Origin of the sequence: Streptomyces sp. NPDC058092, from assembly GCF_042884935.1 — a bacterium.
In the GTDB taxonomy this organism is placed as follows: Bacteria; Actinomycetota; Actinomycetes; order Streptomycetales; family Streptomycetaceae; genus Streptomyces.
In genome coordinates, this window is record NZ_JBHVSY010000028.1 from 56,886 (window position 1) to 111,624 (window position 54,739).

Annotated in this window: 39 protein-coding genes, 1 tRNA gene, 6 pseudogenes and 1 riboswitch; of the genes and pseudogenes, 22 read left to right on the plus strand and 24 right to left on the minus strand. The window is 70.5% G+C overall.

Translation table 11 applies throughout. The annotated features are described in order from the left end of the window. Positions 1–40 precede the first annotated feature (40 nt). The 3 genes from ACFVV1_RS33735 (at position 41) to ACFVV1_RS33745 (ending at position 1,572) form a co-directional block, all read left to right on the plus strand. Positions 41–376 carry a metalloregulator ArsR/SmtB family transcription factor gene (locus ACFVV1_RS33735; RefSeq protein WP_356090477.1) on the plus strand — a complete coding sequence of 112 codons (336 nt, stop codon included), beginning with the start codon at positions 41–43 and terminating at the stop codon, positions 374–376. 2 nt (positions 377–378) lie between these two features. Next, a complete protein-coding gene (locus tag ACFVV1_RS33740) occupies positions 379–1,092 on the plus strand; it encodes a cation transporter (protein ID WP_389997303.1) in 714 nt (237 codons plus the stop codon). Positions 1,093–1,254: 162 nt separating this feature from the next. Continuing rightward, the gene (locus ACFVV1_RS33745) at positions 1,255–1,572 is read left to right on the plus strand and encodes a DsbA family protein (protein WP_389997306.1); all 318 of its coding nucleotides are present in this window, start codon (positions 1,255–1,257) and stop codon (positions 1,570–1,572) included. A 7-nt stretch (positions 1,573–1,579) separates the two neighbouring features. Here ACFVV1_RS33745 and ACFVV1_RS33750 read toward each other — a convergent pair whose 3' ends face one another. Then, positions 1,580–2,632 carry a flavin-containing monooxygenase gene (locus ACFVV1_RS33750; RefSeq protein ID WP_389997308.1) on the minus strand — a complete coding sequence of 351 codons (1,053 nt, stop codon included), beginning with the start codon at positions 2,630–2,632 and terminating at the stop codon, positions 1,580–1,582. Between the two features lie 63 nt (positions 2,633–2,695). Here ACFVV1_RS33750 and ACFVV1_RS33755 point away from each other — a divergent pair, with 63 nt between their 5' ends. Continuing rightward, complete coding sequence (locus ACFVV1_RS33755) at positions 2,696–3,022, plus strand: ArsR/SmtB family transcription factor (protein ID WP_389997311.1); 327 nt, start codon at positions 2,696–2,698, stop codon at positions 3,020–3,022. Between the two features lie 21 nt (positions 3,023–3,043). On the opposite strand, the gene ACFVV1_RS33760 is transcribed toward ACFVV1_RS33755, so the two are convergent. Next, positions 3,044–3,409, minus strand: a complete 366-nt coding sequence (locus tag ACFVV1_RS33760) for an ArsR/SmtB family transcription factor (RefSeq protein WP_389997314.1) — start codon at positions 3,407–3,409, stop codon at positions 3,044–3,046. Between the two features lie 104 nt (positions 3,410–3,513). Here ACFVV1_RS33760 and ACFVV1_RS33765 point away from each other — a divergent pair, with 104 nt between their 5' ends. From ACFVV1_RS33765 to ACFVV1_RS33775, 3 genes are read left to right on the plus strand one after another with little or no spacing between them, the layout of a single operon-like run. Next, positions 3,514–4,911 (plus strand): NAD(P)-binding domain-containing protein, encoded by a 1,398-nt coding sequence (locus tag ACFVV1_RS33765; RefSeq protein ID WP_389997316.1) that lies wholly within the window; start codon positions 3,514–3,516, stop codon positions 4,909–4,911. 57 nt (positions 4,912–4,968) lie between these two features. Then, complete coding sequence (locus ACFVV1_RS33770) at positions 4,969–5,436, plus strand: ArsI/CadI family heavy metal resistance metalloenzyme (protein ID WP_389997319.1); 468 nt, start codon at positions 4,969–4,971, stop codon at positions 5,434–5,436. Further along, positions 5,433–6,659, plus strand: a complete 1,227-nt coding sequence (locus ACFVV1_RS33775) for an MFS transporter (protein WP_389997321.1) — start codon at positions 5,433–5,435, stop codon at positions 6,657–6,659. Before ACFVV1_RS33770 ends, ACFVV1_RS33775 begins: the two co-directional genes overlap by 4 nt. 15 nt (positions 6,660–6,674) lie before the next feature. On the opposite strand, the gene ACFVV1_RS33780 is transcribed toward ACFVV1_RS33775, so the two are convergent. After that, positions 6,675–7,154 (minus strand): ASCH domain-containing protein, encoded by a 480-nt coding sequence (locus ACFVV1_RS33780; protein ID WP_389997324.1) that lies wholly within the window; start codon positions 7,152–7,154, stop codon positions 6,675–6,677. Between the two features lie 301 nt (positions 7,155–7,455). On the opposite strand from ACFVV1_RS33780, the gene ACFVV1_RS33785 reads away from it, so the two are divergent. Next, entirely contained in the window at positions 7,456–10,002 is a 2,547-nt protein-coding gene (locus ACFVV1_RS33785) for a prenyltransferase/squalene oxidase repeat-containing protein (RefSeq protein WP_389997327.1), read from the plus strand. Positions 10,003–10,667: 665 nt separating this feature from the next. Here ACFVV1_RS33785 and ACFVV1_RS33790 read toward each other — a convergent pair. The 8 genes and pseudogenes from ACFVV1_RS33790 to ACFVV1_RS33825 form a co-directional block, all read right to left on the minus strand. Further along, positions 10,668–11,041: pseudogene (locus ACFVV1_RS33790) on the minus strand (flavoprotein); the annotation flags it as partial. A gap of 103 nt (positions 11,042–11,144) precedes the next feature. After that, positions 11,145–11,384 (minus strand): annotated as a pseudogene (locus tag ACFVV1_RS33795) (adenylyl cyclase); the annotation flags it as partial. Positions 11,385–11,444: 60 nt separating this feature from the next. Beyond that, entirely contained in the window at positions 11,445–11,861 is a 417-nt protein-coding gene (locus ACFVV1_RS33800; protein ID WP_266747500.1) for a YeeE/YedE thiosulfate transporter family protein, read from the minus strand. Beyond that, the gene (locus tag ACFVV1_RS33805) at positions 11,861–12,511 is read right to left on the minus strand and encodes a YeeE/YedE family protein (RefSeq protein ID WP_389997330.1); all 651 of its coding nucleotides are present in this window, start codon (positions 12,509–12,511) and stop codon (positions 11,861–11,863) included. Before ACFVV1_RS33805 ends, ACFVV1_RS33800 begins: the two co-directional genes overlap by 1 nt. Positions 12,512–13,984: 1,473 nt before the next feature. Next, a pseudogene (locus tag ACFVV1_RS33810) lies at positions 13,985–14,767 on the minus strand (radical SAM protein); the annotation flags it as partial. A 61-nt stretch (positions 14,768–14,828) separates the two neighbouring features. Continuing rightward, positions 14,829–15,152: pseudogene (locus ACFVV1_RS33815) on the minus strand (adenylate cyclase); the annotation flags it as partial. 443 nt (positions 15,153–15,595) lie between these two features. Further along, entirely contained in the window at positions 15,596–16,156 is a 561-nt protein-coding gene (locus tag ACFVV1_RS33820; RefSeq protein WP_389997332.1) for a hypothetical protein, read from the minus strand. A gap of 30 nt (positions 16,157–16,186) precedes the next feature. Beyond that, a pseudogene (locus ACFVV1_RS33825) lies at positions 16,187–16,339 on the minus strand (helix-turn-helix domain-containing protein); the annotation flags it as partial. 151 nt (positions 16,340–16,490) lie between these two features. Here ACFVV1_RS33825 and ACFVV1_RS33830 point away from each other — a divergent pair. Beyond that, positions 16,491–16,997, plus strand: coding sequence for an RICIN domain-containing protein (locus ACFVV1_RS33830; RefSeq protein WP_389997335.1), 507 nt, complete (start codon positions 16,491–16,493; stop codon positions 16,995–16,997). 251 nt (positions 16,998–17,248) lie between these two features. Here ACFVV1_RS33830 and ACFVV1_RS33835 read toward each other — a convergent pair. Beyond that, positions 17,249–17,407 (minus strand): annotated as a pseudogene (locus ACFVV1_RS33835) (site-specific integrase); the annotation flags it as partial. Between the two features lie 332 nt (positions 17,408–17,739). Continuing rightward, positions 17,740–19,233 (minus strand): MFS transporter, encoded by a 1,494-nt coding sequence (locus ACFVV1_RS33840; protein WP_389997338.1) that lies wholly within the window; start codon positions 19,231–19,233, stop codon positions 17,740–17,742. A 257-nt stretch (positions 19,234–19,490) separates the two neighbouring features. Here ACFVV1_RS33840 and ACFVV1_RS33845 point away from each other — a divergent pair, with 257 nt between their 5' ends. The 3 genes from ACFVV1_RS33845 (at position 19,491) to ACFVV1_RS33855 (ending at position 22,088) form a co-directional block, all read left to right on the plus strand. After that, positions 19,491–19,862, plus strand: a complete 372-nt coding sequence (locus tag ACFVV1_RS33845; protein ID WP_389997340.1) for a YciI family protein — start codon at positions 19,491–19,493, stop codon at positions 19,860–19,862. Continuing rightward, the gene (locus tag ACFVV1_RS33850; RefSeq protein WP_389997343.1) at positions 19,859–21,103 is read left to right on the plus strand and encodes an RNA polymerase sigma factor; all 1,245 of its coding nucleotides are present in this window, start codon (positions 19,859–19,861) and stop codon (positions 21,101–21,103) included. Before ACFVV1_RS33845 ends, ACFVV1_RS33850 begins: the two co-directional genes overlap by 4 nt. A 421-nt stretch (positions 21,104–21,524) precedes the next feature. Then, positions 21,525–22,088 (plus strand): RICIN domain-containing protein, encoded by a 564-nt coding sequence (locus tag ACFVV1_RS33855; RefSeq protein ID WP_389997346.1) that lies wholly within the window; start codon positions 21,525–21,527, stop codon positions 22,086–22,088. Between the two features lie 246 nt (positions 22,089–22,334). Here the strand turns inward: ACFVV1_RS33855 and ACFVV1_RS33860 are convergent, their stop codons facing one another. The 3 genes from ACFVV1_RS33860 to ACFVV1_RS33870 form a co-directional block, all read right to left on the minus strand. Continuing rightward, complete coding sequence (locus ACFVV1_RS33860; protein WP_389997348.1) at positions 22,335–23,213, minus strand: hypothetical protein; 879 nt, start codon at positions 23,211–23,213, stop codon at positions 22,335–22,337. A gap of 328 nt (positions 23,214–23,541) precedes the next feature. Continuing rightward, a complete protein-coding gene (locus ACFVV1_RS33865) occupies positions 23,542–24,930 on the minus strand; it encodes an FAD-binding oxidoreductase (protein ID WP_389997351.1) in 1,389 nt (462 codons plus the stop codon). Between the two features lie 276 nt (positions 24,931–25,206). Beyond that, positions 25,207–25,617 (minus strand): SHOCT domain-containing protein, encoded by a 411-nt coding sequence (locus ACFVV1_RS33870; RefSeq protein WP_389997354.1) that lies wholly within the window; start codon positions 25,615–25,617, stop codon positions 25,207–25,209. Between the two features lie 274 nt (positions 25,618–25,891). On the opposite strand from ACFVV1_RS33870, the gene ACFVV1_RS33875 reads away from it, so the two are divergent. The 5 genes from ACFVV1_RS33875 (at position 25,892) to ACFVV1_RS33895 (ending at position 30,662) form a co-directional block, all read left to right on the plus strand. After that, entirely contained in the window at positions 25,892–26,113 is a 222-nt protein-coding gene (locus ACFVV1_RS33875) for a hypothetical protein (protein ID WP_389997357.1), read from the plus strand. Between the two features lie 54 nt (positions 26,114–26,167). Next, positions 26,168–27,367: an SPFH domain-containing protein gene (locus tag ACFVV1_RS33880; protein ID WP_389997360.1), complete on the plus strand. Its 1,200-nt coding sequence runs from the start codon at positions 26,168–26,170 to the stop codon at positions 27,365–27,367. A 154-nt stretch (positions 27,368–27,521) separates the two neighbouring features. Further along, positions 27,522–27,595: transfer RNA gene (locus ACFVV1_RS33885), tRNA-Met, on the plus strand. Between the two features lie 217 nt (positions 27,596–27,812). Next, positions 27,813–28,973, plus strand: a complete 1,161-nt coding sequence (locus ACFVV1_RS33890) for a PP2C family protein-serine/threonine phosphatase (protein WP_389997363.1) — start codon at positions 27,813–27,815, stop codon at positions 28,971–28,973. Positions 28,974–29,253: 280 nt separating this feature from the next. Then, positions 29,254–29,406, plus strand: a riboswitch (cyclic di-AMP (ydaO/yuaA leader). An 11-nt stretch (positions 29,407–29,417) separates the two neighbouring features. Further along, positions 29,418–30,662 (plus strand): M23 family metallopeptidase, encoded by a 1,245-nt coding sequence (locus ACFVV1_RS33895; protein WP_389997366.1) that lies wholly within the window; start codon positions 29,418–29,420, stop codon positions 30,660–30,662. 226 nt (positions 30,663–30,888) lie between these two features. On the opposite strand, the gene ACFVV1_RS33900 is transcribed toward ACFVV1_RS33895, so the two are convergent. From ACFVV1_RS33900 to ACFVV1_RS33920, 5 genes are all read right to left on the minus strand, one after another. Beyond that, positions 30,889–31,683 carry a DUF2785 domain-containing protein gene (locus ACFVV1_RS33900; RefSeq protein WP_389997369.1) on the minus strand — a complete coding sequence of 265 codons (795 nt, stop codon included), beginning with the start codon at positions 31,681–31,683 and terminating at the stop codon, positions 30,889–30,891. 346 nt (positions 31,684–32,029) lie between these two features. Further along, positions 32,030–33,625, minus strand: a complete 1,596-nt coding sequence (locus ACFVV1_RS33905; RefSeq protein ID WP_389997417.1) for a PrsW family intramembrane metalloprotease — start codon at positions 33,623–33,625, stop codon at positions 32,030–32,032. 87 nt (positions 33,626–33,712) lie between these two features. Next, positions 33,713–34,633 (minus strand): tRNA (guanosine(46)-N7)-methyltransferase TrmB, encoded by a 921-nt coding sequence (trmB, locus tag ACFVV1_RS33910; protein WP_389997372.1) that lies wholly within the window; start codon positions 34,631–34,633, stop codon positions 33,713–33,715. Beyond that, the gene (gene lhgO, locus ACFVV1_RS33915; RefSeq protein WP_389997375.1) at positions 34,626–35,882 is read right to left on the minus strand and encodes an L-2-hydroxyglutarate oxidase; all 1,257 of its coding nucleotides are present in this window, start codon (positions 35,880–35,882) and stop codon (positions 34,626–34,628) included. Before lhgO ends, trmB begins: the two co-directional genes overlap by 8 nt. A gap of 214 nt (positions 35,883–36,096) precedes the next feature. Then, a complete protein-coding gene (locus tag ACFVV1_RS33920; protein WP_389997378.1) occupies positions 36,097–37,830 on the minus strand; it encodes a sporulation protein in 1,734 nt (577 codons plus the stop codon). Between the two features lie 1,232 nt (positions 37,831–39,062). Here ACFVV1_RS33920 and ACFVV1_RS33925 point away from each other — a divergent pair. Both ACFVV1_RS33925 and ACFVV1_RS33930 read left to right on the plus strand, forming a co-directional pair. Next, positions 39,063–41,174 carry an asparagine synthase-related protein gene (locus ACFVV1_RS33925; protein ID WP_389997381.1) on the plus strand — a complete coding sequence of 704 codons (2,112 nt, stop codon included), beginning with the start codon at positions 39,063–39,065 and terminating at the stop codon, positions 41,172–41,174. Between the two features lie 153 nt (positions 41,175–41,327). Further along, positions 41,328–44,795, plus strand: coding sequence for a BTAD domain-containing putative transcriptional regulator (locus ACFVV1_RS33930; RefSeq protein WP_389997384.1), 3,468 nt, complete (start codon positions 41,328–41,330; stop codon positions 44,793–44,795). A 12-nt stretch (positions 44,796–44,807) separates the two neighbouring features. On the opposite strand, the gene ACFVV1_RS33935 is transcribed toward ACFVV1_RS33930, so the two are convergent. Together ACFVV1_RS33935 and ACFVV1_RS33940 are read right to left on the minus strand one after the other, a co-directional pair. Continuing rightward, positions 44,808–46,817 (minus strand): sigma-70 family RNA polymerase sigma factor, encoded by a 2,010-nt coding sequence (locus tag ACFVV1_RS33935; protein ID WP_389997387.1) that lies wholly within the window; start codon positions 46,815–46,817, stop codon positions 44,808–44,810. Positions 46,818–47,652: 835 nt separating this feature from the next. After that, positions 47,653–48,621 carry a TetR/AcrR family transcriptional regulator gene (locus ACFVV1_RS33940; RefSeq protein ID WP_389997390.1) on the minus strand — a complete coding sequence of 323 codons (969 nt, stop codon included), beginning with the start codon at positions 48,619–48,621 and terminating at the stop codon, positions 47,653–47,655. Between the two features lie 385 nt (positions 48,622–49,006). On the opposite strand from ACFVV1_RS33940, the gene ACFVV1_RS33945 reads away from it, so the two are divergent. Both ACFVV1_RS33945 and ACFVV1_RS33950 read left to right on the plus strand, forming a co-directional pair. Next, entirely contained in the window at positions 49,007–50,386 is a 1,380-nt protein-coding gene (locus tag ACFVV1_RS33945) for an NAD(P)/FAD-dependent oxidoreductase (RefSeq protein WP_389997393.1), read from the plus strand. Positions 50,387–50,573: 187 nt separating this feature from the next. Continuing rightward, the gene (locus ACFVV1_RS33950; protein WP_389997396.1) at positions 50,574–52,316 is read left to right on the plus strand and encodes a SpoIIE family protein phosphatase; all 1,743 of its coding nucleotides are present in this window, start codon (positions 50,574–50,576) and stop codon (positions 52,314–52,316) included. A gap of 42 nt (positions 52,317–52,358) precedes the next feature. Here the strand turns inward: ACFVV1_RS33950 and ACFVV1_RS33955 are convergent, their stop codons facing one another. Beyond that, positions 52,359–53,663 carry an MFS transporter gene (locus ACFVV1_RS33955; protein ID WP_389997399.1) on the minus strand — a complete coding sequence of 435 codons (1,305 nt, stop codon included), beginning with the start codon at positions 53,661–53,663 and terminating at the stop codon, positions 52,359–52,361. Positions 53,664–53,817: 154 nt separating this feature from the next. Here ACFVV1_RS33955 and ACFVV1_RS33960 point away from each other — a divergent pair, with 154 nt between their 5' ends. Further along, positions 53,818–54,375, plus strand: coding sequence for a MarR family winged helix-turn-helix transcriptional regulator (locus ACFVV1_RS33960; RefSeq protein WP_389997402.1), 558 nt, complete (start codon positions 53,818–53,820; stop codon positions 54,373–54,375). Positions 54,376–54,739: the final 364 nt, after the last annotated feature.

Genomic DNA, 54,739 nt, shown 5'->3' on the forward strand with positions numbered 1-54,739 from the left:
AGGGTTTTCTGGATTCAAGCATCCGTGTATTGTTCTGTCCATGCTGACCCTCGCCACCGAGCTTGACGTCCTGACCCGGTTCGGCCGGGCGCTGGCCGACCCGATCCGCTGCCGGCTGCTGCTCGTCCTGCGTGAGGCTCCGGGCTATCCGTCCGACCTCGCCGAGGCGCTGGGCATCTCCCGCACCCGGCTGTCGAACCATCTGGCGTGCCTGCGGGACTGCGGCCTGGTCGTGGCCCTGCCCGAAGGCCGCCGCACCCGATACGAGCTGGCCGACGAACGTCTGGGACACGCGCTGGACGACCTGCGCACCGCGGTCCTCGCGGTCGAGGCGGACAAGACCTGCGCGGACGCAGCGGAGAAGGGCTGCTGCTGACCATGACCGCCGAGATATCCCTGGGCCCCTCCCCGACCCGCCGTGACATGCTGGCCCGCCGGATACGCCTGCTGGTCGCCGCGACCATCACGTACAACGTCATCGAGGCCATCGTCGCGATCACCGCCGGGACGGTGGCCTCCTCCACCGCGTTGGTCGGCTTCGGCCTGGACTCGGTCATCGAGGTGTCCTCCGCCGCGGCGGTCGCCTGGCAGTTCTCCGCCCGCGAGCACGCAGTGCGCGAGGCCAGGGAGAAGACCACCCTGCGGATCATTGCGGTGTCGTTCTTCGCACTTGCCGCGTATGTCACCGTCGACGCCGTCCGGGCGTTGGCGGGCACCGGAGAAGCGGAGCAGTCGGTCCCCGGCATCGTCATCGCCGCGCTGTCCCTGGCGATCATGCCGTTCCTGTCCGCGGCCCAGCGCAAGGCCGGACGCGAACTGGGTTCGGCCAGCGCGGTCGCCGACTCCAAGCAGACCCTGCTGTGCACCTACCTCTCAGCCGTCCTCCTGGTCGGCCTGGTCCTCAACGCCACGCTCGGCTGGTCCTGGGCCGACCCGATCGCCGCCCTGGTCATCGCGGCCGTCGCGGTCAAGGAAGGCCGCGACGCCTGGCAGGGAAAGGGCTGCTGCACGTCACCGGCCGCCACGGTGTCGTCCCCGGGCGCCGAGGCGGACGCCTGCGGTGACTGCCCGCCCGGCTGCGACTGCTGCTGACCGGTGCGGGAACACGGTCCCGACGGAGCATGGACAGCGGTTGTCGCGACTCTTCAAGGCCAACTCGCCCTCCCCGTTCCTTGCCGGCGTGGAGCCTCCGACCCGATGCCGTCCGGCAGATCGCCGAGCTACTGCCCTGAGTGCCTGGGGCATGCCGGAGGCATGCGGATCGAGGTCGTGGTTGTGAAGGAATGCCCGAACGAAGAGCTGGCTGTTGGCCGGTTGCGGCAGGCGCTGGAGGTGGCCGGGCTGGACGAGGCCGATGTCGTCACGCGGGTGGTCACCGACCAGGCCGAGGCCGAACGCATCGGCTTCACCGGCTCCCCGACCATCCTCATCAACGGAGAAGACCCGTTCGCGGAAGCCGGACGGACGTGGGGGATGGCTTGCCGCCTCTACCGCACGCCCGAAGGCTTGGACGGCGCACCCAGCATCAGCCAGCTGCAACAGGCGCTTACGACAGCCTCCCACTACTCCTGATCCTGGTTCACCTAGTCACTGCGGTACGCATTCGCTTCAGGACGTGCCCGGCATCCCGGCCGACGCCGCGCAGGGTTTTGGAGGAGAAGCTGCGCTGGAACTCCATGCCGACGAAGCCGAGACCCGGGACCGCGGTGGAGAGACCGCCCCGATGCAGGGGCGCGCTGTTGGTGTCCAGGGCGCCTGATTCGGTCAGGTAGGGGAAGGTGAGGCGGTATCCGGTGGCGAGCAGGACCGCGCCGACCTCCTCTTTTGTTCCGTCGGCCCACACAACGCCGTCGGCCGTGAAGCGGCTGAACATGTCGCGTCGGTCGACGCCGTGCTGGTCCAGGGCGGTGCGGTAGTGGCCGTCATCGAGCACGGAGACGGGCACCTTCGCCAACAGCCGCCGGATCGGCGCGACGTCGAGGCGGGTGTGCTTGAGCCACCAGTGCAGGTCCCGGCCCAGCGGGCGCTGGGGGGTCCATCCGATCGGGCGACGGGTGGCCAGGGTGGTGTCGGCGAGCGGGCCGAGTTCGGCGGCGATCTGGATCGCGGAATTGCCCCCGCCGACCACGACGACCCTCTGCCCGGCGAATGCGTCGGGGCTGCGGTAGTCGGCGGCGTGCAGCACCCGGCCGCCGAAGTCCGCCCGTCCGGGAACGTCCGGAACGAAGGGGGTGCCGTAGTCACCGGTCGCGGCGATGACCGCCCGCGCGGTGAATTCCCGCCCGCCCTCGGCCCGCACGGACCAGGCGCCGTCCTGGCGTGTCACGGAGGTGACGGTGGTCGAGGTGCGGATGTCGGCGGGCAGACGGTTGGCGTAGTCGCGCAGGTAGTCCACCACTTCGTCCCGCCGCGGGTAGCGGTCCGGGTCGCCGGGGAAGCGCGTCCCGGGCAGGGACGAGTACCGGGCCGGGGAGAACAGGGTGAGGCTGTCGTAGTACCTGGGCCAGGACCCGCCCGGCTCCTCGGCGCCCTCCAGGACCAGAATGCGGGTGAAGCCGTGGCGCGGGGCGAGGGCCGCGGTGGCCAGGCCGGACTGCCCGGCGCCGATGACGATGAGATCGGCATGCTCCATGAGAACGTGACCCTTCACTTGAGTCGTTATTCCGGGAAGTGACGAAATGTTGGGCAGGGTGCGGTGACAGAGAACAGCGTTGAGACGTCCGCGGTGGATCCGGCGACGGCCGACTTCCTCAAGGCCCTGGCCAGCGAAACCCGTCAGAAGGTGATGCAGCAGTTCACCGGCGGGATCGAGCTGACGGTCGGCGAGATCGCCGACCGCTGCACACTGAAGCCGTCGACCGCGTCGGAGCACCTGAGCCTGCTGCGTCGCGGCGGCCTGGTGGTCTCCCGCAAGGAAGGCAAGCAGGTCTATTACCGGGCCGACGGAGCCACGATGGCCCAGCGCGTCTCCGCCCTCCAGGCGTACCTGGCGCGGTGCTGCCCGCCCGACTGCACCGGCTGACCGCCAGGCGCCGGCCGGAGATCAGGTGCGCAGGTCGAGCATGGCGGACATGGCCGCCACGACGGACGGCGCAACCTGGTAGTACACCCAGGTCCCGCGCCGCTCGGAGGTCAGGAGACCAGCCTCGCGCAGCTTCTTCAGGTGGTGGGAGACGGTCGGCTGGGAGACGCCGACGTCGGAGATGTCGCAGACGCACGCCTCGCCGCCCGGGTGCGAGGCGACCTTGGAGAACAGGCGCAGTCGTACCGGGTCGGACAGGGCCTTGAACATGAGGGCCATCTTCTCCGCGTCGTCCTGCGACAGTTCCCCGGCGGTGATCGGCGGGCAGCACGGCATCACAGTTCCCGCGTCGAGGACCGGCAGCTCCGCAATCTCTGACTTCGACATACGTCTATGTTGACACTCGTCGATACCCGATGGCAAGCTCCAGATATCGACAGCAATCGAAGCAGCTGCCGGACCAGCCGCCTATCTCGGAGGACATCACCGCCATGACCACCACTGCAGACCTGCCGGTCGTCGTCATCGGAGCCGGCCCCGCCGGGCTGGCCGCCGCCGCCCACCTGGTCGAACGCGGCATCGAACCGCTGGTCCTGGAAGCAGGATCCGCCGCCGCCGCAGCGGTCCGCGACTGGTCGCACGTGCGACTGTTCTCCACCTGGGGTGAGGTCACCGACCCGGCCGCCGAGAAGCTCCTGGCGCCGACCGGCTGGACCAAGCCCGACGCGGCCACTTACCCGTCCGGCGGGGACTGGGCCGAGCAGTACCTCCAGCCGCTGGCCGACGTCCTGGGCGATCGCGTCCGCTACACCGCCACCGTCACCGGCATCTCCCGCACCGGCCGCGACCGCATCGTCGACGCCGACCGCGAAACCCAGCCCTTCGCCGTCCACTTCACCACCGCCGACGGCAGCGAGGAGCGCGCCCTCGCCCGCGCCGTCATCGACGCCTCCGGCACCTGGACCACCCCGAGCCCGGCCGGGGCCAGCGGCCTGCCCGCCCTCGGCGAGAAGACCGCGGCCGACCGCATCACCTACCGCGTCCCCGACCTCAAGAACCCGGCCGTCCGCGACCGTTACGCAGGCAAGCGCACCGCCGTCATCGGCTCCGGCGCCTCCGCGTTCACCGCCCTGGCCACCCTCGCCGACCTCGCGAAGGACGAGCCCGGCACACACGCGGTGTGGATCCTGCGCCGCGGCATCAGCGGATCCACGTTCGGCGGCGGCACCGCCGACCAGCTCCCCGCCCGCGGCGCCCTCGGCCTGGCCGCGAAGGCCGCCGTCGACAACGGCCACGCCGACGCGGTCACCGGCTTCCGCACCGAGAGCATCCAGCGCACCGATGACGACCGCCTGACCCTGACCGGCGAGGACGGACGCCGCCTCGACCCGGTCGACGAGGTGATTGTCCTGACCGGCTTCCGCCCCGACCTGTCCTTCCTCTCCGAGATCCGTCTCGGCCTCGACGAACGCCTCCAGGCCCCCACCGAGCTCGCCCCGCTCATCGACCCCAACCAGCACTCCTGCGGCACCGTCTACCCCCACGGCCACCGCGAACTCTCCCACCCCGAACCCGGCATCTACCTGGTCGGCATGAAGTCCTACGGCCGCGCCCCCACCTTCCTCGCGAGGACCGGCTACGAGCAGGTCCGTTCCATCGTCGCCGCGATCGCCGGCGACCTGGCATCCGCCGACAAGGTCGAACTCACCCTCCCCGAAACCGGAGTGTGCGGCGGCTCCGGCATCTTCGACGACCCGGCAGCCGGTCAGGCCGACGGCGGAGGCTGCTGCGCCACTCCGGCGCCCTCGCTCGTACAGATCGGCGTCGGTACCTCTTTGCCGGTCGCAGCCGCCGACGAATCGACGTCCGGCGGCTGCTGCGGAGCCTGAACCCCTGCGCCCCGGCCAACGGCCGGGGCGCTTCCACCCTGCGTCAGGAGGATCGTCATGTCCCGAGTGCAACTCGCCCTGCGCGTCCCCGACCTTCCCGCCTCGATCGCCTTCTACAGCAAGCTCTTCGGTACCGAGCCGGCCAAACTGCGCGACGGCTACGCCAACTTCGCCATCGCCGACCCCCCGCTCAAACTCGTCCTCATCCAGGGCACGCCGGACGAGGACACGCGCATGGACCACCTCGGCGCCGAAGTCGACACCACCGAAGCCGTCCACGCCGCCACCACCCGCCTCGCGGACCAGGGCCTGGCAACCGACGTCGAGAACGACACCACTTGCTGTTACGCCCTCCAGGACAAGGTCTGGGTCCACGGCCCCGGCCAGGAACCGTGGGAGGTGTATGTCGTCAAGGCCGACGCCGACTCGATGACCAAGCAGCAGGGCAGCACCTGCTGCGCGGACCCGGCCGTCACCGAAGCAGGCCCGGCCACACCGGTCGAGGCCGGTGGCTGCTGCCCGTGACCGAGCTCGACGCCCGCGGAGCCGCGACCGGCACAGGGGACCGGTCGCGGCCCCGCGCCGTACTCCCGGCGCTGTGCATCACACAGATCACCAGCTGGGGAATCGTCTACTACGCCTTCCCCGTGCTCAACCCAGCCATCACCGCCGACACCGGCTGGCCCACCGGAGCGACGACAGCCGCGTTCTCCGCCGCCCTGCTCATCTCCGCCTTCGCCGGGATCCGGATCGGCCGGACCATCGACCACCGCGGACCGCGCACCGTCATGACCACGGGCTCCGTCCTCGGCGCGACGAGCCTCCTCATCATCGCCGCCGCCCCCAACCTGACGGTGTTCTTCGCCGGTTGGCTGCTGGCAGGACTGGCCATGGCGGCCACCTTCTACCAGCCCGCCTTCGCTGCACTGACACGCTGGTGGGCCCCCGACCATGTCCGCGCCCTCACCATCGTCACCCTGGCCGGCGGACTGGCCTCGACCGTCTTCGCACCCTTGACCGCAGCTCTTGCCGACCACATGAGCTGGCGCATGACCTACGCAGTGCTTGCCGTGATCCTCGCTGCCGTGACCGTCCCCGCCCACGTATTCGCACTCAAGGCCCCATGGCCGGCCGCGCCGCCGCAGTCTCCCCACACCAGCGACTCCGCGATCACGGTCTCACGCAGTCGGCCCTTTTGGATGCTCGCCGCAGCCCTCACCCTTTCCGCCTTCACCGTGTACGCCGTCGTCGTTGCCCTGGTCCCACTTCTCCTCGAACGCGGATACTCCACCAGCCAGGCCGCCTGGGCACTCGGCCTCGGCGGCGCCGGACAGACCCTCGGCCGCACCCTGTACGCAACGCTCGCCGCACGAACCGGCGTGACCGCCCGAACTGCCGCGCTGGTCGCGTTCGGCGGCGTCACCACCGCAGCACTCGCCCTGGTCTCCGGTCCGTACGCCCTGCTGGTGGCGCTGTCGATCGCCGCCGGAATGATCCGGGGCAACATCACCTTGCTGCAGGCCACCGCGATCACTGACCGATGGGGCACCACCCACTACGGACGGCTGTCCGGAATTCTTGCCGCACCGACCACCACAGCATCAGCTCTCGCCCCATTTGCTGGCGCAGCCCTGGCCGCACCGCTCGGCGGCTACCCACTCCTCTTCGCGCTGCTCGCCGCACTTTCCGGACTTGCGGCACTGATTGCGCTGGACACAGCGGTCAAGGCCAGCCCCGCTCGATCTTGATCCGCCGGACGGAAACTAGACGGGTACGAGCTCGCCGAGTACACCACGCAGGGTGGCGTCCGCCGTCGGCGCAGCCTGGGCCACCTGCCGCAGATCGTCGCTCTTCAAGTACCGATAGCTCTGCGGTGGGTGGAATGAACCGGCAGCCCTCAGAGCACTCAGCGGAACAGGATCGCTGAAGGTCACCGGGTCCTCCAGAGTGAGACCGCTGGCCTGAACGGCGCCGCTCATGTACTCGTCGTATTCGCGCCTGCTGATGCCCGCCCGAGTGCGACTGGCCGACCACACTTCCCTGGGCGAGGCCACCTGGACCGCTGCGATGCGCGCCATACCCACGATGGCCATCGTGGGCGCTGTGGCGTAGAGGAGCACGGCGGTTCCGGGAGGGGCGGCAACTCGCTGCCTCCGGACCTCCACTGTCTTACTCCCGGCCAGGATCGCCGTGGCGAATCGAGGGTGGACGGACAGCAGCATCGCGCGTTCCGGATCGCTCACGTCTTTCGGTGCCCCTCTTCGTAGACCGCCTGGAACAGCGCATTGCTGATCTTCGATCGGAGCCGCAATGGGCGGCCGGCAGGACGATCCGCCCGTCACCGTCCGCGATGCCGGGCGGTGTTCACTCGTTCGGCTGGTCGACGGATACGGCACCGGTGCTTCGTGGCGTCGGCCGGGAGAATCCCGCGTGGAGCGTTCTCGCCGCGTGGTGTCTTCCTTCTTCACGGAACCTGCCCGGTGCGGACGGCTCCTGTCGGCCTGGCGGGTGGTGTCGTGGCGGAGGGCTTCTTTGATGGTGCGGGTGAGCGACGGTCCGGCGGTACGCGGGGCGTGCAGCCCCTGGTGGCCCACGGCCGAGCGAGCGGCGGTGGCGTGGGCACGCCGGTGGGGGCTGGCGGTGGAGGACTCCGAGGTACGGCGGCTGGCACGCATGGGGCACGGCCGGATGGCTGGTCGCGTGGCTCCGGGAGCCTCTCCCGGGGAGCTGGAACTGCTGGCTTGCTGGGGGGCGTTCATCACGCTCGTCGACGACGGCTTCGACCTGCCCGGTGGTGTCTCGTCGGCCTCGGAGACCCGATCCGTACTCGACCCTCTGGTCGCGGTGGTCACCGGCGCAGGGACGGAGGCGCGGACGCCAGCGGTCGCGGCTCTGCGGGACCTGTGGCAGCGGACGGTGGTGGGGACCGAGCCGGCGTGGTGCGCACGCTTCGCCGCGGCGTACGCGTCGTTCGCGGAAGCGACCTTCCAGGAGCTGCGGTGGCGGGAGGAGGGCCACATGCCCTCCTTGGAGGAGTACGTCCGGCTGCGCCGTCTCACGATCACCGTGGAGCCTCTGCTGCTGGTGGCCGAGCGCTCCTCGTGGACGCCGGCGGGCGCGAAGGACACCGAGGCGCTGTACGCGGCCTGTGCCGATGTCGTCGCCTGGACCAACGACCTGTTCGACGCCGGATCGGAGCGTCCGGGACAGGTCGGGCTGGTCGACGTGCTGGCCCGGGAGCGGGGCGTCGGCCGCGGCGAGGCGGCAGCGGCCGCCCGCGCGATGCTGGAGGAGAGGCTGGACGAGTTCGAGACGGCCGCCGTGCGGGTGCCGGCCGCCGGCTCCCGGTCGCGAGCCGGACTGATCCGTACTTTCCTGGACGGCACGGTTGCCTGGCAGTACGAGACACAGCGCTACCGCGCCACGCTGCCTTCCCAGCGCGGGGGACGAGAGCCCCGGGCGGACCGGGTCGAAGCGGCCGTAGGTGCGCTGGAGCGGCGGCTGGTCCTGGCAGTCGCGCCCGGCGGGGACCTGCCGGACCGGTGCGCGAGCCGTGTCCTGGAAACCTCCCTGTTCCTGGCCCTCCTCCGGGCCCGCGGCAGCCATGGGCACGAGCAGCGGCAGCTGACCCGCTACCTCGAAGAGCGCCGCCCGGACGCCGATCCGCTCGACGCCTTGCTGATCGACGCCTGCCTGCGTCCGCACACCCTGCCCACCGACGCCGCCGACGCCACACGTCCCCTGACCGGTGGTCTTTCGCGGGCAACGGGAAGCCGCGGCCGGTTCAAGCGCAGTGTGCTGCACGCCGTGCTCCATCTGCTGGGGGGCCTGCGCCTGGACGCCGCCGACGCCCCGCCCCAGGCCGCCACCCCCGCACTGTCCACCTTCACTCTGGTGAACCAGCTGGCCGTACGAGCCGTCTATGCCCAGGCCACCGGCTACCCGCACGCGCTCTCCACCCGTGAGCGCTTCCAGTTGTCCGACCTGCTGGCCGACGCCGGGGGAAGACTGCTGTGGGAGGCCAGCGCCAGCACCCACTTGCTCGGGCTCAACACCCTGCAGTCCTTCCGCCCCGGCCACCCGCTGATCGACGACGCCGTGACCGGTCTGCTGTTTGCGCGTGACGCCGACGGTGGGGTGCCGTTCCTCGACAGCCAGGACATGTGGAACACAGCCTTGGGCGGCCTGGTGTTCCTCAGCCGTCCCGCGCTACGGCCGTACACGGCGCGGATCGGCGCGTTCGTCGCTGCCCACCAGGCGTCCGACGGCGGATGGCCCTTCGCGAGCGGAGTACGCCAGACCGATGTCGACACCACCTGCCGTGCCATGGAGTTCCTCCAGGCCCTGGACCCGCACCGCTACGACCACCACCTGCAACGGGGTGCGGCCTACCTCGCCGCGATGGCTGGCCCCGACGGCGGCTTCCCCACCTGGATGGAGAGCGACCGTGCCGATCTGGACATGACCGCGGGCGCCGTCCTCGCCCTCGCCCCGCACGGTCCGGACCACCACCGCCTCGTCACCGCCGCCACCCGCTTCATCCTCGACGCCCAGCACCCCGACGGCACCTTCACGCCTGGTTGGACCGTAAGCGAATCGAGCGTCATCCTGCGCGCCGTCGACGCGCTCGACGCGGCACGCGCCGTCCCGGCCGCCGACCTCGCAGGGATCGAAGCCGCGACCGCCCGGGCCGCAGCCCGACTGATCGCCACTCAGCAGCCCGACGGGGGCTGGGGCCATACGCCAGACAGCGCCAGCGACGCCCTCTCCACCGCACAGGCTCTCCCTGTCGTCGCCCGGTATGGTCCGCCCCACGCCACAACCGCCGCCACCGCCTACCTCCTCGCCGGCCAGAGCGAAGACGGTTCCTTCCCCTCCCCGCCCGACCAGGTCGGCCCCCGCCCCCTTCCCTTCGACTACCCGGTCATCTCGGACCTGTTCGCACTCGCCGCCCTCGACCGGATCTCTCGTCTCCGCAGGACCGGCCCAGACCTGTACGACGCCCCAGGCCCTGTACAGCCCGCGCCGGCAGAACCTCCCCGGCCGCGTCCCTCGACCCGGGTCGTGCCCAGTGGGACGTCGGCAAGGTGACCGCTGCGGGCGACCAGGGATACAGAACTGCCTCTCGCCGGGTGACCAGGAGAAACGGCAAACCGGCCGGTGGAAATCCGGACCGAACCTCATTCGGGACAAATGGGCCGCTGGTTCAAACTCGAACCCGCCACGGCCGACTGCTGTCTGCTCTTGACCGGCAAGGCTCCGGCCGCGCCGCGGTCTCAGTTCTGGTCCCATCCACCGGCGTTGGGGATCGTTGAGAAACCCACCTGTCGACCTCTCCGTCTCAGGTCGGAACGCCCCCCGGCCCACCTTGGGTCCTCGATGAACATTTGGAAGGTGTGCTGGCTTGGTCGTCTTCAACGGCGCCTGGATGCGTGAGCGATGCGTGAGCGGACGTGCTGACAGGGCGCACACAACCTTGGACCGGCCAGCATGCGATATGCCTCTGACCAGGCATTTCTGGACCAGTGCGGAAGCTGACGGAAGTCCCGGCAGGATCCTGCCGGGACTTTTAATCCGTTGGTTGTGGGTTCGAGTCCCACACGGCCTACCGATCACAGGTCGAGGAGAAATCCTCTGACCTGCGGCTTAGCGCCTCGGGTGACTTCGGCCGACCGAGGCGCTTCGCCGTACCTGGCCTCTTGCGTGAGCGGATGGTTCCGCAGCAGGCGAGTCCAGCACCAGCCCGTCGGCGGTGATCATCCCCGGCCGGACACCGCCGGCCCGAGCAGGTCCAACGCCTCGTCCCAACGAAACCGGTCCGTCCCGCCGAGGGCCTTCGGGCGATGGGGTTCGTGCGAGCCGATGAGGACGCCCATCTTCTGCAGCAGGTTCAGGCTCTCCCGGTAGGCGGGGTAGGCGGGGTAGGCGGGGTGGGCGGCCCGGGCGGAATTCAGGTACGGGAGTGCGGCCGTGGGGATTCCGAACCCGTATGCCTCGCAATCGTGTTGAAGGTGGCCGGGGCAACAGCGGTCGCGTCCGCCGGAGGGAGCGGCCGGGGGTCACCAGGACTGCGCCAGGCGGAGCGGATCGGGTAGCCGGTCTGGGCCACGATTGCGTCGGTGTCGATGAAGAGAACTCGGCGAACGCGCTCGCCAGGTCGCGACGCTGGAGTGGTAGTGACCCCGGAGAGGGCGATGAGGCGAGGCGCCCCGCCGCCCTCCCCGCCTGGGTGGCGTGTGCTCGGCGAGGATGTCGCGGCCGGCCTCGCTCTTGTAGATCTCGTCGACGCTGCCGAACCGGGCCTCGGAGCAGTCGAGTTCCAGGAGGGCGGCGGCCTGCCGTACCGACGTCTCGTCGGGCCCCTCGATCTCCAGGAACGCGGGGAGGTCGGGCCAGGTGTCGAAGTTGAAGGCGACCTCGCCCAGGCGTCGCTCCTCGCGGTAGTTCTCCTGGTAGCGGACCTCGGTGAGGCCGGGGGGATCGTCGAAGCGAGAGCCCCTGCCTCCACGGCTCGTGTGGGTGGGCGTCCCTGGTTACAGCCCGCAGGAGCCGCGGTCGAGGTGGAAGTATCGGGCGTTGGCCCAGCGGCACAGCCGGATACCGACGATGACGCCGACGATTGTGACCAGGGCGGGCAGGTATCCGCTGGCGACCTGGATGATCGGGATTGCAGGGCACCCACCTGAGATCGCCCAGCCCGTACCGAACAACACCGCGCCGGGGATCACGCCCCTGTGGATGCGCCCTGGGGTGCGGCGGACCCGCAGCAGAGCGAATGCGCACACGATGATCACCACGGCGCCGGCGAAGGAGAGGAGCATGCGCAGGTCCTGGAAGGTGAACATGTGGTTCAGCTCGGCGTAGTCGCCGAAGCCGATGTTGGTGACGGTATAACCGAGGGCCAGTCCGGTGATGATGTTGGCCAGCAGAATCGCGCCCCGGGTACGCATCAGATCACCTTCCACAGGAGGAACGACACCACGATGGCGGTGCCGAAGAACACGGCGGTCGCGAGGATGCTGACCGGGCGTAGACGGCCGCAGCCGCTGAGTCCGTGGCCGGAGCTGCACCCACCGGCCAGCCGAGTGCCAAAGCCGACCAGCACGCCTCCCACGAACAGCAGGGCGATCATGGTGGTCGGATTGGCGGTGACCAGGTTCCGAAAACCCGGGCCCATGTCGTAGCGGAGGTGGAACCGCCCGGAGGTGACCGCGGCGATCAATCCGCCGAGGAAGATCGATATCAGCAGGGCAGCCTGGGTGGCCAGCGGGGCCGGGCGCAGGCTCGTGGCCGCGGGGCTCTCGCTCGCCGCTGGTTCGGTATCCGCTTCGAGTGGCTGTGAATTCCCGTGCGGAGCCTGCGGCAGGGTGGACGCGCCGGTGCCGAAGTGCTCCGCCGTAGCTGCGGCGAGCGCCTCAACGAGAGCTTGATCGTCGGCGAACTCCTCGTCCATCTCCTCGAGGTGGCGTTCGCGGCGCCAGTGCAACACGCGATCCCACGCGGACGACACCCCGAAAGACCGATCGGTGATGAGGGTGTAGTTGATGGTGACCAGAGCGAGCCCGATAGCGCCCGCCCACCAGGGCCAGTAGGTACTCATGCGGGTCCTCTCATCCAATCGGCAAATCGAGCCAACCAGCCGCGCTTCGAGCTGGGAGCTTGCCGCGCTCGTCGAGCGAGGCTGTTTGAAGGTTCGGGAATGTGTGGGGGCGGTGACGGTTGGTGATGCCAGGCAGGTGCCGGCGGAGATGTCGCCCCGAAGTGGGCCGTGGCCCCCGGTGTCACGGTTCCGGTTTCTGACTGCTCATATGGGCGGGGCGGCGCCGGCTGGGACCAGGGCGCGGCCTCCGGTGACCACGGATCGGGCTGTGGTGGCGGGGCCTGCCGGGGTACCTCCCCTGGGTTGGCGGCGCCGGACCGGTCCGCCTCGGCGACGTCTTCGAGGTGTCGCGCGCGGGCTCCGTTGGGCAGCAAGCTGATTGGCACGCGCTCGCCGGTGAGTGACACCTGGTAGCGCGCACAGCCGAGCCACCGATCGTCGCTGTCGCAGTAGTATTCGCGCCAACCTCGCAAACTCGCCCTAAGTAGGGGGAAAAGGGGGCATCCTGCGGCGTGTGAGCAACTCACGTTGCTCCCTCCTGATCGGCGCACACCACCCGTTCGGGGAGAGCGGTTGCCGTTCTCGATTCCTGCCCTCGCCGCGCTCGGTCGACGATCTGCAAAGCAACGCGGTGACGGGCAGTGACAATAAGGCTCTGTGCCTCCATTCCGCGACCGGGCGTGATGCAATCACTGTTTCGATGTCCCGAGCAAATTCAGGGTATTTTTCAATCGGACGACTTGACACTACGTGGTGAGATATTCCGCGCAACGGATATGTGGCGTCTATCCCTCATGTCTGGATATTTACAACCGGCAATTAGGTCACTTGGATCACTATTCGACCCCGTGGCCGCGGCCCGTGCTGATACAAGTCAGCTGTTTGCGGAGAGGGTGAAAATACTGGAGCCCCTTGTGATGGTGGCGTGGATATCGTGGATCTCGAATGAAGAGCTAATGGAGAAGAATTATGTGCCAGCGTGCTGTCTGTCGGTCGTGCCGGAAGATGACCTATGAGGGCTGCGGGAGGCATGTGGACCAAGTGCTCATGGGCGTGCCGACAGCTCAGCGGTGCATCTGTGAGTCTGCGGAGCGCATGGGTGCGCGCGCAGAGGTCCCTCGGCGCCCAGAGAGTTCACCAAGCCGGTCGGGGGGTGGCTGGTGGGCCCGGCTCATCAATTGGGCGAAAAGCCCGACATGAGACAACCAGTCGACTATGCGCGCTTCGGGCTTTTTGGGTCGAAGACGTTGGTTATTGCATCATGAAAACCCGGATTTCGAACTCCAGGGTGGCAGGCGATGCCGAGCCCGAAGCCTGCAGTGACACCGCGTCTTGCGACGAACGTCATCGGCGCTGGTTGCCAGACTGCACGGCACGTGCACGACAGCGGGTATTTCTTCCTGAGCGGAAGCGGCGGCCTGACCCTGGCTTCGACGGACCGGACGCCCGGCGACCAGGCACAGGCGGCCACAGCGCTCCGGCCGTGACGATGCGCCGGACCGGTGTTGCGCCGAGGTGGTCGACGACGGCCTGCATGGCGTCGAGCGAGGCGCCCCCGTCCTCCAGAGACACGAGCATCCGTACCACTACGGAGCGGCCATGCCGCCCGATGATCCGTAGTACGCGCTCAACGTGGTCACGCGAGGGGATCACGATGTTCGCGGACACCTTGACCCCGTGGGCGGTCGCGGCCTCGATCGTGGCATCGAGGGCGGCGAGCTTGCGCTCGGCGAGCTTCGGAGAGGCGAGGCGCGGGGCCTGCACTGCGGCCAGTTCGTCGGGCGTGGTGCCGAACACGGACAGGTTGATGCGGTCGAGGCCGGCCTCGGCGGCGGCGGGCAGGACTGCGGCGCCGTTCTGCCCATTCGAGGTGAGTCCGACCGTGAGCCCCAGACGCCGAGCGACCCTGATCAGGCCAGGCAAGTCCGGGTGAAGCGTCGGTTTCCCACCGGTGAAGTGCACTTCGCCCGTCGGCAGGCTGCCGCGCATCGCGGCGAGGGCGAGGGCGAAATCGGCGTCGGCGGGGATGCGCGCCGGCAGGAAGTCGGCGCCGTGGGTGCGGAGGTAGATGGAGACGCGACCGGAGCGGCCCGGGGTGCCGGTGAACTGGTCGGCGGACCGGTCGGTGTTGTCGGACGCGACGGGCGTTCCCTCGTTGTGGCAGAACGAGCAGGCGAGCCCGCACGCGTCAATGATCTTCACGCGTAGGGTGCGGTCCGGCCTGACCTCGACCGGTAGGTTCTTGGGATCGTGCATGGTGCCCCCTCTCCGTACCGGCCGGGGCCGTGCGCCCCGGCCGGGAGTAACGGACGCCGACCTACTCGAACCTCAGGTCGGGAATGGAGTCCAGATCGATGCCGTACAGCCCGTAGACCTTCGTGGTGTTGATGGACGTCAGACACTCGCGGTCGATCCCGAGCGCGGCGGCCGTGTCCCAGACCTGTGCCTCGCTGTCCGCCTCGATCTCCAGATATGGCGGGATGCGGGGCCACTCGTCGAGTTCCAGACGGACACTGCCGAGCGTGTAGGAGGTGCGTCGATTCTCCTGGTAGCTGCGCGGTGTCAGGCCAACCAGACCGAGGAGCGCGTTTGCCTCCTCGAACGAGTCGACGGTGACCTCGGTCTCGTGGGTTCCGTCGACACGTTGTCCGTGATGCCGGGGCCCGACGCTCCGGGCACGTCGTACGCCCTCGATTTCCCGCGGGTCATGGGCTGGTGGCAGCGGTCGCACATCATCAGCGGTCCTTCCACATAGGCGCGAGCGGTACGCCAGGCGCGGCCGAGGCGCACTGCCGTGGGGCACGCGGCCCCAGCGCGGCAGGTGGCGCAGCTGTAGGTGTGGCCGAGGAGCGTGCGGTACTCGGAATCGCCGGGTGCCAGCTTCTTGAGGTGATCACTGCCCCCCCTTCCAGCTGGTGGGGCAGCAACAGGGGAACCAGCGGGCCGCGGTGCCGTGCGCGTCGACCGGGCGGGGCCCGAGGTCGTGTGCGGCGCCAGCGGCCAGGGTGATGCCACACCAAACGCAGGTCGCGCCGCGCTGCTCTGCGGCAGACAGAGACTGCACGGGAGGTAAGTCGATGGTGGTCATGGGCACCCCTGGGCTGTGGAGTGCGGCGTCGGCCGATCAGACGCGAGCTGGTCCGCGGTTGCCCGGCGGAACGGTGGCTGCAGCGAGTCAGCCTTCCGTTCGGCGACCGACTGCGCATGCTCCCAACGGCCTTGGCGCAGGAGGACCCAGGAGAGGGTGGAGACGCCCATGCCCTCCAGTAGCGGATCGGAGGCGCGGGCCGCTGCGGCAAGCTGCTTCTCGACTGCGGTGAATGCCCAGTCGGGGTGTCCGGACTGTGTGGAGAGCGAGGCGGCCAACTGGTAGGCCAGGGCCATCTGTCGCCACACTGGCTCGGTGTCGTGGGCATGGGCGACTGTGCGGCCGTCCTGGAGCAGGCCGGGCAGTATCGAGGACAGTTCGGAGCAGGCGCCCGTCCAGTACAGGCTGGTAGCGGTCTGTACCTCCGCAATCCACTCGGCTGGCTCGGGCGGTTCATCGAGGTTGTCGTTGCGCGGGACACCAGGCAGTGAGCCCGGGTCCTGGATCGCGTCGCGAAGGGCGATCAGGCCGCCGTCGTCAGTCAGGTGCTGTGTCACTGTGGGCTGTCCTACAAGGCGCTCCAGTTGGACATCGAGGGCTCGGACAAGACTGCGTAACGTGTTGATGCGGGACGATTCACGGATGCCCTGCTCCAGCTTGCGGATGGTGTCGACCGAAACGCCTGCGCGTTGCGCCAGTTCGTCCTGGGTGACGTCGCGGAACTCTCGCAGAGCGCGGATGCGGCCGGGGAGTGTCTGATCGGGCGAGTCGAGTCACTCCATCGTTGCGGTGCGTTGGCGAAGGACCCCCCGAGTCGGTGCAGTACGTTACGTAACACTTCGTATCCAATCGGACGCGGGGTGTGATCGATTCAAATCAGAGGAGTCCTTCATGCGTATTCGATCTGCCTGCGTCATGGTCGCCGTAGCACTGAGTGCGACCGTACTCGGGGCGGGCACCGCCGACGCGACCGGACCGTTGAGCGGCACCAAGGTCCGCGACTGGCAGACCGGCTACGTCCTCGGCGTCGCCGGTGGCTCGACGGTCGGCGGCGCCCAGATCCAGTACGAAGCCGACACCGGCGACCTGGCCCAGAAGTGGGCCATCGACCCGGTCACCAGCAGCACCTTCCTGCTGCGCAATCTCAACAGTGACATGTGCGTCACTGCGGTGGGCGGAGGCACCACCGAAGCCCTCCAGCAGCGCCCGTGTGACGCCCGGTGGGACGAGCAGATCTTCAGCATGGAGGCCTCCAGCAAGGCCAATCGGTACCAGCTCAAGAACCAGGCCCACAACCTGTGCTTGAACCCCGGCACCACCGGCGCCCCCGCCTACGCCCGAGTTGTCACCTGTAGCACCATCAACAACTACAACACCCACTCGTTCGACGTCCGCTGACCTCTTCAGGACGGCCGGGCCCACCGGGTACGAAGCAGCATGACGAAAGCCCCCTGTCCCGGCCGAAGCCGGGCAGGGGGCGGTGGTTCATGAGCGGCGGCGGTCTGGCGGGAGGCCGGTCACAGTAGGGCTCGACGACGCGGCAGGGTCCGGGCTGGACGGCGTGGTCCGGCGGCAGACGAGCGCGTGAGGATCGTCCGGCGGCGGCCGGAGACTGTACCCGTCCGGGCACGTCTGCCGCGGATCGCCACCCCGCCGTGAGTGAGAGCGGCCGCGACGTGGCGCAGGTCGCGCAGGGTGATCGGCGGCAGGCCGGTGGTGGCGAGGATGCGGCGGAACGTCTCAGAAACCGTCTCCGGGTGCAGCCAGGAGCCGTCCTCACGGGTGGAGACCTTGCCGGTCTCGTTCCAGCCGTCGATGACGATTTCCTTGGCCGGTCGGTGTGATGAGGTCGGTGTCCAGGTCGACGTCGGTCCGGTTCTGGCCGATTCCAGGCCGCACGAGCCGCCGGCCGCCGGCTGATCAGCCGACTCGACACCACGCGACCCACGGACGCGTGACCGTACAGAAGGGCTGCCCGCAGAGGCCGGTCACTCCGGTTCGGAGCCGTCGGCCGATGGCACGTGCTCGCGACGCTTCCTTTTGCCTCAGTCGTGCATCGCCTCGATGCTCGTCATGCGTGGAGGTGACGATGGAGTGCCGCGTTCGGATATGACAACCACAGCGTCGGCTCGGCAGGGTTCTATGAGCGAGTCGCCTCGTAGTCGGGGAGTGCGGCCGGGGTGGTCCGGGTTGCCGGGCGCATGGTCAGGATCAGTACGGCCAGCCCGGCGAAGATGACCGCGGCGACGACACCGGTGACGTGCAGGCCGGCGGTGAACGCCTCCCGCGCTGTGTGCAGCAGTTCCGCGCCCTGGTCGGCGGGAAGGTGCCGGCTGGCGGCGACCGCGCCGGCCAGCGAGTCGGACGTGCCGTCCATCCGGCTGCGGTAGACCACTGCGGCCACCGCGCCGAGCAGTGCGAAGCCGAGCGAACCGCCGAAGTAGTTGCCGGTCTCCGACATCGACGCGGCCGAGCCGGCGCGCTCCGGCGGTACGGACCCGACGACCAGCCCGGTGCCCAGAGCGAACAGCGGGCCGGTGCCCAGCGCCAGTACGGCGATGCCGGTCATCACCAGCGGCAGGGCGCTCGCACCGTCGGCGCCGACCAGCAGCAGACCGCCCAGTGCCGACCCCACCAGCCCGCCGGCGATCGCGGTCGTCTGCTTCATCCGCCGGGCCAGCGCCGGCGCGGTCATGGTGCCGACCGCCACGCCCAGGCCCATGGGGGCGAACAGCACCGCCGACGCGACCGGCGAGAAGCCCAGCACGCTCTGCAGGTACTGGGTCACCAGCAGGCCCGTACCAGCCATGGCGATGCCGGCGAAGGCCAGCGCGACGAGTACGGCCGTGAACGGGCGGTTGCGGAACAGCCGCAGGTCCAGCAGCGGCGTCTGAAGCCGCAGTTGCCGGCGTACGAACAGGAATCCGATGGCTGCGCCGACGACGAGGGCCACCACCGGCACGACGGGCACGCGTTCGACGGTCAGCTGCTTGATGCCGTAGACCATCAGAAGCACCGCCACGAGCGACAGCCCGACGCCGGCCAGGTCCAGCCGGCCGGCCTGGTCGCTGCGGAACTCCGGCAGCAGGACCGGCCCGGCCAGCAGCAGCAACGCCATCGCCGGCACGGCGACCAGGAACACCGATCCCCACCAGAAGTGCTGGAGCAGGAATCCGGCGAGTACGGGTCCGAGCGCGCCGCCGGTGAACTGGCAGGTCGCCCAGATCGCGATGGCCTTCCCGCGCTGCCGTTCGTCACGGAACATGTTGGTGATCAAGGCAAGTGTGGACGGCGCCAGGGTCGCGCCGGCGACGCCCAGCAGCGCACGCGCGACGATCAGCATCAGCGGGCTGACCGCGAAGGCGGCCACGACCGACAGCACCGCGAACGCCGCTCCGCCGATCATCAGCAGCCGTCGGCGGCCGATCCGGTCGCCGAGCGTACCCATCGTGATGACCAGGCCGGCCACCATGAATCCGTAGCTGTCACTGATCCACAGCTGTTCGACGTTGGTGGCACCCAGGTCGGCGCTCAGCCGTGGGAGCGCGAGGAGCAACGCCGTCGTGTCCAGCGCGACGAGCAGTGTCGGCAGCATGAGGACGACCAGTCCCAGCCACGCCCGGTTGACTCGCATATCCGAAACTCCCTGTTCTCTCGACGTTTCGCCGGTTGGTCGGAGCGGTCGAGAGCTTCTTGACATCGGTACGGACGGACATCTCTCGCGTCTGCCACGGTGGGGTGTCATCAGAAATGACGACCTCGCGGTCCGGGCGCTGCGACGGCGAAAAACTCATGCGAAAGTTCCGGCGGGGGATGTCAAGACGACGGCGGCGGCTCCGACCAACTGGTCGAAGGGCCCGACGGGGGCTCGCGAACCACGAGGAGTACGAGATGCAGTTCCTGATCAGCCTGCACATCAACCCGGCAGTGCTGGACGCGCTGACCGACGAGGAGAAGGCGGCGATCGGCGGCGGCCACGGCACGTTCATCGAGGCGCTGAAGACGTCCGGCGAGCTGGTCACCACGCAGGCGCTGGTCGACCCGTCACAGGCCGCTGTGGTGTCCGTACGCAACGGCCAGCCGGTGGTGACCGACGGCCCCTTCCTGGAGTCCAAGGAGTATGTGGGCGGCTTCTACCTGATCGACTGCGAGAACAAGGAGCGGGCGATCGAGCTGGCAGCGCAGATCCCGGACTCCGCGATCGAGGGCCTGGGTGTCGAGGTGCGGCAGGTGATGTTCGCCGACGGACAATTGGAGGCATGACAGCACCAGCCATCGAGGACCTGCTGCGTGAGCTGACGCCGCAGGTCCTCGGCGCGTTGGTGCGCCGGCACGGCCAGTTCGAAGGGTGTGAGGACGCCGTGCAGGAGGCCGTCCTCGCCGCCACCGTGCAGTGGCCGGCCGAGGGAGTGCCGAACAACCCGCGCGGCTGGCTGGTGACTGTCGCGTCCCGGCGGCTCATCGACCAGATGCGCAGCGACCACGCGCGCCGCGAGCGGGAGTCGGCGACGGCCACCGAGGTGGTGCCCGAGGACGTACCGGACACCGACGACACGCTCGTCCTGCTGTTCCTGTGCTGCCATCCGACGCTCACCGCGGCCTCCCAGACCGCCCTGACGCTGCGGGCGGTCGGCGGCCTGACCACTGCCGAGATCGCCCGCGCGTTCCTGGTGCCGGAGGCCACGATGGCGGCCAGGATCAGCCGGGCCAAGCAGCGCATCAAGGCCGCCGGCAGCTCGTTCACCCTGCCGGACGGCGCGGAGCGCGAGGAGCGGCTCCGGGTCGTCCTGCACGTGCTCTACCTGATCTTCAACGAGGGCTACACCGCCTCATCGGGCAGCGAGCTGCACCGCGCCGACCTCGCGCACGAGGCGATCCGGCTGGCCAGGACGGTGCACGCGCAGCTGCCCGAGGACGGCGAGGTGACCGGGCTGCTCGCGCTGATGCTGCTGACCCACGCCCGCCGGGAGGCACGTACGACGGCGGCCGGCGACCTGGTGCCGCTGGACGAGCAGGACCGTACGAAGTGGGACCGCCGGCTGATCGACGAGGGCAACGAGCTGGTCAAGGCGTCGCTGGCCGGCTCGACGCTGGGGCCTTACCAGCTGCAGGCTGCCATCGCCGCCACGCACGCCGACGCGGCCACGGCCGAGGAGACCAACTGGCCGCAGGTGCACGCCCTTTACCTGATCCTGGAACGGATCGCGCCCAACCCGATGGTCACCCTCAACCGGGCGATCGCGCTCGCCGAGACCGAGGGCCCGGCGGCCGGGCTGGCCCTGCTGTCCACATTGGACAGTGACGAGCGGATGGCCGGGCATCACCGGCTGCTGTCCGTACGGGCGCATCTGCTGGAGAAGACCGGCGACCTGGCCGGGGCGTACGAGCACTACCGGCGCGCCGCGAAGTCCACCGCCAGCATCGCCGAGCAACGCTACCTGGAGTCCCGGGCCGGCCGTGTGACACGCCTTGCACCACAGGAGTTGCGATCAATACAGCGCTGAGTCGCAGCCACTGATCCGGCACGAAACGAGCACAGTGCGCATGGTGTCTCTACGGGTACGTCGAGCGATGTCATCGTGTGCGACTGGTCGCATCCGCCAACTGGCGCCGGTTCGCGAGTGGTTCGGCGCACTGTCAAGGGGCGCCGGCAGTGCGCGCAGCCGGCCGACTCGGAGTCGACGCGGAGCAGCATCGTCGGCAGTTCGGCCGCCGGCGCCCTCACGACAACGTCCGGGTGTACGAACCCCGGAGCCGGGCTCGGGTCCGAACTCGGTCTGCCACGCGATCTGTCCGGCAGGTTCCCAGGTGCCCGTCCGGGGGAATTGCGCAAAAAGCAGTCATACGCTACGTATTCATGCCACTACGCTCTGCACTTGAGGCGCTGTCGTATGTGACAGCACAGAGAGAGGCAGAATTGTGAAGATGCACAAGCGGTTGGTGACGGGGGCGGCAGCTCTCGCGATGGTCACCGGGGCGATGTCGGTATCCGTCAGTCCTGCTGCAGCCGACGCCGACACCCCCGCGGCGGCCCCGCGGGCGATCGTTGCCCATCAGTTCACCCTGCGCCTGGCCAGTGACCCCAACCAGGTGGCCAACGTCCGTGGGGCGGGCAAGGAAAATGGTGTGCCGATCATTCAATACCCGTGGTCCGGCACCACGAACGAGCGCTGGGAAGCCGAGTCCGCCCAGGGCGGCTACTACCGCTTCAAGTCCGTCAGCAGCGGCAAGTGCCTCAACGTCAGCGGAGGCGGCACAGCCAACGGAACCAAGGTCATCCAGTACAAATGCGGCGGCAACATCGACAACGAGTTGTGGAAGTTCGTGTCCAAGGGTGATGGCTACCAGATCGTCGTCAAGTCCAGCAGCAAGTGTCTGAACGTCGCCGGCGGCGTCGGCGAGGGTAACTCCCTGGTCCAGTACGACTGCACCGCGCAGGGCGCGCCCAACGATGTGTGGCTGCCTGTCTGGGAACCCAAGAACCTCTGATCAGCCAGGTAATCACCTCGCACGCCCCGGACAGGTTGCCGGGGCGTGCGCAGTTCCGGCTCTCAACGGGCAGAACCGGTCGGCTCGTTCGCAAGGACGGCCCCGCCGATCCGGCCCTGTACGGAGTGCCGATCCGGGCCGAGAGGCCATCGCGCGAACGTAGTTGTGTTGTTCGCCCGGGATCCGGTGCACGGAGGAGCCGTGCTTCGCGATCCCGTACGAGGACGCGGGCGAGGCCCGATGTGGTTACGACGGCTGGGCGTCGCGTCCGTTCCGGTGGGTGGTGTTCTTGTGCTCCTGCACGTTGGCGTAGGCCATGAGGCCGAGGAGGACGACCAGGAGTACGGCCGAAGAGCCCGGTGTGCCGAGATCGAGGCCGCCCTTGGCGGCAGGTTTCGTGAGGAAGTCACCGGCGGTGGCGCCCAGGGGGCGGGTGAGGACGAAGGCGATCCAGAACAGTGCGACGTTCGGGACGGCCGGCACCCGCATCAGGGCGGCCAGTACGGCCAGCAGCGCTGTGACGAGGAGGGCGCCGCCGGCGTAGCCGAGGCCGGAGCTGTCGGAGAGGAAATCGCCCATGGACGTGCCGAGTGTGTTCGAGACCAGGATCGCGGACCAGAAGAGGGCCTCGCCGCGGAAGGTGACGATGTCGCGGATGGCGAAGGTCTGTCCGGTGAGCTTCCAGACGATGAAGATGGCGATCAGCAGGGAGATCAGGATCGCCGCGCCCGCGGGGTACCCCAGGCCCAGGCCCTGCGGGCCCCGGCCCAGGGAGGCCGTGCCCGCCGTGAGGTACTCGGCACTGGCGTCACGGTTCATGAAGTCCGACATCGTGGTGCCGGCCATGCTCGTGGACAGGATGACCGTCCAGTAGAAGAACGGGTTGTAGCGCCGGGACCGCAGTTGCACCACCAGCGTCAGCACGAACACCAGGAACAGTGCGATCGTGGTGAGGAAGTAGCCCAGTCGCAGCGTCTGGGAGAACAGGTCTCCGGCCGTCTCACCGAGGGTGGTGGCGGCGATCTTCATGATCCAGAAGGCCAGAGTGACCTCGGGGAGCTTCTTCATCACGGAACGGCGCTCACCGGCGACATCCACCGCGGTGAGGAATTCCGGCTGTCCCACGACGCACCCCTGCTCTCGACCGTTCGGCGCTTCACTGCCGAGCAGCGAGCGACGCGTTGTGGTGTGACGGCGGTGGGATGGCATCAGGTGGTCGGCTCGTGCGCCGACCACGCCCGTGCATCCGACTTCTCGCCGCACTCCTGCGTCCAGGCAACGTAGGCCGTCTACAGGGATGTAGACGCTGCGACACTCCCGTCCGGGCGCCGATACTCAGCCGGACATCGGTACTCGGCCGAAGCCGTCGTTGCCGATGGGTACGGCGTACGAAGGGCTTCGTTGTACGCAGCCGGTCCCGGGTTCACGCACTGTGCTGATGGCTGGTACTCCGTCAGTGCCCCGGTTCGATGTTCTGGTTGGCGTGGAAGAAGTTGTGCGGGTCGTAGGTGCGCTTGATGGCCGCGAGGCGGTCGTAGTGGTCGCGGTAGGTGGCGCGTATCCGGTCCGGGGCTTCGCCCGCGCCGATGAAGTTCACGTACGTACCGCCCATGGAGTGCGGGTGCAGTTCATCCCAGTAGTCGACGCACCACTGCCTGAGCTTCTCGGCGTTGTCCGGGTCCGGGTCGATGCCCGCGATGACGCCGGACCAGACCGCGTTCCGGTAGGCCCAGGCGGTGTCGTCGGGGCCCAGCCGGTGGGCGGCGCCGTCGACCGGGTACAGGTGCGTGGTCGACAGGTCGGTGGGGAGGTTCTCGGCGTACTTGGCGTGGACGGCGATGGCGTCGTCGGTGATCCGGTCGAAGAAATTGCCGCGCCAGTACCACTGCAGGCCGGTGGGGAGCAGCTCGTCGAACATGGACTGCAGGGCGGGGTAGGGCATCGGCATCGTGAAGCGGAAGGCGGGCGGGCCCGGGTCGTCCACGGGTTTCAGGGCGGCTTCGAGGAGGTCCGGGTCGCCGGTCCAGCACCACACGACACCGCTCATCTTCTGGCTGTGGATCTCCTCCGGGAACGGGGGACCGGGCGGCACGGTGAGCGCGGCGAAGAAGCCGTTCAGGTCCTCGGGGGCCGTGGGCAGGAAGCCGCGGTACCAGCGCAACAGATCAGGCGTCCGGTCGACCGGCCAGAGCGTGATGGCGACGCCCACGGTATCCACCGGGTGCATCCGGAAGGTGAAGGAGGTGACGATGCCGAAATTCCCGCCCCCGCCGCGCAGCGCCCAGAACAGATCGGGATGGGTGGTGCCGCTCGCCGTCACACAGGTGCCGTCCGCCAGGACCACGTCCGCGGCCAGCAGGTTGTCTGCCGTCAGGCCGTATCTGCGGGTGAGATGGCCGTGTCCGCCGCCCAGGGTGAGACCGCCGACGCCGGTGGTCGACTGGATTCCGGCGGGTGTGGCCAGGTGGAAGGCGTGCGCCGCGTGGTCGAGGTCGCCGAGTGTGGCGCCGCCGCCGACCGTGGCCGTTCGTGCGCTGGGGTCGATGTGCGCCCAGCGCATGGGCGACAGGTCGATGGTGACGCCGTCGTCCACCAGACACAGGCCGGCGCCGCTGTGTCCGCCGCCGCGGACCGCGCACTCAAGCCCCTCGTCCCGGAGGAATGCGACCGCGGCCATGACGTCCGCCGTGTCGCTGCACCGCACCACGGCCGCCGGACGTTTGTCGATCATGGCGTTGTAGATCGTGCGGGCGGTTCGGTACTCCGGGTCCTGCGGACCGATGACGGGACCGCGCAGCGCGCTCCGCATCGCGTCCAGGGTTTCGAGAGTGGTGCCGTTCATGGGCCGGCCATCTCCCTGCTCACCGAGATGGGGACCGCATCCCGCCCGCGCTTCTCCTGCAGGGCCGTCGGAGTGTGCAGATGGCAGATGCATGCCGACGCTCCGGGGCCCCGAGGGCCGCGGGCGGGAACGGCCACCGCGGGCTGATGTCTCAAGCCTCCCCGCGGTCCGGGAGCTGTGCCAGTTCGCCGGACCGGGCGGAGAGAGACATAGCAGGGCTGCGGGGTGCGCTCGGGTGAGTGGCCAGGGGTGTGCACGGGCGGGGGCGCGGTGCGCTCAGAGAAGGAGCTTCGTCTTCGCCCGCTGGTACTCCTCCTCGGTGATGGCGCCCCGGTCCTTGAGCTCGGCGAGTTTCGCCAGGTCGTCGACGTGTTTGCCCTCCCTCGGGGCTTCCGCTTCGGAGCTGCCGGCGGCCTCCCGTACGTACGCCTTGAAGGCGGCCTCGCGTTCCTGCGCTTCCTTGATGTCCCGCTTCCCCATGGATGTGCCGCGCACGATCACGTACACCAGGACGCCGAGGTACGGCAGCAGCAGCGCCACGACGAGCCAGCCGGCCTTGCCCCAGCCGCCGAGGTCGTCGCTGCGGAAGATGTCCGCGATGACCTTGAAGAGCAGGAACAGCCACATGATCCAGACGAAGAACCAGAGCATGGTCCAGAAGAGGTCGAGCAGGGGGTACTTGTCCACGTTCGGCTCCCTGATTACCGCGAGTTCGGCGCGGCGACTGGCTGAATGGTAAATCAGTCATATCACCACATATTCGGCCTTGCCTCCGGGCGTTCTCCGGGGTGTCCTTCGGGCCGACCTCCGTCGCCGGTGCGGAGTACCGTGGAAATGTCGAGGGAGGCTCGGGACGCTCAGGCCTCCAGGAGGCGGGGTCGCCTCGTGTTCATGAAGCGGTGTGAGAAGCGGCGTGAGCGGCGGTGTGAGCAGGCGTACGCATGGACGCTCGCGAGGGCGCATGCACACGGCAGATGAGTCCGCCCGGAGCCCGGTCGGGGCGATCGGCCGCGTCACCGTGCCGATTCCGCCCGATGGCCCGGGCGAAGTACTGGTGGCCGTACGGGGTGGGTCGGAGGCCTACACCGCATGGTCGGCGACGTCGATCGACAGGGACGTGCGCGTCGTTGTCGTCGACTCGGTCTCGGCGCGCGGCGTGATCGTGGAACGCCTGCCGCCCTGAGCCGAAGCAGCGGTGCACCTACGTCGAGCAGAGACGCACGGCAGGAGTCTTCCGATGTTCTTCTGGCACGTTCCCGCCCCCAACGAGGCGATGCTCATATCCGGTTCCAAGGGGCAGACGCTGGACACCCAGTTCCGGATCGTCACCGGCCACGGCAGTTTCGTGCTCCCGGTGAAACAGAAGGCGCGCATGCTCTCCCTGGCACTGCGCGAGGCGGAGATCACCGAGGACTGCGTGACGCAGCAGGGCATCCGCCTCAACGTCCGGGCCGTCGCCGTCTTCAAGGTCGGCGACGACGCGGTGTCCATCGCCAACGCGGCGCGCCGCTTCCTGTCCGAGCAGGAACAGATGGAGGAGCTCGCCGGCCGGATCTTCGCTGGTCACCTGCGTTCCATCATCGGCGGGCTGACTGTCGAGCAGATCATCCGGGAACGGAACCGGGTCTCCCAGGAGGTCATCGCGGGCAGCCACGGCGAGATGGAGAAGCTCGGCATCGTGGTGGACGCCCTCCAGATCCAGGAGATCGACGACGCCACCGGCTACATCAACAACCTCGCCGCCCCGCATGCCGCCGCGGTCGCCAGCCAGGCCCGGATCGCCGAGGCCAAGGCCGACCAGGAGGCCAGCCAGCGCGAACAGCAGGCCGCAGCGCTCAAGGCGGAGTACGAACGTGACACCGCGATCAAGCGGGCCGGCTTCCTCGCCGAGACCGAGCAGTACAACGCCCGCGCCGCGCAGGCCGGACCGCTCGCCTCGGCCAGGGCTTCACACGAGGTCATCGAGGAGCAGACCGCCCTGGCCGAGCGGCAGGCCGCGCTCGCCGCGCAACGGCTCGAAGGGGAGGTACGGCGCCCGGCGGACGCCGAGGCGTACCGCCAGCGCACCCTCGCGGAGGCGGCCCGGGACCGGGTGAAGTTCGAGGCCGACGGCAACGCGTACGCCGAGCGGACCATCGCCCAGGCGCAGGCCGACGCCAACAGTGCGCGCGCCGCTTCGCTGCGCGACGGCAACCAGGAGCTCATCGCGGCCAACCGCGTCGTCGAGAACCTGCCCGCCCTGGCGGACGCGGCCGCCCGAGGCATGTCGGGGGCGGACCTGACCGTTCTGAACGGCACCGACGGCGTCAATGAAATGGCGGCGGGCGTGGTCGGCCAGGGGCTGGCGATTCTCCGCTCCCTGCAGCGCGGTGCGAATCCGATGAAGCCCCCGGCGGTCAACGGGAAGGCCGCTCCCCGTATCACCGAGACGAATTGAGGCGGCGGGGCGGCGGGGCGGCGGGGGGTGCGTGGCCGGAGTACCGAGCGAGCTCCGAGCGGTCGGTGATTCGCTCAGTGGCTCAGCGATTCGCTCAGTGATTCGCTCAGTGGTCATGACCCCGCCGCGCATGCCGTACAGTTGTGTTTACCGACGCGGGGTGGAGCAGCTCGGTAGCTCGCTGGGCTCATAACCCAGAGGTCGCAGGTTCAAATCCTGTCCCCGCTACTGAAGACCCAGGCCCGGCACGCATGCAGCGTGCCGGGCCTGGGTCGTTCCAGCTGTAAACCCCCCCGAAGGAGCAGGTCCGGGCGGTGTGTGAGCTGTGCCACGTACGTACCCCCATTGGCCGAAGAGGAGTCGCCGCGCGACTCCGCTCCGGCGAGCCTGGGGGTGGGGCGCGGTACCGTCCGCAGCCGCGCGCGTACCGGGCAGGAGACCACAGGTGTGGAAGCGGCTGAAGGGGCGCGGCAGACATGCCGAGGGCGGCATCCGTACCCGGCGGTTCGTCCGCGCGCTGCCCGCCATGATGATCCTCGGCGGGTTGGCGTTCGACATCCTCACCCCGCCGACCTTCACCGCCATTCCGCTGTTCGTGGCGGCGCCGCTGATCGCCGCGCCGTTCTTCTCACTGTCCAGGACCATCTGTACCGGCATCGCCTCGATGCTGGCCGTCGTCGTGCTGCGCCTGTACAGCAACACGCTGCCGGACGTCGTGCCGCTGATCGAGCTGCTCACCCTGGCCACCGTCTCGGTCCTCGCGGTCGTGATCAACGCGGTCGTGCGGCGCAGCAATGAGCAGCTGGCGTCCGCGCGGGTCATCGCGGAGACCGCCATGCGGGCGGTGCTGCCGAAGCCGTCAGACCGGATCGGCGGGCTGCATGTGGCGGCGCGGTACGAGGCGGCGCAGGCCGACGAGTTCGTCGGCGGTGACCTGTTCGCCGTGACGGACTCCCCTTACGGGGTGCGGTTGGTGGTCGGGGACGTACGGGGGAAGGGGCTCGACGCCGTGGAGTCGGTGGCGGTGATCATCGGGGCGTTCCGGGAGGCGGCCGAGCAGGAGCGTTCGCTGGAGGGCGTGGCGCAGCGGCTGGAGCGGGCGCTGGCGCGGGAGGGGACGCGACGGGGCGGGCTCGACGCGGTCGAGGGCTTCATCACCGCCGTGCTGGCCGAGATCCCGGCCGGGCTGCCCCGGGTGCGGATCGTCAACCGCGGTCACCCCGAGCCGATCCTGTTGCACCCGGACGGGGCGCTCGAAGTGCTGGGGCCCACGGTGCCCGCACTGCCGCTCGGGATGGACCTGGGGGCGTGGCCCGACCGGTCGGACGAGTGGGATCTGCCGGCGGGGACGACCCTGCTCCTGTACACGGACGGCCTCTCCGAGGCGCGGAACGCCGACGGGGTCTTCTACGACCCGGCGGCCCGGCTGCGCGGGCGGATCTTCCCGGGGCCCGAGGAGCTGCTGTCCGCGCTGACCGATGACGTACGGCTGCACACGGGGGGTGAGACGACCGACGACATGGCGCTGCTCGCGGTCGTACGTCCCGCGGAGGGGCAGCCGGACCGGCGCAGGACCGTGAAGATCGTCGGTCTGGAAGGGGTGTGACGGGTGGGGCGGGGGCTTCGTGCGAGCCGGGCGTGGCCTTGGGCGCGGGATACCACCGTACGTAACCGAAGCGCGTCGCTCCGCATAACATTTGACGCAACGTCAGAAACCGAGTGGCGGCTGAGGGTCGATCAACTCGTCCCATTCCGCCCGGTTGTGCACCGTAAAGTCCAGGCCAAAGACGTGAACGATCAGTGGGAACGGCTTGGAATCAGGCCCCGGTGTCTATTAACGTTCGATAACGCAGCGCGGTCGTCCCAGCCGTCGTCAGTGGCGGCACCGTGCGCGAGCGCCGAATTCCGCAAGGGAACCGGGGAACCACCTACATGGGGTGAATCGGACACCTGTGTCTCGTGAGAGGCAGAGGGGCCCGTAGGAGACCTTCCTGCTCCGAACCCGTCAGCTAACCCGGTAGGCGAGAAGGAAGGAAAGGAGCGCGCCCCCGTGGCGTCCAACAAGCCTGCCCCCGAGGCCCCCTCTCGGTTCAACCCCGACTTCGGTTCCGGCTTCGGCGCTGACTTCGGATCCGGTTCCAACTCCGGTTTCGCTTCCGACTCCAACTCCGGTTTCGCTTCCGACTCCGGCTTCGGCGCCGATTTCGGTACCGGCTCCTCCGAATACGGGACCGGTGGGACGGGAACGGCGTACGGCACCGAGCCGGGCGGCGACTTCGGCGGCGATTCCCGTGCCGACGGCAACGGTGAGCCCGAACGCAGCTGGGACGAGTGGAACCCCACCGAGGAGTCCGTCCGCCCCGTACGCGGCAAGCATCGCGTCGCCAAGCAGCGCAACGGACTTGCCCGTAGCTCCACGGTGCTCGGGGTCGGCGTCATCGCGGCGGTCGGTGCGGGCGGCATGGCCACCGCGCAGAGCAAGCCGCCGGTCTCCATCTCCCTTCCCGATTCCATCGCGGACAACCTTCCCGACGCCAAGTCCCTTCCGGGCGTGGGTTCTCTGTTCTCCGGAGAGTCCGAGGCCGACAAGGCCGCTGTCGCCGCCGCTGCCGCACCGCTCACCACCGCCGGCCTCACCACCGCCGAGGCCGAGCAGGGCACGGCGGACGCGGGCGAGGCGCTCCGCGCGCGCATCCTCCAGCAGGCGGAGCAGCAGCAGGACGCCGCCGACGCCGAGGCCAAGGCGGCCCAGGAGAAGGAGGCCGCGGAGAAGGCCGCCGCCGAGGCCAAGAAGCAGCAGGACGCGGCCGAGGCCAAGGTCGCCGCAGAAAAGAAGAAGGCGGAGGAAGAGGCCAAGAAGAAGGCCGAGGCACTGCGGCTCGCCAAGCTCGCCGCCAGCTACGCCATCCCGACCTCCTCGTACACGGTCACCTCGACCTTCGGCGAAGCCGGCTCGATGTGGTCGTCCGGCTACCACACCGGCCTCGACTTCGCGGCGCCGACGGGTACGCCGATCAAGGCCATACACGGCGGCACCATCAAGTCGGCCGGCTGGTCCGGTTCGTACGGCTACCGCACGGTGCTGGAGCTCGACGACGGTACGGAGCTGTGGTTCTGCCACCAGTCCTCGATCGGCGTGAGCGTCGGCCAGAAGGTCACCACCGGTGAGACCATCGGCCGGGTCGGCGCGACCGGCAATGTGACGGGCCCGCACCTCCACCTGGAGGTCCACACCCCCTCCGGTACAGGCATCGACCCGATGGCCTGGCTGCGCGGCAAGGGCCTCAACCCCTGATCCGCAGGCCGTCCTCCCGGTTCTCCCGGCCTGCGTGATCCGGTGATCCGCGCGATCCGAGCCGGTTCGCCTGCCGATGAACTCCGGCAGCCCTGACGCTCCCCCCCCGACGTCAGGGCTGCCGGTCTGTCGAACATGACCCTGCAGCGTAGGGACAGCCGGCCGACCTGCAGAAGCGGTTCCCGCGGCGGCCCGTCAGGCTCGGTCGGCTCCCGGCGTGGAATTATCAAACGATGGACTTCGCATCATTCGCCAGCACTTCAACAATCCGCCGCTTGACCAAGTCGCGATGCGGAACCTGACGAGGCGGCTGCCCCGGCTTCGGCGAGACGCCGAGGTCAGCGAGAATGTAGAGCATCCGCAGGGTGCGTAGTGCGTTGGAAACGTACGTCGGAGTGGTGCCCCGAGCCACGGCCCGCAAGTCGGCACCGATTTCGTCGAGCCACGCGACGGATTGATCCGCGGTGAGCTTCGGGTTGGTGAGAGTCAACGCAATTGCACGGGCGAGCCGATCATCTTCCCGTTCGGCGTACAGGTAATCGGTGGGCGCGACGAGCCGCGCGGTCGCGACGCCCAGCATCTCGACCGGTTCGACATCGCGGTGGCAGCCGAAGGCACCGAGCAAGTCAGCGCCGTGTGCCACAGCGTGCAGCCACCCCAGACGCACATCGTGTCCGCGTAGGTCACTCTCTGTGGGGTACCAGCGGGCGAACGCGTTCATCCATTCCCGACAGAAGTCCCCGCGGCTGACGATCATATCCAGGACCAGCGGCGCGAACGTGCGGGCCTGAATCTGCGAATCGGCGAAGCGGGCCGCCATTTCATTGCCCAGGCGGATCCGGCGGTCGCCGTCGATGACGTCGCGCTCGATCCAGGTCCGCAACACGACGTACGGGTAGCCGTCGCGCACCTCCGGGTCTGGATCTCGCAGACACTCCGCCAGCTCTGCGGTGAGCTCGTCCAGGTCGCCCCCCGGGGGCAGAGCACATTCGTCCGAGTAAATTTTGTACCAGTCAGTCATGATCAGCGAGGTTAACTCGCCACGGGTGGTGTGCCCAGCCAGTATTTGAGGGCCTTCCTCAACTGGGCCATACAAAGCCGCCATTGCCGACGCTCCCTCTCCATACCCGCGATGAAGGCCACCCGACGAGCCGCGCTGAGCGAAGACGAGCGCCTGGCCGCCCTCGGCCGACTACTGACCGACCCGGACATACCAGGAAACCTCCGCGTCGCCGGCGCCATCGTGCTCCTCTACGCACAGCCCCCCACCCGGATCGTCCGGCTATTTTCGGCGGGAACTACTGGGGCCCCGGCACGGCCCGCTCGCTCGCCGATTGCGGCTGGTGACAGCGTTCTTACCGGCACCCCTACAGCGGTGGAATCCCCAGGGCCGGGGGTATGTACGGGGGGCGCAGGCGGCTCGTCGCCTGCGCGGCGTACGTCAGCGCGGGGGCAGCCACGTCCCTGCGTTGCCAGAGGTGGTGCAGCAGCTCCAGCTCGCGTTCGGCGAAGTCCGGGCCCGCGGCCCCGCGGCGGGCCTGCCGGCGCAGCGAGGCCAGTGAGGTCGCGAACGATTCGTACTCGGCGACGGCGCGGGCGGCAGCTCTGCCGTGGGCCTTGGCCTGTGCTGTGGCATGGGCCCTGACCTGCGCCGACGGCCCGCGCCTCGGGGTATACACCGGCGTGTATCCGGGCGCGTATCCCGGTCCGGGGCCGTGCGTCGGCCCGTATCCAGGGCCGTGCGTCGGCCCGTATCCGGGCCCGTATCCCGGACCGTATCCGGAGCCGTACGTCGGCCCGTGCCCCGGGCCGTATGGCGGTGGCCAGGACGCCGGTGCGTACGGGCTGCTCCAGCTTCCCCCGGCCGCGGCGGCGTGTCGTTGGCGCGCCGCGTCGCGGGCCATGCCGCGGGCCCGCATCGAGGAGAGGGCGAGCGGTTCGGCGGGGGTCAGCCAGCCGGCCGCGGCATAGGCGGGCAGCTCGGCGGAGAGCGTACGCAGCTCCCGCTGGCGCGACCAGATCGCCAGCCAGGTGACCAGGCCGAAGACCGGGACCATGAACACCCCGTACACGGCGTAGAAGCCGTACGGGCCGAAGGACGCCGACCCGTTCCACAGGGCGTGCATGCCCATGGCGAGGACGAGACCGAGCAGCGGCAGCGCGACGCGGCGGAACCGGCGGCGCCGCGCGCTGACCGCGGCGAGCCCGAAGCCTATTCCGGTCAGCACCGTGAAGAGCGGATGCGCGAACGGCGACATCACCGCCCGTACGAAGAACGTCGCGGCGGTCACCGAGACGACGCCCGAGGTACCGATCTGCTGGTCCTCACCGAAGGCGTTGCCCAGGTACAGGATGTTCTCGGTGAACGCGAAGCCGCTCGCGGTGAAGCCGGCGACGACGATGCCGTCGACGATCCCGTTGAACTCCCGCTTTCGGAACAGGAAGATGAGCAGGACGGCCGCGGCCTTGGCGCTCTCCTCGATGACCGGTGCTATGACCGTGGCGCCGAGGGTGTCGGCGTTCGACGGGTCGGCGGTGGCCGTGGCTATCCAGCGGGTCGCGAACGAATTCGCCAGGATCGCGACCAGGGCAGCTGCGAAAGCGCCCCAGGCGAAGGCGAACAGCAGATTCCGCCACGGCGCCGGTTCGACCCGGTCCAGCCAGCGGAACGCCGCCATGAGGAGCGGTACGGGCAGCACGGCGAGCCCCAGCCCGACGAGAAACCCCTCGGTGCCCGTCTGATCGCGGACCAGGGCCAGGATCGCCAGCCCGCACAGCGCGAGCACCGTGCACACGGTCGCGATGCGGAACGTCCTGCTGCGCCACACCACACCGACGCGGCGCGGCCGGTAACGCCAGTGCCTGCGCTCCGGCACGGCAGCCAGGATCTCGCCGACCCGCTGCTCCTCCAGGAGCGGGACGGCCGGCTGTGACTGCCGCTGCTGGACAGACCCGTCGGACACCACCCACTGACCCTAACGAGCAGCACTGACACCTGGCCATGGGGCGCCGGGTCCGGAAGGTTCCGTCTCCGGCTCCGTACGCGGGTCTCAGCGGCGGGCGAAGAGCAGGTCGTGCACGACGTGGCCCTTGTCGAGGCCCTGTCCCTCGAACCGGGTCAGCGGCCGGAACGCCGGCCGCGGCGCATAGCCGCCGTCCGCCTGGGTGTTCTCGAACAGCGGGTGCGCGGTCAGCACCTCCAGCATCTGTTCGGCGTACGGCTCCCAGTCGGTCGCGCAGTGGATCACGGCCCCCGGCTTCAGCCGCTGCGCCGCCAGGTCGAGGAACTCCGGCTGGATCAGCCGCCGCTTGTGGTGGCGCTTCTTGGGCCAGGGGTCGGGGAAGTACACCCGCAGCCCGTCCAACGAGTCCGGCTTCAGCATCTCGCGCAGCAGGATGATCGCGTCACCATTGGCGACCCGGATGTTGGACAGTCCGTTCCGGTCCGCGAGTCCGAGCAGATTGCCCTGGCCGGGAGTGTGCACATCCACGGCGAGAATGCCCGTGCCCGGGTCGTCGGCCGCCATCTGCGCGGTGGCCTCACCCATGCCGAAACCGATCTCCAGCACGACCGGGAGCCCGTCGAACAGCTCGGGCAGATCGAGGACGCGGTGCCCGTCGATGTCCAGGCCCCACTGCGGCCAGAGCCGCAGCAGCGCGTCCTCCTGGCCGGGCGTGACGCGGCTGCGGCGCGGCTGGAAGCTGCGGATCCGGCGCTCGTGGTGCGATCCGGCCGGATCGATGGCGGGTCCGCCGGGGAAGCGCGGCTCCTGGCGCAGCCTGCGCTGCCGCTCGAAGGAGGCGGCGCGCAGATCGTCCGGAATCCCGGCAGCCGGGGAGGCGAGGCTCTGGGCCGAGGACACGGCGCCCGTCCCGGCTGCGGCGCTGTTCGGCCCGGCCGCGGCCTCGCCGGGTGCCGGGGCGGAAGGGTTCGCGGAGGGATCTGCGGAGGGGTTCAAGGGCTCAGACACAATGCCCCGATTCTACGGCGGGCGGCTTCCACCCCGTCCCCCCTGCCCGGAGCAGCGCCCTGCGTGCCACCTCCCGCCCGATGGGCAGGGAGGCCGTCGCGGCGGGCGACGGAGCGTTCAGTACATGGACGGTGTGCGGTGCCTCGCGGATCAGGAAGTCGTCGACCAGGGTGCCGTCCCGGAGCACGGCCTGGGCCCTGACCCCGGCCTGGGCAGGCCGCAGATCGGCCTCCGTGACCTCGGGCAGCAGTCGCTGCACGGCTGTCGTGAACGCGCGCTTCGACAGCGAACGGTGCACCTCGCCCGCCCCGTACCGCCAGTGTCTGCGCGCGATCCGCCAGGCGCCCGGCCAGGTCAGGGTGTCCGCCAGCTCACGGGGGTGTACGACGGGCCAGCCGTACCCCTCACGGGCCAGCGCCGGCACCGCGTTCGGCCCGACGTGGACACTGCCGTCGTGGCCCCGGGTCAGATGCACGCCGAGGAACGGGAACGCCGGATCGGGCACCGGATAGACCAGGCCGTGCACCAGCTCCGGCCGCGCCAGCTCGTAGTACTCCCCCCGGAAGGGCACGATCCGCACCCCCGGGTCGTCGCCCGCGAGCCGCGCCACCCGGTCGCAGTGCAGCCCCGCGCAGTTGACCAGGACCCGGGCCCGCACCACCGGGCCGTCCGCCGTACGCACCGCCACACCCCAGGGGCGGCGGTCGATCGCGGTGACCTCCGCCCCGTAACGGATCACCCCGCCCGCCCTGCTCACCTCGGCGGCGAACCGCGCCGCGACCGCCCCGAAGTCGCACACCCCGGTCGTCCCGACGCGGATCGCGGCGAGCCCGCGCACCTGCGGCTCGTACTCCGCGATCTGGGCGGGCCCCAGCTCACGCACCGGCAGCCCGTGCTGCCGGCCGCGCTGGACCAGGGCGTGCAGCCGGGGCAGCTCGGACCGTCCGGTCGCGACGATCAGCTTGCCGGTCACCGCGTGCGCGATGCCGTGCTCGGCGCAGAAGTCGACCATTTCCGCGGCACCGCGCACGGCGTAGCGGGCCTTGAGCGAACCCGGGCGGTAGTAGATGCCGCTGTGGATCACTCCGCTGTTGCGCCCGGTCTGGTGACGGGCGGGGCCCGACTCCTTCTCCAGCACCGTCACCCGGGTGCCCGGAGCGGTGCGCGTGATCGCATACGCCGTCGACAGGCCGACGATCCCGCCGCCGATCACCAGCACATCGCAGTCGTACGCCGCGTGCGTCATCATCACGCCACCTCCCACCCCGATAGTGCACTCACCCACTGACAACGCACTCAAACCAGCGCGGCCCAGCGTGGCGCCGGATCTTTACGCCCGGCGGCGACCGGGTGGTGCACCGGATGCCGCCCGGACACCCTTCGGATGCCGCAAGGACATCGTGGTGACGCTGTGCGGAGGTATGCGGGGGAGGTGCGGGGGCCGGTCGTCCGGGTCGGCAGGGCTACGCGGGCGCCACCAGCAGCGGCCGGGCCCGTTCGCGCAGCTCGGCGACGCGCGGCTCGTGCCCGTACGGTTCGAGCCGGTGCAGCAGGTCCCGTACGTACTCCGTGGTCCGCGCCGAAGAGATGCGGCCCGCAACCTCCACCGCCCGGGTACCCGCCGCGCAGGCCGCGTCCAGATTCCCCGACTCCAGCTCGGCCACCGCCGACACCACGAGCCGCAGCCCGTGCGAGCGGACGAACTCCTCGGTGGGTCGGGACAGGGCCTGCTCGGTGAAGCGCCGCACCTGCCGGGGCGCCTTCAGGTCGAGGTGGCACTCCGCGGCATCCGCCGCGAATCTGTCGTACGAGTAGAAGCCCAGCCACGACGGGTCCGCGTCGCCGTCCCGGGAACGCTCCAGCCAGCCCTCGGCGGCCTTCAGCGCGGCCCCCGCGGCCGGTGCGTCGCTCGCCTTCGCATGGGCGCGCGCCTCCACCAGGCGGAAGAAGCTCATGGTGCGGGCCGTGGCGAGCCCCCGGTTGCGTTCGACGGCGGCCTGCGCGAGGTCGACCCCCTCGTCGGCGAAACCGCGGTAGGTCGCCTGCAGCGACATCGAGGCGAGGACGTAGCCGCCGAGCGGTACGTCGGCCGCGGCCCGCGCGAGTCTCAGTGCCTGGATGTAGTAGCGCTGCGCGGCCTCCTGCTGACCGGTGTCGAAGGCCATCCACCCGGCGAGTCTGGTCAGCTCGGCCGCCGCGCCGAAGAGCGCCCGGCCCACCTCGTCGCTGTACGAGCCGAGCAGCAGCGGTGCGGCGTCGACCCGTAAGCACTCCGGGACCATGGAGGAGCGCCAGTCCCCGCCGCCGTACTTGGAGTCCCAGCGGCGGGCGTCCTGGGCTGCCTCGCGCAGTTTGGAGACATCGCTGTGGCCGACCCGCAGCGGGGAGATGTCGCTCGTGACCGGGCCGACCGGTGCGGAGGCGGAGGCGGCGGGGGATGTGAAGGAGGGCGCGGACGTGGGCTCCGGGCCCGGCTGGGCGGGGATGGACGGTGTCCGCTGCGTCCCCATCGCTCCCAGGGTGCCCAGTGCCGCTTGAGCCGCCCGTGCATTCAGCGCTGTCTGCGTGACGGGGGCGCCCGCCACGCCGGGAGTGGCTGTGGTGCCGGGCTCCGCCTCCGTGCTCTTTCCCGCCGTGACCGGTGTCCTCTGCGCCCCTGCGCCGGTACGTGCGCCCCTTGTGCCCGGGGGGCCGAGGATGGCTGCCTCGGCGGCTGTCGAGTCGCGTTCCACCGACGGGTCGGCGGGGGATATCAGCCAGCGGGACGCGGGCGTCGCGTACGCGCTCACCGAGAACGAGCCCGCCAGCGACTGCCAGATTCCGCCGCTGCCGGCCCGCCGCCCGGCCAGATCCAGCCGGTACAGCTCGGTCGCCGAGCGGACCGCCTCGGCCACATCGCGCGGAAACGCCAGACCGACCTCCGGCGCCGGATCGGCGTCCGCGAGCCCGATTTCGTGCAGCGGGACCGGCCGGCCGAGCTTGGCGCCGATCGCCGCCGCGATGAGATGGGGCGCGGCGCCCTGCGGCACCATGCCCTTGGAGACCCACCGGGCCACCGAGGTCTTGTCGTACCGAAGTGTCAGTCCGCGCTGCGCCCCGAGGTCGTTGACCCGCCGGGCGAGCCCGGCGTTGCTGATTCCCGCGAGGGCGAGAACGGTTCCGAGCTTCTCGTTCGGTCCGCGTTGCTCCCTGGACATGCGCCACCCCTCGACACACAGACGGCCGCCGCGTCACCGTTGCGGCGCGCGGCATTCGTACCGTGTCCTCCCCAGGGACGAGCCCCGGCACTCCGCCGCACACGCATATGGCCGAGCCCCGAGGAATATGCCTCCTGCCGAGAACCTCAGTAAACACAGGGTAGTTCGCCGCATCCCTACCGTTAAGGGGCAGACGTCCGTATGGCGGGATTGTTGTCCGTGCGTACGCGGTCGGCTGTGGGGCGTCGCTCCCGTTGCCGGCGCGGTGCCCCTCCGTCGCCGCGCGGAGCGGCGCGGACCCCGCCCGAACCCGGCCGGCGACCCGGCCCGGAAGCCCGTGTGACGTGCCGCTCGGGCGGGGTGGCGGCGCCCGCCCGCCGGGCTCCGTACGTGCTCCTGGTGTGTGGCCGTGCGCCCGGCCGTGCGCTCTCGTCCGGCCGTTTCGGGAGCGCTTCCATGGTTGCTGCGTGGGTCGGCCCACTTCATTGGACTCAGTGGGCTGGGGGACACTGCCGCCTCATTCCCCGCAGGCGGCGGACCGGTCCGGGAGGTGAACTGCGCCTCCCGGACTGTGCATCGGACCCTGCGTCGGGCTGTGCGTCGAAGCCGGCACGCCCACCCGCACGCCACCGGCACGCGACCGGTATGTGACCGGCGCCGGGCCGGCATCGGGCCGGTGCGAGTCGACGATGCGGGGAGTGGAGCAGGGATTGAAGCAGGGCGAAAGGGACTTCTGGTGCGGTGAGGTCCCTGTCGTCGCGTTGCCGCACGCCCGGAGAATGGCCGAATGTCGTCGGTCGGCCGAGGTTGGGGCAACCGATTCGCGGACATCTCGTCGACCGTCCGGTGATCGTCCGTCATCGGTCGGTCGCCGACGGCATCGGTCCGTGGGCGGTTCGGGGCGTGGCCGGATTTCGGCCGGTGGATCTCGCCCGTACGGGGTACGCAACACGCCCGGCCCATAAGCGCGTTGCGCTCGAGTTGCCGCGCGCGCCAGGCGCCGGTCGTCCCCGCGGGAAACCCGGCGCAGGTTGCCGCCCGGCGTGCGCCCGTACGCACCCCGGCCCGGTTCGGTCTTTGCCAGGGGCGCATGCCCTTCCGACGTGCGCCGTCCGTAGCCCCTCCTGCGCGCGTTTGTCGTGGCAGCATGTTCGCAACGGCGCCGCGCGCTAGCGGAGTTCTCCCGATAATGTCCTGCTGCGCCGATTTGTCCACAGCCTGTGGAGGCGGCGATGCGTTGGTTGGTGGGGTGGAGCAGTATCGCCGCGCGCTTCGGCACGGCCGGTGCCGTCGGCGACGCCGACGAGGGGCGCACGATGCACCCCGTCGGATCCCAACTCCTGTGGGGCGACCCGGATCCGCTCTGGGCCGTCGGCGACTGGCGCCCCGACGAGATCCGTACGAGCAAGGTCGAGACCGCCGAAGGCGCGCCCACCGCCCGACTCGCCGTCCTCGGCTGCTGCAGCGCCACCGACGAACAGCTGCGCGTCGGCCTCCTCGCCGCCCGCGGCGGAGCCCTGCGCCATCTCACCTCCTGGCCCGGCAGCTACACGGCCGTCGTCCAGGTCGGCCGTCGCATCACCGTCATCGGGGACCTCGCCGGAGCCCGCCCGGTCTTCTACACCCCCTGGGCCGGCGGCACGGCGTACGCCACCGCCGCACTCCCGCTCGCCGACCTCATCGAAGCCCAGCTCGACATCGGTCACCTGGCCGCCCTGCTCGCCTGCCCCGAAACCCCGGAGGCGCTGCGCGACGGCACCCCGTACGCGGGAGTGAAGCGCATCCCGCCGGGGCACGCACTCATCCTCCGTGAGGGCTCGCGCGAGATCACCGGGTACGAGGCGGTGGCCTCCCTCGCCGTCGCCGCGCCCCAACTCGACCCGGTCAGCGCCGTCGACGGGGTGCGCGACGCGCTGGTCGAGGCCGTACGCGCCAGACTCACGGCCCCGCGCCACGCCCCCGAAACCCTGCCGCCCGACCCCGGACCGGTCCCCGGCATGGGGCCCGCCGAACGACGCGCCGCCCGCGGCGCCCCCGTACCCGGCATCGGCGCCGACCTCTCCGGAGGCAGCGCCTCCGCCACCCTCGCCCTGCTCGCCGCCGGACTGCCGGGCCTGCCCGGCACCCTCCTCGGCCACGGCACGGGAGCGGGGGAGCGGCTGCTCGCCGTCACCTTCAACGACCTCACCGCACGCGGGCACGAGGACGAACTCGAACGCGCCCGCGTCATCGCCGCCAACCCGCGCCTGCACCATGTCGTCGTCGCCGCCGGGGAAGAGGCCCTGCCCTACGCCGACCTGGGCGGCGGCCCGCTCACCGATGAACCCGCCCCGTCCCTCGTCGTCGCCGAGCGCCACCGCCGCCGCCTCGCCTCGGGCAGCGCCGACCACTTCGTCGGCAGCGGCGCCCGGCAGGTGCTCGACGCCCACCCGGCCCGCCTCGCCGACCTGCTGATGGACCGGCGCCGACGCCATCTGCTGCGCCCGGTCGCCGCTCTCGCCAAGGCCGAGGGCCCGACCGCGCACTCCCTCTTCGTCCCGCTGACCGTCTACCGGGCGGCCCGCCGCCTGTCCCGTACGTCGTACCGCAGCGGCCTCGAAACGGCGGCCGACCGGCTGCCGGACGCCAACCGCCACGCCCCCGACCTCGACACGCCCGCCGACGCGTCGCTCGCCGCCCTCGCCTGGTCACGGCCGGGACCCGCCGCGCGCTGGCTGACCGGAGAGGCGCTCACCGAGGTGGCGTTCCGTCTGCAGGAGGCGGCGATCCGCCCCGCGTCCGTCCCGCGCCCGGGCGAGGCCCGCGCACGGGCGGCCCTCGCCCGGTTCGCCGCCGACCACCGGATCCTGGAGCAGGCCGCGGAGAACCGCAGTCAGCGGCTGCACGCCCCGTTCCTCGACAATCAGGTCGTACGCGCCGCCCGTGCGCTCCCCGAATCGCTCCGCGTCCAGCCGGGCGCCCGCGCCGCGATCCTGCGCCGGGTGCTCGCGGGCGCGGGCATCCACGAGCTGCCGCCCGGCTGGGGCACCCCCTCCCTCGCCACTGCGAACGCCACCGCCCGCACCGGCCTGCGCGCCGCGCTCCCCGACCTGATCGCCCTCTTCGACGCACCGCTGCTCGCCGACGCGGGCCTGGTCGAGGCCCGCGTCGTACGGAAGGCCCTGCGCGCGGCCTCGGAGGGCGAACCGCTCCCGCTGGACGGCCTGGCGCATCTGGCGTCCATGGAACTGTGGCTCCGCCGACTCGTGTCACGGCGCGGCACCTGCTGGACGGGCACGGCGGCGCCGCGCCAGCGCGCGGTCGCGGGCGGAATCGTTCCGGCGAGGCGGACGCTGCAACCGTAGGCGCGGGCGGCGTGGGGCGTGGCCGACGGGGACCTTCGACGGGGGATTGCGTCCGCTGATGGGCGCGCGGCCGGGCATCCGATACCGGACGCGCCGCGTCGATCCCGCCGTCGGGCGCCTGCTTCCGTCCGCCCCACGGGACAGAATGGCCGGATGCGGTACCTGATCCTCGGCGTCACCGAGGCGCGAGACGAGAACGGCAGGGCGCTGCCCGTGGGCGGTACGCGGCTGCGCGCCCTCCTTGCCGCACTCGCCCTGCGTACGGGCCGGCCCGTGCACGTCGCCGATCTCGTCGACGACGTATGGGCCGGGGATCCCCCGCACGACGCTCCCGCCGCACTCCAGGCCCTCGTGGGCCGGCTGCGCCGGGTGCTCGGCAGGGACGCGATCACCAGCGACCACGGCGGTTACCGCTTGGCGGCCGCGCCCGACGAGGTCGACCTGCACGTGTTCGAGCGGCTGTCCCGGCAGGGGGCCGACGAGCTCGACGCGGGCGACCCCGTGACGGCCGCCCGCACACTGCGTACCGCGCTCGCCCTGTGGCGTGGCCCGGCCCTCGTCGACCTGCCGGACCGGGAGAACGGCCACGGTCTGCGCCCGGAGGCCCACCGCCTGGCCACGCTGGAACGCCGCATCGAGGCCGATTTGCGGTGCGCCGCGACCGGGGCCGGCCCGCGCACCCTCGTACCGGAGCTCAAGGAGCTGACCGCCGCCCACCCGTACGACGAACGCTTCCGGGCCCAGCTGGTCCGCGCCCTGCGCGCCGAAGGCCGCCGGGCCGACGCGCTGGCCGCTTACGAGGAGGCCCGCCGCGCCCTCGCCGACGGCCTCGGCACCGATCCGGGACCGGAACTGGTCGCCCTTCACCGGGAGTTGCTCACGCCTCCGTCGGGGACGTCATCCGAAGCAGCCGGACCGCCCTTCTCATCCCTTTCGGCCCACTCGTTCCCCTCGGTCCACGCGTCCCTCTCAGCCGCCTCCACCCCCTCAGCCCTCTCAGCCGCCTCCACCCCCTCAGGCACCTCCGCCACATCGGTCCCGCCCGACGCACCCGGCGCCCACGCCCCCGTCCGGGGCAACCTCCGCCCCCGGCTCAACTCCTTCGTCGGCCGCGAACCCGAACTGAGCTCCATCCGCGCCGATCTGACCCGGTCCCGACTGGTCACCCTCACCGGTCCCGGTGGCTCCGGCAAGACCCGTCTCGCCGAGGAGGCCGCCGCCCGAAGCGGCCGGGCGGCCTCGGCCCCCGTGGATGCCTGGATCGCCGAACTCGCGCCCGTGGACGCCCCCGTGGATGTCCCGGGAGCCGTACTCTCCGCTCTCGGGCTGCGTGAGACGACGCTCCTCCGGGACACCGACCGTGACGGGCAGCCGCTGCGCAGCGACCCGACCGACCTCCTCGTCGAGTACCTGGCGCACTGCTCCCGCAGCCGCCCCTTCCTGCTCATCCTGGACAACTGCGAACACGTCATCGACGCGGCCGCCGCCCTTGCCGAAACCCTGCTCACCCACTGCCCGCAGCTGCGCATCCTCGCCACCAGCCGCGAACCCCTCGGCGTCCCCGGCGAATCCATACGCCCGGTCGGCCCGCTCCCGGCCGATCCCGCCCACCACCTGTTCGCCGAGCGCGCCCGTGCCGTACGCCCGGACTTCGACCCCGGGCAGGAGGGCGCACACGATCCGGACGCCGTCGCCGAGATCTGCCGGCGGCTCGACGGGCAGCCGCTCGCCATCGAACTCGCCGCCGCCCGGCTGCGGCTGCTCAGTCCGCGTCAGATCGCGGACCGGCTCGACGACCGGTTTCGTCTGCTCACCGGCGGGGCCCGGACCGTACTACCGCGTCAGCAGACGCTGCGCGCCGTCGTCGACTGGTCCTGGGACCTGCTCGACGAGGACGAACGTACGGTTCTGCGGCAGGTCTCCGTCTTCGCGGGCGGCTGGGACCTGGCCGCCGCGGAAGCCGTGACGACGGCTGAAGCACCCACTGCCCGGCCCTCCGCCGCCGACCTGATCGGCGCTCTCGTGGACAAGTCCCTCGTCGTCGCCGCCCCCACCGCCTCCGGCGAGATGCGCTATCGCCTCCTGGAGACCATTCACGAGTACGCCACCGAACGCGCGGCCGAGGCCCCGGACGTACGCGCCGCCGCCGCGAGAGCGCACACCGCGTACTTCGTCGCGCTGGTGGAGGCGGCCGAGCCCCGCCTTCGCTCCGGCGAGCAACTGCGCTGGATCGACCGCCTGGAGACCGACCTGGACAACATCCGGGCCGCCCTCACCCGCACCACCGTCACCTGCCCGTCGGAAGCGGACGCGGCACGCCTGGTGCTCGGCATGGGGTGGTTCTGGTGGCTGCGCAACTACCGTGCCGAGGGGCTCACCTGGTCCGAGCGGGCCGTGGCGCTCGGACCGGAACCGTCGCACGGCAGCGACCCCCGCTTCTGGCCGCGCATGCAGTTGGAGATGCTGCGGTTCTTCCTCGCGGCGGAGAGCCGGCCGGCCGGCGACGTCCGCGGTGACGGCCGTCGGCGGGCCCTGATCGGCCGGGTGACTGACGCGTTCATGTCCTCCGGCCCACAGGCCGCCCGCTTCCCGGGACTGCTCTGGCCGATGACCTCGTTCGTGAGCCGTACCACCGCCGAGGCGCACGGGATGGTCGAGGCTGGGGTCGCCAACGCCCGTATCCACGGCGGCGCCTGGGAGTACGGCGTCGCGCTGATGTTCCGTACCCACATGATCGTGGACATGCCGGGCGGCATGCCCGGGGTCGACGAGGATCTTGCCGAACTGCGCGACCTGGCCCGCCGGGTCGGCGACCGCTGGCTGCGCGCACAGGTCGCGAGCGCCGCCGCGGAGGCGGGCGTGATGCGCGGACGGTACGAGGACGCGGGTGCGGCGTACGAGGAGGCGCTGCTGCTCGCCCGCGAGGTCGGGGCACACGTCGAAGCGCCGTTCCTGCTCGCACGCCTCGCGGAACTCGCTTACCGGACCGGGGACCTGGCGGCCTTCGAACGGCTGCTGACGGAGTCCGAGACCGAGGCGGAGCGCCTCCAGGTGCACGACGCCCGCGCCTACGCCCACTTTCTGCGTGCCACCCTGGCCCTGGACCGCGGTGAGATCGCGGGGGCGCGACGGCTGGTCACCGAGGTGGAGGCGGCGGCCGGGCGGGGCAGCCCGCCGTCGCACTTCACTGCGGTGGTCAAGGGGCTGGACGCGCGGATCTCCGTGCACGAGCCGGGGCCCGGGGGCGGCCCGGCGGCCGGGGTACGCGGCCTGACGCTGGCACTTCGCGAGGCGCGGGACGCCCAGTGCGCCGAGCTCGTCACCGGACATCTGGCGGACGGTGTCGCGGCGGTGCTGCCGAAGGTGGGACGCCATGGCGAAGCCGTACGGATACTGGCGGCGGCCGACGGCTGGTGCCTCACCAGTCCTCGGACCAAGGCGCAACAGGCCGAGGCGGACGAGGTCGAGCGGCAGGCGCGCGAGGAGCTGGGGCCTCAGCTGTACGAGTCGGAGCGCGCCGCGGGCCGCACGCTGACGGTCGACGACGTCATCGAGCTCCTGACCCGCATCACCACAGAACTCCCGGATGCCACTGCCGCGCCGGATGCCCCCGCCGTCTGACCGCCCGTCGTCTCACCGACAAGTGATGGTCGAATCCGCCCAGTCGGCAAGTGTCGCGCCGCCGCCCGGACGTTCCCGCTCGACGACGAGCCGGATCTTTTCCTGACCGGCGATGCCGACCCCGACGGGAACGGCCGGGTCGTTGCCGTTCATCACCGGGGACTGCCACAGCCGCATCCCGCCACCGTTGAAGACGGAGAAGCGCACGGAGCCCAGCCCCTTGGTCATGTCGTCGACCCCGACCATGGCCTCGTAACGCGTGCACTGCCGGTTCAGCTGGATGGTGACCGAGGACTTGCCGTGGACGGTGACCCCGTGCGCGTACTGCGTGCCTCCGATCGACAGACCGGAACGCTGCCAGACCCAGTTGCTCTCATTGATCACCACCTCCGGCCCGGTGTGGTCGCCCACCATCGAGTAGCTCAGCTCGCTGAGCCGATAGGCGGTCGGTGCGGGCGGCGGCGGTGGAGGAGGGGTCGGCTTCGGCGGAGAGGGCTTCGGCGCGGGTGTCGTCGGCTCGGGAGTGGGTTTCGGAACCGGGGCCGGAGCCGGAGTCGGTGTGGGCGTCGGCGTCGGCGTCGGTATCGGCTTGGACTTCGGCGCGGGCGGCGGCGCGGACGCCGGTGGTGCTGGTGGCAGGGGCCGAGTGGGTTTCGGCGGCGGTGGCGGCTGCGGGGGAGTCGGCGTAGGTGAAGCGGGCGCCACGACAGCGGGCAAGGCCGGCTGTGCGGCCTCGGGCATCGGCTGGTCGTCGCCGACCAGCGCCCAGGTCAGTCCGGCCGCCACCGCCACGGCAACCGCCGCCGCGATACCGGCCTTCGCCGCGGCACCGAGCCCTTCCGAGACCGCGGCACCACCGGCGGCGCCCCCGGAAGAGCTCCCGCCGGTCGTCGCCGCGGCGGCACCCGCACCCGCGGCTCCCGCCGCGCCACCGGCGACGATTCCGGCAGCCTTGAGCGCGTACCCGGCGGCGAACCAGCCGATGACCGCGACCGGCAGCAGCGCAGGAATCCCGGCGTTGACATGGGCCAGTTCGCCCGCGGCGAGCCGGCACTTCGCGCACTCGTCCAGATGCCCCCGCAGGCCGCGCTCGGCCCGCATCCGGAGCCCACCCCGGGCATACGCGCCGAGGCGGTCGGCGTACCGCGCACAGTCGCCGCCCGAGGTGAGCGCCTGACTCACATGCGCCTGCAGGTAGGCCTGCTTGAGCCCTTCGCGGGCCCGGCCGGCCAGGACCGCCGTGGCATTGGCGGTCAGCCCGAACAGCGGGGCGATCTCGCTGGGCGACTCCTCCTCGACGGTGGTGTGCCACAGCACCGCCTGCCAGCGCTCCGGCAGACTGCGGAACGCCTGCATCGCCATCGACTGCTCGGCCTCGTGCATCGCCAGTACATCCGCACCGAGGTCGAGCGTGTCCGCGTCCGACACCTGGGAGGCCTGGGATGCGTGCGCGGCGAACACCGCGAAGTCATCGACCAGTTGCTCCCGCTTCGCGGTCTTGGTCCAGGCGGCTCCGACATGCCGGACAGCCGTCATGAGGTAGGCCCGTACCGCCTGCTCGGGCCCCTTGCCCCGGCGTACCGCCTGCAGCGTGCGGGCGAAGACCTCGGCCGTCAGGTCGTCGGCGGTGTGCGCGTCCCGGCAGCAGGTCCGCGCGTAGCGGCGCACCGCGTCCGAGTGCCGCCGGAACAGCTCCTCGTACGCGAGATCGTCGCCGTCCCGCATCTGTCCGATCAGCTCGGCGTCGGAGAAAGGGGAGTCGGAGGCACCGGCGGCGCTGGTGCTGCTGCCCACCCGCTGCATCGGCACCGCAGCGTCGGCCTCGACACCGGCGCCGAATCCGGCGTCGACGGGCGCCGGCCACGGACCGGGCAGGACGGTGCCGCCCGCGACGTCACCAACCGACCGCTCGGGCCCCGCCTGGCTCGGTACCTGCCGGGAGGGCGGCCCACCGGCCTCCGTCACACCGCCCGTGGCGGAGACGTCGTCGAGCGACTCTTCCTGCTGCCCGTCACCGCTCATCGCGGAAGCCCCCGTTTGCGCTGTCGGACCCGAACACCCGGGCAAGAGTGCCACATGGCGCAATCACGCCGACCCTTCAGCCCCTGCAACCACTCATCCGGGGCGTTTCCCCGAATATGAGCACTAGTGATCACCTATTCGGGGAAGGGGATTGAGCTCTTTTACGCGGGTGGGCCGCAGACAACGGGCGGGCAGCTCCACCGACGAGGGCCACGGGGAGTCAACGCACCGCCGACCAAACACCGACCAGGCACCGGACCGACACCGATCAGAAGCCGTGGAGCGCCGGGTCTGTGGACTGGGGCAGCCGTGGGAGCCGGAGCCGAGAAGCGCAGTCACGTAAGACCGGACAGACGAGTCGGACATATAAGACGAATGCGAGAGCGTATGGGCGACAATGAGCCGCCGAGCCCGCCTCGCCGAAACGGCCACGCAGGCTGCGGACTGCGGATTGCGAACCACCGAACGCAGCAACCTATTCACGCCAGCCATGCGCGGCCGGTCATTCACATCGACCGCGCACCCCGGCAACCGGGCCCGACCGCGCACCCCGGCCATCCGCCCCGGAGAGGCAGTGCGCGCACGTAACACGCCCGCGCACCACCACACCCACGCGCCGCCACCCCTTACCGCGCCGACGCCATCAGGCTTCAGACGCCGACCTGAGCCGACGCCACCAGGCTCAGACACCACCAGGCTTCAGACGCCGACCCGCTCACGCGCCGACACACCCGCGCCTGCCCCGCGGAAGCACTCCGCTCACGGCTCACGCAACGCCCCGCGAACGCAGCGCGACACACCCGCGCACGCCCCGCGGAAGCACTCCGCTCACGGCTCACGCAACGCCCCGCGAACGCAGCCCCTCCAGCAGGATGTCCAGCAACCGGCTCGAAGCTGCGGCCTGCTGAGCCGCATCGGGGAGCGAAGGCGCCGCCGTCGCGATGACCAGCAGCACATCCGCCACCGTCACGTCACGGCGAAGCTCACCGGCTGCCCGCGCCCGTTCCACCAGGCGGCCGACGACCTCCAGCAGCTCACCGGTTCCCGTGCCGTCGTCATCGAGGCCGGTCTCCACGGCTGAACGCCCGTCAGCCGGCCGGGGGCCAGTGTGACCCGCGCCCTGCCTCTGCTGAGGCACCCACGTCTCGTCCCGAGCGCCGCCCGAGCCTGATCCCGATCCGGAGGCCGCCGTGTCCCCCGACTCCCCGACCACAGCCGGGGCGGCGGCAGAAACGGCGGCAGCGGCCGTGGAGTCGGCAGCGGAGTCGACATCCACTCCGACCCGCAGCACCTGAGGCGGCAGCAGCCGCCCCGCACCCGAGGCCACGGACGTCCGCAGGAAGCGCGACAGCGCCGACCACGGCTCGTCCTCCTGGCCCAGCGCGGTCCGCGCCTGGTCCGTCAGCCGGGAGGTCTCCTCCTCGGCTATCCGCCGCACCAGCACGTCCTTGCTCGGGAACCGCCGGTACACCGTGCCGACTCCGACTCTGGCGCGACGCGCCACGTCCTCCATCGGAGCCCCGTATCCCAGCTCGCCGAACACTTCGCGTGCGGCTCGCAGCACATGTTCCAGATTGCGCTGTGCGTCCACGCGGAGCGGAGCCGAGCGGCCGTTGGCCGCAACCGCCCCGACCGTCGCGGCCGACGCGCCCGCCCCGCCCGTCCCGCCTGGTTCGGCCGCTGCGACCGCGCCGACCGGACCTACCGTGTCCACTGTCCCCACTGCACCGTTTCGCCCGTTTTCGTCGGACGAATGGGACGTGACTGCCGCAGCAGTCTGCCAATGAGAATCCTGAATGTGCATAGCTGTTCCCCCGGTTATGACGTCTCCCCCCGGAGACTTCCCGCCGTTTGAGCCGGAGCGCGGATCATGGTCTCCACCCGGCACCCCGACGACATACGAACATAGTTGAGCCCGAGTCAATTCAGAAGGGGGTAGTTCCGCACGGAGCGCCCCCCGATCGGAGCAAGGACCGCTTGGTCACTGATTCGACCCCCGCCCACCACCCCCACCCCAACCTCTGACCTGCGCAGCTTCCGTATCCCCACGGCGATCAGCAGCAGCGGCCTGTCCAGAACCTCCGGTCACACAATTTGCCGGGGCTGTGGACAAACCCTTGAGCACGTTGCGTCATGGGGTGGTGATGGCTTCAGATTCCGGGGGAACACCCCCCGGCCCCCCGCCGGGTGTGCGCATTCTCGTCGTCGGCGGCGGCTACGTCGGGATGTACACCGCACTGCGTCTCCAGCGGAAGCTGAAGCAGAGACTCAGAAGCGGTGAGGCCGAGATCGTCGTCGTCACCCCGGAGCCCTATATGACGTATCAGCCGTTCCTGCCCGAAGCGGCCGCCGGTTCGATCTCGCCGCGCCATGTCGTCGTGCCGCTGCGCCGGGTCCTGGCGGACTGCACGATCGTGATCGGTGAGGCAGAACGTATCGACCACGCCAAACGCACCGCGACCGTCACCACCCTCGCCACCGGGGAGGACGGCACCGGCGCCGTCGAGATCCCGTACGACGAACTCGTCCTCGCACCCGGCTCCGTCTCGCGCACCCTCCCGATCCCCGGCCTCGCCGAGCACGGCATCGGCTTCAAGACCATCGAGGAGGCCATCGGCCTGCGCAACCACGTCATCGAGCAGATGGACATCGCCTCCGCCACCCGCGACCCGGCCATCCGCGACGCCGCCCTCACCTTCGTCTTCGTCGGCGGCGGCTACGCGGGCGTCGAGGCCCTCGCCGAGCTGGAGGACATGGCCCGCTACACCTCGCGGTACTACCACAACATCAAGGCGGACGACCTGAAGTGGATCCTCGTCGAGGCGTCGGACCGCATCCTCCCCGAGGTCGGTGAGGCGATGGGCGTCTACGCGATCCGTGAGCTGCGCGGCCGCAATATCGACGTACGCCTCGACACCAGGCTGGAGTCCTGCGAGGACCGGATCGCCGTCCTGAGCGACGGTTCCCGCTTCCCGACCCGCACCGTCGTGTGGACCGCGGGCGTCAAACCCGCGCCGGTCCTCGCCGCCACCGATCTCCCGCTCAACGAGCGCGGCAGACTCAGATGCACGGCAGAACTCACCGTGGAAGGGGTCGAGCACGCCTGGGCCGCCGGGGACGCCGCGGCCGTGCCCGATCTGACCGCCGCGGAAACGGGCAAGGAGACCGCGCCCAACGCCCAGCACGCCGTGCGCCAGGCCAAGGCCCTCGCCGACAACGTCCTCGCGTCGATCAGCGGCGAACCCCTCACGGAGTACCGGCACAGCTACGCGGGCTCCGTCGCCTCACTCGGCCTCCACAAGGGCGTCGCCCACGTCTACGGTCGCAAGCTCAAGGGCTACCCGGCCTGGCTGATGCACCGTACGTATCACCTCAGCCGGGTTCCGACGTTCAACCGGAAGGCCCGCGTCCTTGCCGAATGGACCCTCGCCGGGCTCTTCAAGCGCGAGATCGTCTCGCTCGGCTCGCTGGAACACCCGCGCGCCGAATTCGAACTCGCCGCAGGAGGCAAACGCCCCGGGCCGGACCACCCCCCGGCCCCCGACGGCCCGCCGGGCAACGGCGGCTGACTGCCCGTCGGCCCGCCACGTCACCCGACCGGGGCCGGACCGTACCGACGACTGTCAGTACGGTCCGCCACACTGGACGTGTGACCATAGGTGGGCCCACATCTGCACAGAGTGACCCGGCCGGCAGTGACCGACAGTGAGCAGCCCGCCCCAGCGGACCAGACCGACACACGAGGCCAGAAATTCCGTGAACTTCACGCGTTGGAGCGCCCGCCTACCCGGAACGCAGCGTCGCGCCGCCGCACGGGACGACCACAGTTCCGTGCCCTCGGCCCGCGCCGAGTACGCAGGGCCCGGGACCGGGCCCTGCCCACCGGACGGCGGCGCGCGGGGCGACACGCACGGCGCGCCTCCCGGGGACCGCGGCCCCGCCCTGGAGGATCTCTCGGCCCAGGACATCCTCGGCCAGCTGCCCGCCCTGGTGGCCCTGGTGTACGGCCCCGACCACCGGATCGCGTACGTCAACGACGCCTACGCCGCCGCCTTCGGACCCCGCCCGGCCGGCGCCCCCGCCGCCGAGGCCATGCCCGAGCTCGCCGAGCTCAGCCTGCTGCCCCTCATGGACCAGGTCCTGCGCAGCGGCACACCCCGTACGGTCAAGTCCCGCAAAGTCCGCAGCGGCAATTCGTACACCGTGACCTGCACCCCGGTACACCGGGACAGCGACGCCGAAGCCGACAACGGCGAAGGGGCCAGGAGCAACAAGCAGACCAAGAAGGACAAGAGCAAGAGAGGTACCGAAGGCGGAGTGCTCGTGTACGCCGCCGACGTCACCGACCACGCCGAAGCGGCCGAACGGCTCCGCGCCAGCGAGCGCCGCCACCGCGAAACGGCCGTCACCCTCCAGCGCTCCCTGCTCCCGCAGGAGCTGGAGCAGCCCGACGACCTGCGGATCGCCGCCACCTACCAGCCCGGTGGCACGGACGCCGCGGTCGGCGGCGACTGGTACGACGTCATCACCCTCGGCGCGGGCCGCACCGCCCTGGTCATCGGTGACGTGATGGGACGTGGGGTACGGGCCGCCGCCGTCATGGGCCAGCTCCGCACCGCCGTGCGCGCCTACGCCCGCCTCGACCTCCCGCCCCACGAGGTGCTCCAGCTCCTCGACGGTCTCGCCGCCGAGATCGACGCCAGCCAGATCGCCACCTGCGCCTACGCGGTCCACGATCCGAACGAGGGCCGGCTCGTCTACGCCTCCGCCGGGCACCTCCCGATCCTGGTGTGCCACGAGGACGGTACGGTCCACCGCGCCGAGGACCCGACAGGACCGCCGCTCGGCACCGGCGGCTGGATCCACACATCGGGCACGATCGCGCTGCCGCCCGGTTCCACCGCGGTCCTCTATACGGACGGCCTGGTGGAGCGCCGCAGCGAGGACATCGACGAGGGTGTCGCCGCCCTGGAGCGCGCTCTTTCCGGGGCGAAGGGTTCCCCCCAGGTGGTCTGCGACCGGCTGATCCGCTCCCTCGGCGTCACCGCGGAGCACGACGACGACGTGGCGGTGCTGGTGGTCCAGCACCCCGCCCGTACCGGCGCGGACGCGGAGCTGTTCCACAACGCCTCGCTCGAACTCCTCGGCGGCGTGGAGGCGGCGCCGCGCGCCCGCGCGTTCGCGAGCGGCGTCCTGACGTCGTGGCGATTCCCGGTCGAGCTCTGCGACCTGGGCGTCCTGGCCGCGGGCGAACTCGTCGCGAACTCCCTCAAGCACGGCACCCCGCCGATGCGCCTGGGCCTGCGCCGCACCGACCGCCGCCTGATCATCGAGGTGACCGACGGCGACGACCACATGCCGCGCCGCCGCCGCGCCGATCCGGCGGACGAAGCGGGCCGCGGCATCTCCATCGTCGCGACGATCGCCACGTCCTGGGGCAGCCGCCGCACCCCGGGCGGCGGCAAGGCGGTCTGGTGCGAATTCGCCCTGCCGCGGTAGGGGCCCTGTCACAGCAGGCCCCCTACCGCCCCGGACACGGACTCAGCGAGTGGCGACGGCGGGGGCGGCGGTCACCGGCTCGGCCTCCGGCAGTGACACGGCCACCACCCTGGACGGCGCCGCCTCGATCGAAGGCTGATCCTGTACGGGAGTGAGCCGTCGGCCGAGCCGCAGCGCCAGCACCGTGATGCCCAGCGAGAACAGCACGAACGTCACGATGTACGGCCCGTGCAGCGTCGCCCCCATCGGCCCGCCCACGGCCGGACCGACCGCGAGTGCGAGCTGCTTGCACAGGGCGAAGGCGGAGTTGTACTGCCCGACCATCGACTCCGGCGCCAGATCGGCGACCAGCGGCGCCACGGTCGGCGACAGCATCGACTCACCGAGCCCGAACAGCGCGTACGTGGAGATCATCGCGGCCGTCGCCATGGTCTGGCTGCCGTGCCCGAGCCCCGCGTACCCGGCCACGATCCAGGCGAACGCCCAGATCAGACCGACCGAGGCGATGACCCGGCTGCGCCTGCGCCGCTCCACCAGACGCAGCACGACGAACTGCGCCACGACGATGACGGCGGTGTTGGCGGCCAGTGCGATACCGAGCGTCGAGGGCTGGATCCCGGCGGCCTCGGTGCCGTACGCCGCGAGCCCGGACTCGAACTGTCCGTAGCAGGCGAAGAACACCACGAAGCCCAGCACGCACAGCTGCACCATGGCCCGGTGCGACAGCAGCGCCCGCAGCCCGCCCGGCGCCTTGGACCCGTCGGTGGGCCTGGAGTCGGAGAAGGACGGCGTACGGGACAGCCGCACCGTGGCGGTGATGACACCGAGCACGACGAACATCGCCGCCTCGATGAGGAACAGCAGGGTGAAGGTCTCCGGCCGGCTCGTGTCGACGATCTGTCCGCCGACCAGCCCACCGATGCCGAGCCCGAGGTTCTGCAGGAAGAACTGCATGGCGAAGGCGCGCGTACGGGTGGCGGTGCTGGAGCACCACACGAGCATGGTGGCGAGCGCCGGCTGCATGACCGCCGTACCGGCCCCGAGGACCGCGGCCGACAGTACGGTGGCGGTCACACCCGACGACAGGCCGAGGGCGATCGAGCCCAGGGAAGCGACGACCGAGGCGACGACGAGCACGGGCAGCGGCCCGCGCCGGTCGATGACACGCCCGCTGAACGGCAGGACAGCCAGCGCCGCCATGGCGAAGACCGCCAGCACGACTCCCGCGGTGCCGGCACCCAGATCCCGTACCTGTGCCACATAGACGTACAGATACGGAACGGTGAACCCCAGCCCGAACGCGCTCAGCGCGCTCCCCAGCTGGATCCGCCGAAGTGCTGCACCCATCTCCCTGGTCACACTCACCTACCTCAAGGTCTCGAAGCGACTTGCCGAGCCACCAAACGACTCGAACCCGAAGACTTTAGCACTAAAGTTAGATGCTCAACAATTCAAGCCGAAGGACTTCGACGGCTTTGGAGGGCATGCCATACTGCCCGCCATGTCTGACACCACCGAGCAGCCCGGCCCGCAGGAGCCGAGCCTCGACGAGCAGCTCGCCGCCTACCAGCGCGAGTTCCGGGACCTGGACCCCCAGGTCGAGCAGGTCGTCTCGGCCCTGGGCCGGCTGAACCGCCGGATGAACGTGGCGTACGGCCGCCAGCTCGCCGCCCTCGGCATCAGCAACGCCGAGTGGGAGGTCCTCAAGACCCTGGTCCTGGCCGGCTCCCCGTACCGCCTGGGCCCGGGAGAGCTGGCCAAGCGCCTCGGTCTCACCCCGGCCGCGATGACCCACCGCATCGACCGCATGGCGGGCGAGGGCCTGGTCACCCGCGACCGGGACGAGAACAACCGGGTTCGGGTGATCGTCGAGCTGACCGATGAGGGCCGCACGAAGTGGCTGGAGGCGATGCGCATGGCCACCGCCTTCGAGGAGGACCTGCTCCAGGACCTCGCCGGCGACGAACGCGGAGTCCTCGGCGACATGCTGATCCGCCTCCTGCGCCGCGTGGAGCACGCCCAGCCGGACGCCGGCGGCCGCCTCACCGACCTGGACTGAACCCGTGCCGGACACGCAGGAAAACGGCTTGACCTGGCCGGGTTGACACCCCCCTCCACGACCCGTAAGGTTCTTCGAGTTGTCACCGAGCCGGAACGGTTCTGCGACAACCAATCCCGCCGCGAATGCGGCAACCAAAACTCAGCACGATCTCCCACTCGGGAAAATTTCGGCATGCCGAAATTAATTTCGAAGACTCGATTATGAGCCGCCGGGAAAATCCGCTAGAGTTTGGAACGTCGGAACGGCCCAACGGCCAGGAAGACAAACCCCGCTGACTGGGAATCAGGCCCGAAAGGATCTGATAGAGTCGGACTCGCCGGAAAGGGAAACGCGAAAGCGAAGAACTGGAAAGCAACCCCCG

Coding starts and splice junctions, on each gene's coding strand:
- ACFVV1_RS33735 (WP_356090477.1), top strand. CDS start 41: ATGCTGACCCTCGCCACCGAGCTTGACGTCCTGACCCGGTTCGGCCGG.
- ACFVV1_RS33740 (WP_389997303.1), top strand. CDS start 379: ATGACCGCCGAGATATCCCTGGGCCCCTCCCCGACCCGCCGTGACATG.
- ACFVV1_RS33745 (WP_389997306.1), top strand. CDS start 1,255: ATGCGGATCGAGGTCGTGGTTGTGAAGGAATGCCCGAACGAAGAGCTG.
- ACFVV1_RS33750 (WP_389997308.1), bottom strand. CDS start 2,632: ATGGAGCATGCCGATCTCATCGTCATCGGCGCCGGGCAGTCCGGCCTG.
- ACFVV1_RS33760 (WP_389997314.1), bottom strand. CDS start 3,409: ATGTCGAAGTCAGAGATTGCGGAGCTGCCGGTCCTCGACGCGGGAACT.
- ACFVV1_RS33765 (WP_389997316.1), top strand. CDS start 3,514: ATGACCACCACTGCAGACCTGCCGGTCGTCGTCATCGGAGCCGGCCCC.
- ACFVV1_RS33770 (WP_389997319.1), top strand. CDS start 4,969: ATGTCCCGAGTGCAACTCGCCCTGCGCGTCCCCGACCTTCCCGCCTCG.
- ACFVV1_RS33800 (WP_266747500.1), bottom strand. CDS start 11,861: ATGCGTACCCGGGGCGCGATTCTGCTGGCCAACATCATCACCGGACTG.
- ACFVV1_RS33805 (WP_389997330.1), bottom strand. CDS start 12,511: ATGAGTACCTACTGGCCCTGGTGGGCGGGCGCTATCGGGCTCGCTCTG.
- ACFVV1_RS33830 (WP_389997335.1), top strand. CDS start 16,491: ATGCGTATTCGATCTGCCTGCGTCATGGTCGCCGTAGCACTGAGTGCG.
- ACFVV1_RS33840 (WP_389997338.1), bottom strand. CDS start 19,233: ATGCGAGTCAACCGGGCGTGGCTGGGACTGGTCGTCCTCATGCTGCCG.
- ACFVV1_RS33845 (WP_389997340.1), top strand. CDS start 19,491: ATGCAGTTCCTGATCAGCCTGCACATCAACCCGGCAGTGCTGGACGCG.
- ACFVV1_RS33850 (WP_389997343.1), top strand. CDS start 19,859: ATGACAGCACCAGCCATCGAGGACCTGCTGCGTGAGCTGACGCCGCAG.
- ACFVV1_RS33855 (WP_389997346.1), top strand. CDS start 21,525: ATGCACAAGCGGTTGGTGACGGGGGCGGCAGCTCTCGCGATGGTCACC.
- ACFVV1_RS33865 (WP_389997351.1), bottom strand. CDS start 24,930: ATGAACGGCACCACTCTCGAAACCCTGGACGCGATGCGGAGCGCGCTG.
- ACFVV1_RS33875 (WP_389997357.1), top strand. CDS start 25,892: ATGCACACGGCAGATGAGTCCGCCCGGAGCCCGGTCGGGGCGATCGGC.
- ACFVV1_RS33880 (WP_389997360.1), top strand. CDS start 26,168: ATGTTCTTCTGGCACGTTCCCGCCCCCAACGAGGCGATGCTCATATCC.
- ACFVV1_RS33900 (WP_389997369.1), bottom strand. CDS start 31,683: ATGACTGACTGGTACAAAATTTACTCGGACGAATGTGCTCTGCCCCCG.
- lhgO (WP_389997375.1), bottom strand. CDS start 35,882: ATGATGACGCACGCGGCGTACGACTGCGATGTGCTGGTGATCGGCGGC.
- ACFVV1_RS33920 (WP_389997378.1), bottom strand. CDS start 37,830: ATGTCCAGGGAGCAACGCGGACCGAACGAGAAGCTCGGAACCGTTCTC.
- ACFVV1_RS33925 (WP_389997381.1), top strand. CDS start 39,063: ATGCGTTGGTTGGTGGGGTGGAGCAGTATCGCCGCGCGCTTCGGCACG.
- ACFVV1_RS33930 (WP_389997384.1), top strand. CDS start 41,328: ATGCGGTACCTGATCCTCGGCGTCACCGAGGCGCGAGACGAGAACGGC.
- ACFVV1_RS33935 (WP_389997387.1), bottom strand. CDS start 46,817: ATGAGCGGTGACGGGCAGCAGGAAGAGTCGCTCGACGACGTCTCCGCC.
- ACFVV1_RS33940 (WP_389997390.1), bottom strand. CDS start 48,621: ATGCACATTCAGGATTCTCATTGGCAGACTGCTGCGGCAGTCACGTCC.
- ACFVV1_RS33955 (WP_389997399.1), bottom strand. CDS start 53,663: ATGGGTGCAGCACTTCGGCGGATCCAGCTGGGGAGCGCGCTGAGCGCG.
- ACFVV1_RS33960 (WP_389997402.1), top strand. CDS start 53,818: ATGTCTGACACCACCGAGCAGCCCGGCCCGCAGGAGCCGAGCCTCGAC.